This window comes from Corynebacterium breve, from assembly GCF_030252165.1.
GTDB lineage: Bacteria > Actinomycetota > Actinomycetes > Mycobacteriales > Mycobacteriaceae > Corynebacterium > Corynebacterium breve.
This window is the reverse complement of record NZ_CP126969.1, coordinates 1,029,181-1,086,851: the sequence shown is the minus strand read 5'-3', so window position 1 is coordinate 1,086,851 and position 57,671 is coordinate 1,029,181. Positions and strand designations below refer to the sequence as shown.

At 56.0% G+C, this 57,671-nt stretch carries 52 protein-coding genes, 1 tRNA gene and 3 rRNA genes (2 of these 56 only partly in view); 7 read left to right on the top strand and 49 right to left on the bottom strand.

Features of this window, described 5'->3' with window-relative positions; translation table 11 throughout:
* From QP027_RS05325 to QP027_RS05305, 5 genes are all read left to right on the top strand, one after another.
* On the top strand, positions 1 to 735 hold the 3' portion of the coding sequence (locus QP027_RS05325) for a bifunctional alpha/beta hydrolase/OsmC family protein (protein ID WP_284826584.1). The gene continues 426 nt to the left of window position 1, outside the view; only the last 735 of its 1,161 coding nucleotides appear in the window; the start codon falls outside the window, past its left edge; it ends in the stop codon at positions 733 to 735.
* Positions 732 to 1,097 carry a YchJ family protein gene (locus QP027_RS05320; RefSeq protein ID WP_284826582.1) on the top strand — a complete coding sequence of 122 codons (366 nt, stop codon included), beginning with the start codon at positions 732 to 734 and terminating at the stop codon, positions 1,095 to 1,097. The genes QP027_RS05325 and QP027_RS05320 overlap by 4 nt, the downstream gene beginning before the upstream one ends.
* A gap of 82 nt (positions 1,098 to 1,179) precedes the next feature.
* Positions 1,180 to 1,253: transfer RNA gene (locus tag QP027_RS05315), tRNA-Pro, on the top strand.
* 157 nt (positions 1,254 to 1,410) lie between these two features.
* On the top strand, positions 1,411 to 1,953 hold the full coding sequence (locus QP027_RS05310) for an excalibur calcium-binding domain-containing protein (protein WP_284826581.1): 543 nt from the start codon (positions 1,411 to 1,413) through the stop codon (positions 1,951 to 1,953).
* 43 nt (positions 1,954 to 1,996) lie between these two features.
* A complete protein-coding gene (locus tag QP027_RS05305; RefSeq protein WP_284826579.1) occupies positions 1,997 to 2,359 on the top strand; it encodes a zinc ribbon domain-containing protein YjdM in 363 nt (120 codons plus the stop codon).
* A gap of 6 nt (positions 2,360 to 2,365) precedes the next feature.
* On the opposite strand, the gene QP027_RS05300 is transcribed toward QP027_RS05305, so the two are convergent.
* The 7 genes from QP027_RS05300 to QP027_RS05270 form a co-directional block, all read right to left on the bottom strand.
* The gene (locus QP027_RS05300; protein ID WP_284826578.1) at positions 2,366 to 3,157 is read right to left on the bottom strand and encodes an ABC transporter ATP-binding protein; all 792 of its coding nucleotides are present in this window, start codon (positions 3,155 to 3,157) and stop codon (positions 2,366 to 2,368) included.
* Positions 3,158 to 4,042: an ABC transporter permease gene (locus QP027_RS05295; RefSeq protein ID WP_284826577.1), complete on the bottom strand. Its 885-nt coding sequence runs from the start codon at positions 4,040 to 4,042 to the stop codon at positions 3,158 to 3,160.
* A complete protein-coding gene (locus tag QP027_RS05290) occupies positions 4,039 to 5,031 on the bottom strand; it encodes an ABC transporter substrate-binding protein (protein ID WP_284826934.1) in 993 nt (330 codons plus the stop codon). The genes QP027_RS05295 and QP027_RS05290 overlap by 4 nt, the downstream gene beginning before the upstream one ends.
* A 141-nt stretch (positions 5,032 to 5,172) precedes the next feature.
* A complete protein-coding gene (locus QP027_RS05285; protein ID WP_284826576.1) occupies positions 5,173 to 6,150 on the bottom strand; it encodes a diacylglycerol/lipid kinase family protein in 978 nt (325 codons plus the stop codon).
* A 19-nt stretch (positions 6,151 to 6,169) separates the two neighbouring features.
* Positions 6,170 to 7,135 carry a CE1 family esterase gene (locus QP027_RS05280; protein WP_284826574.1) on the bottom strand — a complete coding sequence of 322 codons (966 nt, stop codon included), beginning with the start codon at positions 7,133 to 7,135 and terminating at the stop codon, positions 6,170 to 6,172.
* Entirely contained in the window at positions 7,132 to 8,892 is a 1,761-nt protein-coding gene (locus QP027_RS05275; RefSeq protein ID WP_284826571.1) for an ABC transporter ATP-binding protein, read from the bottom strand. The genes QP027_RS05280 and QP027_RS05275 overlap by 4 nt, the downstream gene beginning before the upstream one ends.
* Before the next feature lie 2 nt (positions 8,893 to 8,894).
* Positions 8,895 to 10,340: an ABC transporter transmembrane domain-containing protein gene (locus QP027_RS05270; RefSeq protein WP_284826570.1), complete on the bottom strand. Its 1,446-nt coding sequence runs from the start codon at positions 10,338 to 10,340 to the stop codon at positions 8,895 to 8,897.
* A gap of 32 nt (positions 10,341 to 10,372) precedes the next feature.
* On the opposite strand from QP027_RS05270, the gene QP027_RS05265 reads away from it, so the two are divergent.
* Positions 10,373 to 11,176, top strand: a complete 804-nt coding sequence (locus tag QP027_RS05265; protein ID WP_284826569.1) for a class I SAM-dependent methyltransferase — start codon at positions 10,373 to 10,375, stop codon at positions 11,174 to 11,176.
* On the opposite strand, the gene QP027_RS05260 is transcribed toward QP027_RS05265, so the two are convergent.
* From QP027_RS05260 to QP027_RS05055, 42 genes are all read right to left on the bottom strand, one after another.
* Positions 11,173 to 12,060, bottom strand: coding sequence for a CE1 family esterase (locus tag QP027_RS05260; RefSeq protein ID WP_284826568.1), 888 nt, complete (start codon positions 12,058 to 12,060; stop codon positions 11,173 to 11,175). The two genes, QP027_RS05265 and QP027_RS05260, sit on opposite strands and share 4 nt — an antisense overlap.
* 28 nt (positions 12,061 to 12,088) lie before the next feature.
* Complete coding sequence (der, locus tag QP027_RS05255; protein ID WP_284826566.1) at positions 12,089 to 13,672, bottom strand: ribosome biogenesis GTPase Der; 1,584 nt, start codon at positions 13,670 to 13,672, stop codon at positions 12,089 to 12,091.
* On the bottom strand, positions 13,672 to 14,361 hold the full coding sequence (gene cmk, locus QP027_RS05250) for a (d)CMP kinase (RefSeq protein ID WP_284826564.1): 690 nt from the start codon (positions 14,359 to 14,361) through the stop codon (positions 13,672 to 13,674). Before cmk ends, der begins: the two co-directional genes overlap by 1 nt.
* Entirely contained in the window at positions 14,361 to 15,278 is a 918-nt protein-coding gene (locus QP027_RS05245; protein WP_284826562.1) for a pseudouridine synthase, read from the bottom strand. The genes cmk and QP027_RS05245 overlap by 1 nt, the downstream gene beginning before the upstream one ends.
* Positions 15,279 to 15,322: 44 nt before the next feature.
* Positions 15,323 to 15,874: an SMC-Scp complex subunit ScpB gene (scpB, locus tag QP027_RS05240; protein ID WP_284826560.1), complete on the bottom strand. Its 552-nt coding sequence runs from the start codon at positions 15,872 to 15,874 to the stop codon at positions 15,323 to 15,325.
* Positions 15,875 to 15,986: 112 nt separating this feature from the next.
* Positions 15,987 to 16,661, bottom strand: coding sequence for a sulfurtransferase (locus QP027_RS12390; RefSeq protein WP_284826558.1), 675 nt, complete (start codon positions 16,659 to 16,661; stop codon positions 15,987 to 15,989).
* A gap of 15 nt (positions 16,662 to 16,676) precedes the next feature.
* The gene (locus QP027_RS05230; protein WP_284826556.1) at positions 16,677 to 17,498 is read right to left on the bottom strand and encodes a segregation and condensation protein A; all 822 of its coding nucleotides are present in this window, start codon (positions 17,496 to 17,498) and stop codon (positions 16,677 to 16,679) included.
* A gap of 2 nt (positions 17,499 to 17,500) precedes the next feature.
* Positions 17,501 to 18,370: a ParA family protein gene (locus QP027_RS05225; RefSeq protein WP_284826555.1), complete on the bottom strand. Its 870-nt coding sequence runs from the start codon at positions 18,368 to 18,370 to the stop codon at positions 17,501 to 17,503.
* A gap of 110 nt (positions 18,371 to 18,480) precedes the next feature.
* A complete protein-coding gene (locus tag QP027_RS05220) occupies positions 18,481 to 19,176 on the bottom strand; it encodes a hypothetical protein (protein ID WP_284826554.1) in 696 nt (231 codons plus the stop codon).
* A gap of 156 nt (positions 19,177 to 19,332) precedes the next feature.
* Entirely contained in the window at positions 19,333 to 20,238 is a 906-nt protein-coding gene (gene xerD / locus QP027_RS05215) for a site-specific tyrosine recombinase XerD (RefSeq protein WP_284826553.1), read from the bottom strand.
* Entirely contained in the window at positions 20,235 to 20,888 is a 654-nt protein-coding gene (locus QP027_RS05210) for an NUDIX domain-containing protein (RefSeq protein WP_284826551.1), read from the bottom strand. The genes xerD and QP027_RS05210 overlap by 4 nt, the downstream gene beginning before the upstream one ends.
* A 27-nt stretch (positions 20,889 to 20,915) precedes the next feature.
* Positions 20,916 to 21,908 (bottom strand): copper transporter, encoded by a 993-nt coding sequence (locus QP027_RS05205; RefSeq protein WP_284826550.1) that lies wholly within the window; start codon positions 21,906 to 21,908, stop codon positions 20,916 to 20,918.
* Positions 21,909 to 21,931: 23 nt separating this feature from the next.
* Positions 21,932 to 23,116 carry a putative cytokinetic ring protein SteA gene (steA, locus tag QP027_RS05200; RefSeq protein WP_284826548.1) on the bottom strand — a complete coding sequence of 395 codons (1,185 nt, stop codon included), beginning with the start codon at positions 23,114 to 23,116 and terminating at the stop codon, positions 21,932 to 21,934.
* A 53-nt stretch (positions 23,117 to 23,169) separates the two neighbouring features.
* On the bottom strand, positions 23,170 to 24,894 hold the full coding sequence (gene recN, locus QP027_RS05195; protein WP_284826547.1) for a DNA repair protein RecN: 1,725 nt from the start codon (positions 24,892 to 24,894) through the stop codon (positions 23,170 to 23,172).
* A gap of 9 nt (positions 24,895 to 24,903) precedes the next feature.
* Positions 24,904 to 25,827 (bottom strand): NAD kinase, encoded by a 924-nt coding sequence (locus tag QP027_RS05190; protein ID WP_284826546.1) that lies wholly within the window; start codon positions 25,825 to 25,827, stop codon positions 24,904 to 24,906.
* Between the two features lie 3 nt (positions 25,828 to 25,830).
* Entirely contained in the window at positions 25,831 to 26,652 is an 822-nt protein-coding gene (locus QP027_RS05185) for a TlyA family RNA methyltransferase (RefSeq protein ID WP_284826544.1), read from the bottom strand.
* 207 nt (positions 26,653 to 26,859) lie between these two features.
* Positions 26,860 to 27,843 (bottom strand): HAD-IIA family hydrolase, encoded by a 984-nt coding sequence (locus QP027_RS05180; protein WP_284826543.1) that lies wholly within the window; start codon positions 27,841 to 27,843, stop codon positions 26,860 to 26,862.
* Between the two features lie 10 nt (positions 27,844 to 27,853).
* Positions 27,854 to 28,741, bottom strand: coding sequence for a tetratricopeptide repeat protein (locus tag QP027_RS05175; protein ID WP_284826542.1), 888 nt, complete (start codon positions 28,739 to 28,741; stop codon positions 27,854 to 27,856).
* Positions 28,742 to 28,885: 144 nt separating this feature from the next.
* Positions 28,886 to 29,003, bottom strand: a 5S ribosomal RNA gene (gene rrf / locus QP027_RS05170).
* Between the two features lie 203 nt (positions 29,004 to 29,206).
* Positions 29,207 to 32,270 (bottom strand): 23S ribosomal RNA (locus QP027_RS05165).
* 389 nt (positions 32,271 to 32,659) lie between these two features.
* Positions 32,660 to 34,163, bottom strand: a 16S ribosomal RNA gene (locus QP027_RS05160).
* The 16S, 23S and 5S rRNA genes sit together here, the layout of an rRNA operon.
* Positions 34,164 to 34,811: 648 nt before the next feature.
* A complete protein-coding gene (tyrS, locus tag QP027_RS05155; RefSeq protein ID WP_284826540.1) occupies positions 34,812 to 36,086 on the bottom strand; it encodes a tyrosine--tRNA ligase in 1,275 nt (424 codons plus the stop codon).
* 49 nt (positions 36,087 to 36,135) lie between these two features.
* On the bottom strand, positions 36,136 to 36,312 hold the full coding sequence (locus tag QP027_RS05150) for a Trm112 family protein (protein WP_284826538.1): 177 nt from the start codon (positions 36,310 to 36,312) through the stop codon (positions 36,136 to 36,138).
* Positions 36,309 to 36,953, bottom strand: coding sequence for a hypothetical protein (locus QP027_RS05145; RefSeq protein WP_284826537.1), 645 nt, complete (start codon positions 36,951 to 36,953; stop codon positions 36,309 to 36,311). Before QP027_RS05145 ends, QP027_RS05150 begins: the two co-directional genes overlap by 4 nt.
* Complete coding sequence (locus QP027_RS05140) at positions 36,940 to 38,517, bottom strand: vWA domain-containing protein (RefSeq protein WP_284826535.1); 1,578 nt, start codon at positions 38,515 to 38,517, stop codon at positions 36,940 to 36,942. Before QP027_RS05140 ends, QP027_RS05145 begins: the two co-directional genes overlap by 14 nt.
* Positions 38,517 to 39,674 (bottom strand): hypothetical protein, encoded by a 1,158-nt coding sequence (locus QP027_RS05135; RefSeq protein WP_284826533.1) that lies wholly within the window; start codon positions 39,672 to 39,674, stop codon positions 38,517 to 38,519. The genes QP027_RS05140 and QP027_RS05135 overlap by 1 nt, the downstream gene beginning before the upstream one ends.
* A gap of 40 nt (positions 39,675 to 39,714) precedes the next feature.
* Positions 39,715 to 41,148: an argininosuccinate lyase gene (gene argH, locus QP027_RS05130; RefSeq protein ID WP_284826531.1), complete on the bottom strand. Its 1,434-nt coding sequence runs from the start codon at positions 41,146 to 41,148 to the stop codon at positions 39,715 to 39,717.
* On the bottom strand, positions 41,148 to 42,353 hold the full coding sequence (locus QP027_RS05125; RefSeq protein WP_284826529.1) for an argininosuccinate synthase: 1,206 nt from the start codon (positions 42,351 to 42,353) through the stop codon (positions 41,148 to 41,150). The genes argH and QP027_RS05125 overlap by 1 nt, the downstream gene beginning before the upstream one ends.
* A gap of 103 nt (positions 42,354 to 42,456) precedes the next feature.
* A complete protein-coding gene (locus tag QP027_RS05120; RefSeq protein WP_284826527.1) occupies positions 42,457 to 42,957 on the bottom strand; it encodes an arginine repressor in 501 nt (166 codons plus the stop codon).
* Position 42,958: 1 nt separating this feature from the next.
* Positions 42,959 to 43,897, bottom strand: coding sequence for an ornithine carbamoyltransferase (gene argF / locus QP027_RS05115; RefSeq protein WP_284826526.1), 939 nt, complete (start codon positions 43,895 to 43,897; stop codon positions 42,959 to 42,961).
* A gap of 10 nt (positions 43,898 to 43,907) precedes the next feature.
* Positions 43,908 to 45,077, bottom strand: coding sequence for an acetylornithine transaminase (locus tag QP027_RS05110; RefSeq protein WP_284826524.1), 1,170 nt, complete (start codon positions 45,075 to 45,077; stop codon positions 43,908 to 43,910).
* The gene (argB, locus tag QP027_RS05105; RefSeq protein ID WP_284826523.1) at positions 45,077 to 46,018 is read right to left on the bottom strand and encodes an acetylglutamate kinase; all 942 of its coding nucleotides are present in this window, start codon (positions 46,016 to 46,018) and stop codon (positions 45,077 to 45,079) included. The genes QP027_RS05110 and argB overlap by 1 nt, the downstream gene beginning before the upstream one ends.
* A 15-nt stretch (positions 46,019 to 46,033) precedes the next feature.
* A complete protein-coding gene (gene argJ / locus QP027_RS05100) occupies positions 46,034 to 47,194 on the bottom strand; it encodes a bifunctional glutamate N-acetyltransferase/amino-acid acetyltransferase ArgJ (RefSeq protein WP_284826521.1) in 1,161 nt (386 codons plus the stop codon).
* A 50-nt stretch (positions 47,195 to 47,244) separates the two neighbouring features.
* A complete protein-coding gene (gene argC, locus QP027_RS05095) occupies positions 47,245 to 48,288 on the bottom strand; it encodes an N-acetyl-gamma-glutamyl-phosphate reductase (RefSeq protein ID WP_284826519.1) in 1,044 nt (347 codons plus the stop codon).
* A gap of 72 nt (positions 48,289 to 48,360) precedes the next feature.
* Entirely contained in the window at positions 48,361 to 48,837 is a 477-nt protein-coding gene (locus QP027_RS05090; RefSeq protein ID WP_284826517.1) for a hypothetical protein, read from the bottom strand.
* A 100-nt stretch (positions 48,838 to 48,937) separates the two neighbouring features.
* Positions 48,938 to 51,448, bottom strand: a complete 2,511-nt coding sequence (pheT, locus tag QP027_RS05085) for a phenylalanine--tRNA ligase subunit beta (protein WP_284826516.1) — start codon at positions 51,446 to 51,448, stop codon at positions 48,938 to 48,940.
* A 15-nt stretch (positions 51,449 to 51,463) separates the two neighbouring features.
* The gene (pheS, locus tag QP027_RS05080) at positions 51,464 to 52,510 is read right to left on the bottom strand and encodes a phenylalanine--tRNA ligase subunit alpha (protein ID WP_284826514.1); all 1,047 of its coding nucleotides are present in this window, start codon (positions 52,508 to 52,510) and stop codon (positions 51,464 to 51,466) included.
* A gap of 111 nt (positions 52,511 to 52,621) precedes the next feature.
* Positions 52,622 to 53,467, bottom strand: coding sequence for a TrmH family RNA methyltransferase (locus QP027_RS05075; RefSeq protein ID WP_284826512.1), 846 nt, complete (start codon positions 53,465 to 53,467; stop codon positions 52,622 to 52,624).
* Between the two features lie 101 nt (positions 53,468 to 53,568).
* A complete protein-coding gene (gene rplT, locus QP027_RS05070; protein WP_284826510.1) occupies positions 53,569 to 53,952 on the bottom strand; it encodes a 50S ribosomal protein L20 in 384 nt (127 codons plus the stop codon).
* A gap of 57 nt (positions 53,953 to 54,009) precedes the next feature.
* The gene (gene rpmI, locus QP027_RS05065; RefSeq protein ID WP_284826508.1) at positions 54,010 to 54,204 is read right to left on the bottom strand and encodes a 50S ribosomal protein L35; all 195 of its coding nucleotides are present in this window, start codon (positions 54,202 to 54,204) and stop codon (positions 54,010 to 54,012) included.
* A gap of 32 nt (positions 54,205 to 54,236) precedes the next feature.
* A complete protein-coding gene (gene infC, locus QP027_RS05060) occupies positions 54,237 to 54,761 on the bottom strand; it encodes a translation initiation factor IF-3 (protein WP_284826932.1) in 525 nt (174 codons plus the stop codon).
* Between the two features lie 277 nt (positions 54,762 to 55,038).
* Positions 55,039 to 55,839: a hypothetical protein gene (locus QP027_RS05055; protein WP_284826507.1), complete on the bottom strand. Its 801-nt coding sequence runs from the start codon at positions 55,837 to 55,839 to the stop codon at positions 55,039 to 55,041.
* A gap of 191 nt (positions 55,840 to 56,030) precedes the next feature.
* On the opposite strand from QP027_RS05055, the gene QP027_RS05050 reads away from it, so the two are divergent.
* Positions 56,031 to 57,671, top strand: the 5' portion of a protein-coding gene (locus tag QP027_RS05050; RefSeq protein WP_284826505.1) for a DUF2339 domain-containing protein. 357 nt of this gene lie beyond the right edge of the window; the window shows 1,641 of its 1,998 coding nt (coding positions 1-1,641); it begins with the start codon at positions 56,031 to 56,033; the stop codon falls past the right edge of the window.

Here is a 57,671-nt window from a genome sequence, read left to right as displayed (position 1 = left end):
CTGCACTACGCAGACAAAATCAGTGAGGCAGATGAAAACGGCGCAGTCACCGTGACACTTGGCGGAAAGGACCTTGTCATTTCCCGCGACTTCCTCGAAGACCTCGCGGTAACCAACCCGGAGACCTACCTGCCAAAACTGCGCAAAGCGCTGCTTTTGCTTCACTCCCCCATCGATCAGACCGTGGGCATTGAAAACGCGCAAACTATTTTCCAGTTGACCCGCTACCCGAAAAGCCTCTTGAGCTTAGACAAAGCCGATCACCTAGTCACGCGCCAGGGGGCCGCGCAACGAGCAGCAGACATGATTGGCGCGTGGGTCCAGCACTACATCAAACCTGAATTCGAGCCAGAAGAAACTCACGACGACCACGCCATCTCCTTCACCGCCCGTGGAACTCGCTACGGCGATGTCGTGCGCACCTCTGGGCGTGCAATTACCACCGATCGCCCGAAAAACGCCGGGGGCAAGGGTCAAGGTGTAACCGCGAAGGGACTTTTTATGGGTTCAATCGCCGCATCCACGTCTCAGTCTATTCGCGAAGCAGCAAAGGGCATGAAGCTTGATGACGTCCGCGTCGAAGTCACCCACATCACGGGGGCTACCTTTGAACGCAAAATCTCCCTGATTGGTGATCTCACTGAGGCGCAGCGCAACTCGCTGATTGAGGCTGTTAAAACCTCAGAGGCTGATGAGATCCTGCGCAAACACAAGGTTGTGACGGTCCTGCGATGATCTGCCCGTGTGGAACCGGCCTCACGTTCAACGAGTGTTGCGAGAAGTACCACCGAGGTGCCAATGCGCCGACCGCGGAGGCACTCATGCGCTCGCGGTTTAGCGCTTTTGTCACAAAAGACGAAGACTATCTTTTGCGCACGTGGGATCCGGCAACGCGCCCCGAGCACCTAGACCTTAGCGATTCCCCCGTGGAGTTTCTCCGGCTCAACATCATCGATAAAGCCAAGGGCGGGCTTTTCGACGACACCGGTGTAGTCGAATTTGAGGCCTTCTATAGAGGAGGCTCCCAACGCGAACGCTCGACTTTTCGGCGCCTTGATGACCGTACCTGGGTTTATAGCGACGGGGATGTTTCCTAGGCTTCTACTCTACTGGCCGAAGGCAATTGGCAAACGCGGATCACAGTGTTGTAACCTATCTGGAGTTGCATAGCGCAGCGGACGGGCTGTGGCGCAGTTTGGTAGCGCACCACACTGGGGGTGTGGGGGTCGCAGGTTCAAATCCTGTCAGTCCGACAATCTTTACAGGCTGGGATAATCCCAGCCTGTTTTTGTTGTCTCATTTATGGCCACATTTCCAAGAGTTTGGTAATAGTTTTTCGTTTTACACAGAAACTACCAATCTTTTGTCTATATTTACTTTGTCAAGTTTCCCAATATAGAAGGCTACGAAATGTCATTTGATCCCAATTTCACTGCAGGATTTCCCTCCGCGACACAGCCAAAGAAGAAGCGCATTCCAGGTACTGCCTTCAAGTTGACCATGGGTGTTGGTACGCTTCTAGTCCTATTGACAGCATGCGGAACGGATGGGGATCAGACAGCCTCCCAGCCACCTACAGCAACCGTGACGGCTACCATCACCAAGATTTCCACCTCCGCGACAACGAAAGCTACCACTATTATCAGTACCGTCACCACGGAGATTGAACCGACATCCGTGCAATCGGAGGAACCGGCACCCGACCCAACGCCGACTTCCGAACAGGCACCCGCCCCAGAACCTGCAGCTGCCGAAAACAACCAGCAACTCGGATTCTTCGCACCGCCCGCCCCGGCGCCGGCGCCAGAACCTGCTCCGGCCCCCGCACCACAATCCACCTACTACGCAAACTGCGCTGCGGCGCGTGCTGCAGGAGTGGCCCCTCTCTACACAGGCAGCCCAGGATACCGCTCTGGGTTGGACCGAGATGGCGACGGCATCGCTTGCGAATAGCTTGGACAACTCCGGTTAGTTCGTTCATAGCTACACTCGGTTTATGACTGAATCTACCTACACTCTTCCTCCGTGCCCGGAGTGCGCCAGCACCTACACCTATGAGATGGATCCCCTACTCGTCTGCCCAGAGTGCGCTAACGAGTGGGATCCTAGTGTCACAGCGGAATCTACAGAATCAGAATCGCTTGCGATCAAAGACGCCGTCGGCAATGTACTTGCAGACGGCGACGACGTGACGGTCGTAAAGACTGTCAAGGTCAAAGGGGCAGCGCAGCCCATTAAACCTGGCACGAAGGTACGCGGTATCCGAGTCCTAGACACTACCGACGAACACAATATTGACTGTAAGGTCGAAGGCTTTGGCGCTATGACCTTGAAGTCTTCAATCGTACGCAAGGCGTAGCTGGTTCTATCCCAGGAACGCCTTATCCGAAAGAGTTGCGCCCTTAATCTTGGTAAATTCGCCGAGCAGGTCGTGAACTGTGAGGCGGGACTTCACTTCTTCGTCAGCTTCGTAGACGATCTTGCCTTCGTGCATCATAACCAAGCGATTGCCAAGTCGGATCGCTTGTTCCATATTGTGCGTCACCATCAAGGTGGTCAGGCCACCGTCTTCGACAATCTTGTGGGTCAATTCAGTCACCAGCCCTGCACGCTGCGGGTCCAGGGCGGCGGTGTGTTCGTCGAGAAGCATGATCTTTGGCTTAGTAAAACCAGCCATTAAAAGACTAAGTGCCTGTCGCTGTCCGCCGGAGAGCAAACCGACCTTGTGGGTCAGGCGGTTTTCAAGGCCCAATTCCAAGGAAGCAAGTTCGGTGCGGAAGTCCTCACGTAACTTGCCGTTGAGGGCGGGTGCTAGTCCGCGGCGTTGGCCTCGTCGATAAGCAAGCGAGAGGTTCTCCTCGATTGTCAGGTTCGGAGCAGTACCTGCAAGCGGGTCTTGGAAAACACGCCCGATGTACTTCGCGCGGGTGTGCTCCTTCATGCGGGTCAAGTCGGTGCCGTCGATATTGACACTGCCGGAATCAGGTCGCAGACGGCCCGACACCAAATTCAGCAGCGTTGACTTGCCAGCACCGTTCGAACCGATGATGGAAACAAAGTCGCCGGGAGCCAAAGCGAGGTCAACACCATCAAGTGCGACGCGCTCGTTGGCGGTGCCTGGGAAAAAGGTCTTGTGCAAATTAGTGATCTTAAGCATTTATGCCGCCACCTTCACTTTCTTCTTTGCAGTACCGCGACCATTCACCCTCAATTTCGGAATCAGCAGCGCCGCGACGACCAGCACCGCCGAAACGAGCTTCATATCGTTCGGGTCGAGACCGATTTGCAGAGCGAAGAAGATGATGAGGCGGTACAAGACGGCACCGACGATCACAGCGACGATGGCTTGCAGAACCCAACGCTGACCAACGATCGCTTGACCGAGAATGACAGACGCGAGGCCGACGACGATCAGTCCAATGCCCATCGAGATATCCGCAAAACCTTGGAACTGTGCGACAAGAGCGCCGCATGCGCCGACTAGGCCGTTGGATAGGGCGAGAGTCAAGATCTTGGTGTTGTCGGTTGACACACCAAAGGAGGTGATCATAGCGCCATTGTCGCCGGTGGCGCGGATCGCAAGGCCGAGGTTGGTGGTAAGAAACCAGAAGATTACCAAGCCGAGAACGAGGACTACGACACCCAACAGGCCGACTCCAGCCCAGTTGCCAAGCAGACCTGCATCACGCAAAGGCGTAAAGATGGTGTCTTGACGCAAGAGTGGAATATTCGCCCCACCCATGATGCGCAAGTTAATGGACCACAGGCCAATTTGCGTCAAGATACCAGCCAAGAGTCCGTCGATTCCACCTTTGGTGTGCAGCAAGCCAGTGATCACACCGGCAAGAAAGCCTGCGACGAAACCCATGAGCGTTGCAGCGATGGGATTCCAACCCGCAAGGAGCAACACGGCAGCGGTTGCGCCGCCGGTGGTGAAACTACCGTCAACGGTCAAGTCGGCGAAGTTGAGGATGCGAAAAGTGAGATAGACCCCTAGGGCCATAACCCCGTAGATGATACCTAGTTCTAGGGCGCCGATCATACGGTTTCGGCCTCGTCCAAAATCTCCTGTGGGATGGTGATGCCCTGGCGTTCAGCCGCCTCTTCGTTGACGTAGTAGGTGAACTCGGTCGCGGTCTCCACAGCCACTTCGCCCGGATCAGCGCCCTCTTCCAAAATACGGATGGCCATTTCACCGGTCTGGCGGCCAAGCTCGAAATAGTCGATGCCGATGGTCGCTGCAGCGCCACCTTCCACGGTGCCGGCTTCAGCAGCAATCACCGGGATGGATTTCGCCTCAGCAGCTTGGACCAGGGAGGAAATGCCGGATACGACCATGTTGTCAGTGGGCACGTAGAAGGCATCTACATCGCCAATCGCCTCAACGGCCTGTGGGATCTCGGTAACGTTGGTAACGGTTTGGGTCACGATCTCAATACCACGGCCCTCCGCTTCCTTCTTCGCAGCGTCGACCTGCACCTGCGAGTTGACCTCGCCGGAAGCGTAGACGATGCCTACGCGCTTGGTATCTGGGACCAGTTCTTGAAGTAGATCTAGCTGGTCAGCAATCGGAGTGATATCGGAAGTACCGGTAGCATTTCCACCTGGAGCTTCGAGCGAATCTACTAGCTGCGCTTCAACTGGGTCTGTCACAGCGGTGAACAATACGGGCTCAGTGGTGATGTTCTGCACTGTTGCCTGGGCCGCAGGAGTAGCTACCGCAAGAACGAGATCCAGTTTGCTTCCAGCCATCTGTTGTGCGATGGTCAGCGCGGTAGCTTGTTCGCCGTTGGCGTTCTGCTCGTCCCAGTTGACCTCAATACCAGCGTCGTCGAATGCTGCTTTGAAGCCGGCGGATGCTTCGTCAAGTGCTGGGTGCTGAACCAGCTGGTTGATGCCGATATCGTAGGAGCCTTCGCCTGCAGCGGTGTCGGACGACTCGGAGCAGCCAGCGAGGACGAGCGCAGCCGCTGTCACGAGTCCGGTGACTGTACGGGCACGGAGAGACCAGCGCTTGGATGTGGAACTCATCATGGTGTTAGACCTTTCACATTCATCGGTCTCCGGGACTATCCCGGATTTTGAGATGAGATTACCCTGACACCAGCTTGCTTAGACTATTTTTCACATCAATGCGCTGGTACAACTACCCCTGAGGTACCCCTGAGCGTCTCACCCTTTGGGAATCCTCACGTTGAGAACACTCGGTGACACACGAACGGAGAATCCTGTCACCTGACCAATTTGATCCCCGTCGACTTCGAACACCTCTGGATGCGAGAAAATTACGTCGAATTGCGCTCCTTGCATATAGCGCATTCCGTCGGTGTCGCGGTCTGGTGTCAGTCTCAGCCCACGTCCCCGTTTGACCGTGCTCCACAGTTTGTCTGCTGTTTGCGCAACAATCTGCCCGAAGATGAGCACCCAACCCACCGGCCCCTTGGGGCGCATGACCACCACATCAATTCTGCCGTCGTCGGGCAGCGCATCAGGCATCAGAGTGAGGTTGTTCACCAGCTCGCCACAGTTGCCCACGATCACACTGTGCGCACGTGCGGTGCGCCAGCGCCCTCTGTCAATGCGGCGCAACAGCTTGACACGGTTTCCGCCCCTGAGCGATTTCAAAATAGCCACACCATATGCCGCGAAACCGAATTTCTTTTTCAGGCGATCGTCTGTATTCGCGATCATCTGTGCGTCAATCCCGATTCCCGCCATCACAACGAACGGGATCTCTTCGGAGCTGGTGTCAGGATAATCGACCAATGCGTAACACATGTCGATGACCCGCTCAGTCCCCTGCAGCGCGGTACGCATCGCTGCTTCAGGCAGCAAACTCAGCTTCAGGTTCCTCGCTAGAAGGTTCCCAGTGCCTACTGGCACAATTCCCAAGCTTGTCGACGACCCCGCCACCGCAGAGGCCACCAGGCGTACAGTGCCGTCACCGCCGCATGCGACGACTACATCGGCCCCCTCTTCGACGGCTGCCTTCGCTTGAGAGAATCCAGGATCGGCCTCCGTTGTTTCCTTCCACTCAATCTGCGTGTACGAGCCACGATACTTTTCCGCGTACATTTCCAACTGGCCCACGTCAACTTTGACAGGGTTGTAGACAATGACGGCTTTTCTTGCGGAGATCGGAAGGTTCACACCTCAAATGGTACTGATCCTATTCGCGATATGAGATACCAAAGAAGTCAAGGATTTCGTGTGTTGTGCGGTCTTTGACCACCCCGGGAGTGTTGTCGAACGCTCCTCCCGGCCAGTTGTGCTGCCCATTTCCGATGCGGATGTGCTCTAGCGGGGCATCACAATCGTGCCATTTATAACGCACTCCTTCAGTGCCCACTTGGCTTAGTGAAACTTCTTCACTGCAATGGTTGCGTACTGCGTTCTCGTCAAGCATCTGAGGAACAGACTCGTAGGCAGTATCGTGCCTGATTCCGCCCTCGTACTCGATGACGTTGTCGGCGGTTCCGTGGATATCCAATGTTTTCATCGGGATCGACGAGCACTCGTCGGAGACTTTCCAGTAGTACGCCGCCGCCACAGTGGCGATTGCGGTGAATTGTTGTGGGCGCTGGCAGCCAAGATAGGCGGCGAATCCCCCACCGTTGGACAAGCCGGTGGCAAATACGCGTGCATTGTCGATGACATATTCTTGATCCAGCTCAGCGCGAACAGCGTCAACGAATGCAAGATCTTGCTCACCCGTTGTAGTGGCATACGGGGCTGGAGCCCACGCTTGATCTTGACCGTCCAGGTACACGACAATTGCGTGAGCCATGTCCAACCGCGAATAGTGCTGCAAGCGCTTAGCGGGTTCCGCCATCCCATGGAAGGCATAGATAAGCGGATACTTTGTCCCCTCGGAAGCGTCTTTCGGTGCAGTGACGTAGTAGGTGCGACGGAGCCCGCCGGCCTCTACAGCGTGCTTCGTGGTCTCGGATTCGGGGAAAGACGAGGACACGTCTTCCTCCGTGGTGACCAAGGCTTCGTCGTCAGTAGATTCGGCAGCAGTCTCGGCGAAACGGTTGTTGATCGATTCGAGTTCTTCCTCATCGTAGGGAAAACCACACGATGCGACGGTCACGGCAGCCAGTATCAATGTGGCAATGACAGCGCGAATTTTCACTGTGTGTTTCTTCCTTCCTGCCACGCATCCCACATGGTCGCGTATGTTCCGCGTTGATCCACCAGTTCTTGGTGCGTCCCGCATTCGATGATGCGACCGTGCTCCATCACAATCACTTGATCGGCGGCTCGCGCTTGGTCAAGTCTATGGGCGACCACAAGTGCTGCACGATCTCGTGCCACCGTGGCTGCAGCCTTTTCTAGATTACCGGCATTTTTAGATCCTGCCTCTGCGGTCGCCTCGTCCATAATCACCACAGCTGGGTCAAGGAGAAGAATGCGCGCTAGTGCTAACTGCTGTGCTTCAAACGGCTCCAGCTGCATACCCTGAGCTCCCACGACCGTGTCCAAACCATCGGCCAAGTACTCAAACCAAGTTGCCTCGACTGCTCTTAATGCTGTGATCAGCTCTGCATCTGCCGCATTCGGGGCTGCGAGGGTGAGATCGTCGCGAAGTGTTCCCGAGAAGACGTACACGTCTTGGGACACGAGCGCGATGCGGGCAACTCGCTCAGCGTCGGAGAGTTTATGTACGTCGACGCCATCGACACGCACATGGCCTTTGTCGGGGATGCGAAGTCCTGCGGCTAGAGACGCCACGGTGGTTTTCCCCGCGCCGGAGGCACCGACGAGTGCCACAGTTTCACCTGGCGAAATCTGCAAATCAACGTTCTCCACCGCGATGTTCTCGCCTGCCTCATCGTAGGCGAACGTCACGTCGCGCATCTCCACATGCCCTGCAGGATCTGGTGCGCCAAACACTGGCACCGGCTCGGGTGGGTGCGCCGTGACACCGACGATACGGGCCAATGAAGCATATCCAGACTGAATCGTGTCGAGCACTCGCATCACGCCCATGATTGGGCCGCGGATACGAATCAGCATTAACATCGCCGCGGTCACCGCACCCACGCTGAGTGCGCCGGAGGCAACGGTAATGAACGCAACCACAAGGCCCGTCGCAATCGTAAGGAATTCGCCGACCGTCAGCCACACCTGCAATGTGGTCATCGTGGTCCTCGCAGCAAAGCCACGGGTGACTACGGAATAGCTTGCTTCATGGATATTTGCACGTGTGGCGTCTTCCATGCGGAAGGCACGAACAGTTTCGCGTCCATGAATCGCTTCGAGAATTCGGCGGGCTCGTTCCGCCATTGCCGATCGTTCACCGGCATATCGGTCCGGGGCTACGCGCAAGTAGCGACGAGCAGCAAAGAAGTAGACGGGAAACGCTACTAATGGGACGAAGAGGAACTGCCAATCCAAAGCCACTAAGGCGATAGCCGTAGCTACAAGAGTAAATGCGCTGGTGGCTAGGACTGGAATAGTTTCCGTGACTGCTGACGAGAGCTCCGAGACGTCGTCTGTCGAGCGCGACACCAAATCACCTGAGCCAGCCTCTTCCACGCGGTGGACCGGCAATCCTAACGCCGTCCCCACCATGGACTCACGAAGGTTCGCAATGACGCGTTCTGCTACCCGTGAAACTAGGAAGAAGCCCGCAGCGCTAGCGCCAGCGCCGAACACCGCGGCCATGACCAAAGCTCCGGTGGCCCAACCAAGCTCGTAGAAGCCCTGCTTCTCGATCACAATATCCACGATCGAACCAAGAAGTCGCGGCACCATCACGTTGGCATATGCGCCAAGGCTAAGGAGCACTAGCGCGATGAGACCGACTAGTGTCGCGCCGGGCACCGAGCGCACCTGTTTAGATACTTCACGACGAACCTCGCCGACAGTTGCTAGCGGGAAACGCATCTTTACAGTCCTCCTTCCACGGCGTCGGCCACCCTGATCCAGGCAGGTTGTTGTGTGTAGACAACGGTGGGTTTGCCGCGACGCGCCTGCGCAACACGTTCGGTGATGCGTTGTTCGGTAATGGAGTCCACGGCGGTGGTGGGGTCGATCAACACGAGTACCTCAGGGTCTGCGGCAATCGCGCGAGCCAAGGCGACTCTTTGGCGCTGCCCACCAGAAAGTTGGCCACCGTTCTCCCCCACCTCTCGGTCTAGCCCGCCCGGGATGTCATCTGCCGCCGCAACCCACAATGCTTCCTTGACCCGGTCAGAGTCAGCTTGCACGTTGTAGGCCACAGTTCCGCTAAAAAGATCTGCACTGTGGGGCGATACGACAACGCGATCACGTGGCGCTGTGAGGAGAGCGTCAGGGAGCTCCCCGGTGTTCACCGTGATTCCCGGCGCAAGTGCAGGTACCTCGCTGGCCTCGTCGTCAAGTGCGTAGCTTGCGCCGAGGAGCCCCTGGATTCGATTGCCCGATGCTTGTGCAGCCGCCCACCGCGAGGCAATGTTTTTGCCCAGCATTGTCATCGGATGGATGATGAACTGCGTCAGACCCACCACGGTAATCAATTCGCCGATGCTCATCGCGTCGTCTAGTGCGAGGGCGCCGGCGGCGATCGCGATGGCAATGACGTAGAGCGCTCCTGCCGACTCTGTAACGGTGTTCAGTCGGGCTTGGGCTGCGTTGGCATCGACGGTTCGTCGATAAGCTTCGTCGGACACCGCGTTGTAGCGAGAGCGCACTGTACCTACAGCGCCCAAACCCTTGAGCGTGCGCAGCCCCTGTACAACATCTGTCGCAGTGGCCGCGGTCTTCGCAAGAGCGTGCTGGCGTTTGCCCGAAGTCTCGCGCAGTGGCTTCGCGGCGAACAGGGCGATTGCGACAACTGCTGGGCCTCCGAGCAGAATGGCAATTCCGAGCGGGACATGGATCGTCATCACCATCACCGCGACATACAGGATCGATGCCACCTCGGCGACGGGGAACACGGTCATCATGACGGCATCGGCAACGCGCTGCGTGTCACTGGACGCTATCGAAAGTAGTTCGCCGGCGGTCCTTTTCGTTCCTCCAATCCCCCGCGGATGCATAATCCGATCGGTTACGGTCATGCGCAAATCGTGGCCGACTAAAAGTGTCGCGGAGATGAGCAACCGACGCCCGTAATATCCAAAGATAATGTTTGCTGCAAAGACCGCCGCGAGGATGACAATCCACCTGACTAACCGCTGAGCTTCGCTCGGCGCGATGGCATCATCGATAGCCTGGCCCACGATGACCGGAGCGATACCGTTCGTCACAAAAGTTAGCGCCATAAGGATCGCGGCTGGGACGCTGCGTTGCCATTGCGACGTGACGGTCTTGATCAACCAGCGAGGATCGTCATGGGTGGGCAGAGTACTCATGCTGAAATATCTTACGGGTAGATTTGGTTGTGATGACACCAAGCAGTAATCCGCACGATCAACCCTTGCGCGCAGCCAGCTCGAAAGAGGCACCGAGCTTTCGAAACTCCGCGCACCGCGCTCGCTCAGCCGAGGCTTTCAAGCAAGGCGCCGACGTCTACGATGACGTTCGCCCCAGCTATCCGCCCGAGGTCGCCACGCTTGTCGACGACTGCAAGCGCATCACTGACATCGGCGCGGGGACGGGTAAACTCACACAGATTTTGGCACAGCGAGGCAGGGAGCTTTTTGCTTCCGACCTTTCCGCAGACATGACACGCGTGTTGCACCACAGGTTGCCCGCTGTCCCTGTGTGGCGAGCAACAGCGGAAGCGACCGGGTTGTCGTCGGCAAGCATGGATGCCCTGACGTGTGCGCAAACCTGGCATTGGGTGGACGTGGCGGCAGCCAGCGCCGAAGCTGATCGGGTGATTCGGCCCACCGGAAAGCTACTGCTGGTGTGGAACACCCTGGACGTATCTGATGCATGGGTGCTTCGGCTGGCACGCATCATTCATTCCGGTGATATCCAGCGAGAGGGGTTTTATCCCGAGGTACATGCGCCGTGGCAGCTTCGCGACGAACTGCGGACCCGGTGGGTTCAGACTCTCACCACCGACCAGGTGTACGCGCTTGCCCAAACTAGGTCGTACTGGCTGCGCTCCGATGAAAAGATCCGCGCAAGAGTGACGGAGAATCTGCGGTGGTATCTGTTTGACCATTTGGGATTCACCCCTGGCCAAGAGTTACCCATTCCCTACCGCACGGATGCCTTTGTGTATCAGCGAGTTAGCTAGCCGGAATAGTCGATGTCGAAAAACTCTAACGTCTCCGTTGTCGAATCAACTGGCGTTTTATGTAACCAGCTGTGCGAGTTGCTTGCGACCTTCACATGCTCCAAACGCGCGGTTTCACACGCATAAACTTCTCGCTGGACTGTGGCTTCAGCGTCAATAGCTGGCGCTACGTCACATTCATTTAGCTCCGCCGCCTGCTCCAAGACGTCTGGAACAGCCAAGTAGCTGTAGGTTTTGCCACCGGAGCGTCGAGTGTCGCCCTCGTACTCCACCACTGGATCGTGAGCGGCATGGATATTCAGGTAGTCGGTGCCGGGATCGTGGCAATCCTCGACGACTTCCTCGTACATCGCCCCTGACATCGTCGTTATCGCCGAAAACATCCCGGGCCGCTGGCACGAAACATAGCGCACGAACCCGCCGCCGTTCGAGTGGCCAGTGGCCATCATTTGGTCCTGCTCGACGCCATAGGTTTCTTGCGCCCATGTGCTCAGTGCGTCCATAAATGCCAGATCGTCGCCTTGATGGTCCTGGCGGTAGTAGGCCGGAGCCCAGGACTGTTCAATCCCCTCGGGGTAGATGACGATGGCCTGTGACTCGTGCAAGCCGGTCGCGTTGGCAAAGCTCTGCGCGCTGGATCCGCGACCGTGAAAAGCGAAAATAACTGGCAGGTCGCCATTAGAGGCTTCCGGTGAGGCGTAGACGTAAAACTCACGTTCTACCCCGCGTACGGGCACAGTGACGTGTTCAGCCGTGCGAATTGGTCCCATGCTGGATATCGTGAATGGAATTTCAGCCTTGTCCAGCTCTTCTACCTTGGCGCACGAAACCACCGTCGAGCCCAAAACAATGGCTACAACGGTGGCTAGTGTTTTTTGGAGCAAGCGACCCATTGTGTGCAAAAAATGGCCTCTAGCGTTTGCGTCCGCGTCGCTCGCGCACGCGAATCGCGATCCGGACAGGCGTGCCATGGTAGCCAAACTGTTCGCGGAACTTGCGCTCTAGGTAGCGGCGGTAGGACGCGTCCAAAAAGCCGGTGGTAAACAGCACGATTGTTGGCGGGCGGGTCGATGCCATCGTGGCAAACAGAACGCGCGGTAGACGGTTGTTCTTCATCGGCGGTGGGTTTGCCGCGATCGCCTCGCGCAGCCAGTTGTTCAGCTGGCCGGTGGAGATTCGGCGATCCCAGTTGTCCAGTGCCTCAATCATCGCAGGCTCGAGCTTCTGCAATGCGCGGCCTGATTGTGCGGAAATGTTGATCTTGGTCACCCAAGGCAACAAGTTGAGCTGTGCATCGAACTCGCGGTCAAAATAGTACCGGCGATCTTCGTCCATCAGGTCCCACTTGTTAAACGCGATCACCATCGCCTTGCCAGCATCAAGCACCATAGAGATCACGCGCTGATCCTGTTCCGAGATTTCTTCGGAGGCATCGATCATGACAATGCACACCTCGGCCGCCTCAATGGTGTTGTGGGTGCGCAGCGAGGCATAGTACTCGTGGCCCTGTGCAGTCTTGACCTTTTTGCGCAAGCCGGCGGTGTCGATGAACTGCCACAGGCGTTCGTCGAGTTGAATCAACTCATCCACCGGATCCACCGTGGTACCTGCGACATTATCGACGACGGAGCGATCAGAATTCGATAGTTTATTCAGCAAGCTCGACTTGCCCACATTTGGCTTGCCGACGAGTGCTACGCGGCGAGGACCATCTGTAATCGAGTTCTCTGCGCGCGGGTGTTCCGGGAAAACACGCAAAATCTCATCGAGAACGTCCGCGCCACCACGACCGTGCAAAGCAGATACCGGCCATGGATCGCCAAGGCCTAGCGAGTAGAACTCAGCTACATCGCCCCACTGGGACTCTGACTCAAACTTGTTCGCCACCAATATCACGGGAACTTCGGAACGCTTCAAGTTCTCCGCCATCGCGGAGTCGGATTCGGTGATACCCACGTGGGAATCGACAACGAAAACGATGACATCTGCTGTTTGCATCGCCGCTTCCGACTGGCGCGCGATTGCCGCATGGATTCCCTTTGCATCTGGGTCCCAGCCACCAGTGTCTTGCACCCAGAATCGGCGCCCGCCCCAGTCAGCTAGATAAGAAACGCGGTCGCGGGTAACTCCAGGATGGTCTTCCACAACTGCTTCACGACGACCTAAGAAACGGTTAACCAGCGTGGATTTACCAACGTTAGGCCGGCCAACGATGGCAACTGTGGGCAGCGCTTCTTCGACAAAATCAGGACGGGTGATCCCCAGAGATTCCTCGACGCGTTCCCAATCCGCGTCGGTGTAGTCGTCAAAGTTCTCATCGTCGTCGAACTCGAAGCCGTATTCTTCTTCGTCGAAGTCCATGGGTGCCCAGCCGCCACCGGGGTTTTCTACGATTTCATCGGAGTATGCTTCATCGGCGTCGACCTCGTTGCCTGGGCCAAAGGTGTATACGAAGCTGGTCTCTTCGAGGTTGTCGTCTTTGTTGTGCTCAGTCATTAGGCACTCTTTTCGATCAGGCTGATCAACTGGTCAATAACCTGTTCAATCGGCATTTCAGAAGTATCAATGATCTCCGCGTCCTCGGCTGGGCGCAGCGGGGATGTTTCGCGCGAAGAGTCGAGTGCATCGCGTCGCTCGACGTCGGCTAGCACGGTATCAAAATCTACGTCGCGACCGGCAGCACGATCCTGGGCAAAGCGTCGCTGCGCGCGGACCTCAGCCGAGGCGGTGAGGTACGCCTTTGCCGGGGCATTGGCCAGTACAACGGTTCCGATGTCGCGGCCTTCCACGATGGCGCGGTGTGCCTCCCGGGCAAGCTTTCGCTGTAGCGCGACTAGGTTTGCGCGGACTTCTGGGATCGCAGAAACCGCAGACACATTGCGGGTGACCTCTGCTCCTCGGATTTCTTGGGACACGTCCTCGCCACCGAGTAAGACTTCGGTCGAGTCTGGGTCGTCAGAAACGGTTAGCGGTAGCTGGGCCGTTGCTGCGATCACGGCATCGGTATCTGCTGGATCAACACCGGCGCGAAGCACGGCGAGCGTAGCGACGCGGTACATCGCGCCGGTATCCACGTACTTTGCATTGAGCTTCTTGGCCAGCGCGCGACAGGTGGTGGATTTGCCGGTGCCGCTTGGACCATCGACGGCCAGAATGAGGCCGTTATCAGGCATGTTCGTGATCATTACATCCCCACCGCCTTATATAGTGCCGTCAATTCAGAAGAGTTGAGTGCGCGCATGGTGCCCGGTTTCTGCTCGCCCAGCTGCACCGTGTGTACCTTAGTGCGCACTAGTCTCTGGACTGGGTACCCAGCAGCTTTAAACATCCGACGAACGATGTGCTTGCGGCCTTCGTGGATTTCGATGCGTACCAGCGACATGCCTTGGTTTACGTCAACAATCTGGACGTAGTCTGCCTTGGCAATACCGTCGTCGAGCTCGATGCCTTTACGCAGTTGGCGTGTCAGCGTGCCTTTCGCTTCCCCCAGCACGGTAGCCAAGTATGTCTTGGTTACGCCGTACTTCGGGTGGGTCAGCCGGTTCGCTAGCTCTCCGTCGTTAGTAAGCAGCAACAGGCCTTCGGTATCTGCGTCGAGGCGGCCGACGTGGAACAGACGCTGACCCGACGCCACGCGCTCCGAGAGGTAGTCTCCCACGCATGGGCGTCCTTCCTCGTCACTCATCGTGGTGTGTACACCGCGAGGTTTGTTGAACACGAAGTATTCATGCTCTTCATTGACGTTCACGCGCACGCCGTCCACGCGGATGACATCAACGTTCGGGTCAACGCGCATACCTTGCTTGTTGACGATTCTGCCATTCACTTCAACGCGGCCGTTTTCGATCATGACTTCTGCGTGTCGGCGGGATGCAACGCCTGCTTGTGCAAGAACCTTTTGCAGGCGGATCCCCTGTGGCTGGTCACCATCGTCCCACCAGTTGTCTTCCAGTGGGTTCTTCTCCGCCTGTTCGCGACGTTCATTGATATTTACGTTTTGGCGACGAGCGGGTTTCGCGTAGGACAACAGGATTTCTTCGTTCCTTTTGTCCTTGGGGTTGTCTTTTTCCGGTATGCCTTCTCGGCGAGCGGTTGGGGTCACTTTCGTGTCCTTATCTCGATATGCGATTGTTAACCCTGCAGATGCTACCAGGCATCTTCAATGGAATCGACTTCCGGCAGCAAGGGGGCCAGATCTGGCAACCGATCCAAAGAGTCGATTCCCAACAATTCAAGAAACAGCTCGGTTGTCACATAGCGGTGTGCGCCTGTTGCCTCGTCCGGGTCAATTTCGGCGATCAAACCACGCAAAGTCAGCGTGCGCATCACTCCATCCACATTCACGCCACGCACACCGGCAACTTGCGCTCGGGTCACCGGCTGGCGATACGCCACCACCGCGAGAGTTTCCATTGCAGCACGGGACAATCGCGTTTGCGATCCATCCAGCACAAACTTCTCCACGACCTCTGCGTTGTCCGTCCTGGTGTACAGTCGCCAGCCTTCGGCTGTCTCGCGCAGTTCAATTCCGCTGCCACGCTCGTCGAACTCTGCAGCAATCTCGCGCAGTTGCTTATCGACGACCACACGTTCCACTCCCAGCGCCGAGGCCATGGTATCTGCCGTAGCCGGGATGTCAAGCACCAGCAAAATCGACTCGATCTGTGATCTCAACTGCGTCACCATGGGAAGACTCATCTACGCCTCCCCGGTTTCGATCTGATAGCCAGAGTTAGGTCGTCCCCACTCCGACCACGATCCTTCATACACCACTACGTCTTCCCTGCCTGCGAGTGTTGCACCGAGCGCATTAACACACGCGGTGACGCCTGACCCGCACGAGAAAGCTACGTGGTCTCGTCGGGAAGAGCTCGGCGAGCTCTTCGGGTGACTTCCACGTGCCGTCTGATCTGTACACTTCCGTGAATGGAACATTCACCGAGCCGGGAATATGGCCTGAACGCAATCCGGGTCGAGGCTCCTTCACCGCGCCAACAAATCTGTCATGGGAGCGGGCATCCACCACTTGGCGCGAGGTGTTCGCGACACCGGGCGCGTCGATAAGCAAATCCCAGAGCGGTTGAGCAACGATTACGCCACTTTCTGCGTTGCGGGAAGGTGCCTCGGTAGGCAGGCCTGCTCGCTGCCAAGCGCGAAAGCCACCGTCAAGGACACGCACGTCTGTGAGACCGGCTACTCTAGCCAGCCACCACACTCGTGGTGCTGTCGCGCCATCCGAGTCGTACACAACCACGGGCGTGTCGTCGCTAATGCCGTAGGAAGCAAAAACCTCTTGGATGTTACCGGGGACCGTGTGTGGCAATGGGTGATCGGTGTGAGAAAAGTCGTCCTCAAGATCGGCCACGAATGCGCCTGCAATCACTTCGGTAGGTGGCTGTGCCCCCATTGATGCGTGCAAGACTACGGCAGTGTTCAGTGTTTTCAACTCGTCTACTGTAATCAATGGGCTGTTCACGTGGTTCATAGTCTTCAATCCTAGTTATTCCCAGTTTGACGCTGCCACCACGGCGGGATCGACGTCGAGGCCAGTCCAGGAAACGTCTAAGTCGCCGAGCGCGACTTCTTGGTGGGTCTCTACAGCACGTGCCTTATACAGTTCCAGCAACGCGAGAAAGCGCCCCACTACCTCCATGGAGCGGGTGCAGTCACGGGTGAGCGATGCAAAAGAAAGCCAGCTATCTGCCCCGGCCAAACGCAGCGTGTCTAGGATCCTCCCCGCTTGTTCCGGCACGGAAACCTCTACTTGGTGTAGGTGATCGGTGCGTACTTCATCAGGTGCTTTGGGTCGGAACACGCTTGCAGCAAGCTCTGCAAAAGTGGCCGGAGTGTGGCCGAGTCGCACTGGCGGAAGCAGATCTACAAACTGCGGCTCGATCGCCACAGCGCGCGGATAACGGTGCTGTGCGTCTTTCTGCCACTCAGCGAACATGTCTGCGACTTGCTGGTATGCGCGGTATTGCAGGAGTCTCGCGAACAATAGGTCGCGACTTTCGAGCAACTCTAGGTCGTCTTCGCTTTCGACGTCGCCGCGAGGCACCAATCGGGCTGCCTTGAGGTCCAACAAGGTCGCCGCGATGACAAGGAATTCGGTTACTTCATCCAACTCCGCGGTTTCCCCGAGAGCTTTGACGTATGCAATGAATTCGTCGGTAACTTCGGCTAGCGCTACTTCAGTGACATCGAGCTTTTTGGCGCTTATCAAATTGAGCAAGAGGTCAAAGGGCCCCTCGAAGTTGTTTAGCACCAAGGTAAAACCGGTGATTTCCGGCTGGTGGGCATCAGTCGCACTGGGAGTGCTCACGTCTAGCTGGTCCGTTCGATCACTTCGAGTGCCAAGTTGCGGTACTGCTGTGCACCAGGGGAACTTGGTGCCCAAGTAATGATCGGTTCGCCGGCGACGGAAGTCTCAGGGAATCGCACAGTTCGGGTGATGACGGTGTCAAAGACCCGATCACCAAACACCTCGACCACGCGGTTCATCACCTCACGGGCGTGAGAGGTACGACGATCAAACATTGTGACCAAAATGCCCACGATTTCCAGATCAAAGTTGATTCGATCACGGACCTTTTCCACAGTATCGGTCAACAGCGCCAGGCCGCGCAAAGAAAAGTACTCGCACTCCATCGGGATGATCACGCCGTGTGAGCAGGCCAACGCGTTCACAGTGAGCAGGCCAAGAGAGGGCTGACAATCAATAATGATGTAGTCGTACTCGTTGCGTACCGGACGCAGCGCACGTCCTAAGGTTTGCTCGCGGCCTACCTCGTTCACCAGCTGAATCTCCGCCGCAGACAAGTCGATATTCGCAGGCACCAAGTCGAGGCCATTGACGTTTGAGCGCAGGATTGCAGAGTGGATGCTTGAAGTATTGTCCAACATGAGGTCGTAGACAGTGACCTGATCTTCGGCCTGCGCAACGCCCAGCCCCGCAGACAGCGCACCTTGCGGGTCCAAGTCAACCAGCAAGACTTTACGCCCCTGTTCAGCCAAGCAGGCACCCAGATTGATAGAAGAGGTCGTCTTACCCACTCCGCCCTTTTGGTTCACCATCGAGATGATGCGGGCCGGACCGTGTTTTTCCAAAGGGGCTGGCTTCGGAAGCTCCCTGACTGGGCGCCCGGTGAGTCCGAGCTCAATCTCGGAAGCGTCGAACAATCCGTCCTTGCTCACGTCACACCTTCTTCCTTGACTACTTTGGGGCCAAGCTTACACCGTTGTCATTAGCTACAGTAACGCCCGCGCGCAAATGTTCTTCCGTCAAGCATTAACACTTGACGGCATCACTTTGCCCTCCGCCTTCGAGCTACCGCAAGGCCCCCGCCTACAAGCAGTAGCAAACCAAGGCCAACAGCAACATTCGGGCCCGCGCCGATTTCGTCATCATCTGGAAGTTCATTCGCTTCCTCAGTGGCCTCACGGTCGGGACTATGTACCGGTTCGCTTCGTTCATCTGGCACCGCAAGGTCGGCGTTCTTGGCAATAATAACCGCAACATATTCTGCAATTTCATCGTCGCGGATGACCTCGACAATGAAAGGGTTATCGGGAACTTGGCCTTCGGGATACACAAAGGTCACTTGTCGTTCTCCGATATTTGCTTCACGCTGCACATCTTCGATGATTCCTCCGTTGATGTCCAAGTAGCGGAGCTTCAAGTCGTCTTCGTCGATCGCTGCCAAAGGCAACAGTTCATCGATTTTGCTCACCGGCTCTTTTACCGTCAGCGTGTTGGCTTCGATGGTTCCTTCAAGGTGTATTGCTTCGGCCCCTGTTTTTGAGACTGGGGTTGCGGCCCTGCGTTCCGAGTTGCGCGCAGCGCTTTGATCAGCTGATCCCTCGGAAGTACTGTCACCGACTACCGATGGAGAGACAGGTGGCACATTTTCCAGTGCCGGAGCGCTTGCCCACGCCAATGGAGCCGACCCGCTAAGCAGGCCGGCCGCCGCAACGATCGCGTAGAACCTAGAAAATCGCACGAAAACAACCCTCTGCTACGAAGACAATGAGCAAGGCGGAAGTTTACTCTGATGGCTACGAAAAAGTCGCCTGCCCAGAAGGCTTCACCCCTATTGTTATCTGGTTGCGCTTGGTCAACTGCTGATGCAAACAGGAAACGGTCGCGTCCCGCCTGACTACGCACGTGGGTGCGCCATGTGCCAGACTTCGCGCAGATTGTCCGCTGTCACGTGCGTATATATCTGCGTTGTCGTCACCGACGAATGGCCTAACAACTCCTGCACGGTACGCACGTCTGCCCCGCCCTCGAGCAGGTGAGTCGCGAAAGAATGACGCAACGTATGCGGTGAGATTTCTTTGGTTATCCCCGCACGTTCACCAGCATTCTTGATCACCGTCCACGCACTTTGACGCGAGAGCGCACCTCCACGAGTGTTGAGCAATAACGCATGGGACTTGCCCGTGGCAAACATCGGTCGGGCCCGCACCAGATAAGCGTCTATAGCAGACTGAGCGTGTGATCCCACAGGAACGATGCGTTGCTTGTTTCCTTTACCCGTCACAGTCAGAATTCCATCATGATCCGTCATGTCATCCACTGTGAGATCAAGAATCTCGGACACTCGAGCACCCGTACCGTACAGCAACTCAAGCAAAGCTCGATCGCGCAGGCCAATCGGTGTCTCGGTGGGGCAAGACTCCAACAACGCGACCACTTCGTCCACAGTCAAGGTGTCTGGCAGGTGCTGACCGGTCGCCGGAGGTGATACGCTCGCCGCAACATCAGCCGGCACGTACCCTTCCGTCACCGCAAACTTGTGCAGCCCCCGTGCAACAACTAAAGCACGACCGGCAGACGACGCAGCTAAGGGCTTTGCCCCGTCAATGCCACGTCGCAGGTCCTGAACATAAGATTCAACGTCGGACGTGGACACATCGCTTAACGACGACTTGCCGGCCTGATCCAACCAGGTGAGGTACCGTTCAACGTCTCGTCGATAATTGCTCAAAGTGTTGTTGGACAGGCCTCGCTCAACCGCCAAGTGATTGAGCCAGTTGGTTGCTACCTCGTGTGCGTTCACTGGACCTTTTTCATGTCAGGAACAACGCCTTGTGCTTGGCGACGTTGCGCCATCGACTCGGGACGCAACTCAAATGGTGCTTCCACCGGACGTGATGTGGCGCGGCCTTCGACAACTTCGGCTGCAGTCATAATGCCGGCCAATGCGATCGCGTTGTTAATGCGCCCGTCCATCACGGCAGAGCGTGCCTCGTCAAGCGGGACCCACTGAAATTCCATGTCGGCTTCCTCGTCCTGAGCCTCGGGGCGTTCGACCTGGCTAAGACCGCGTGCAAGGAAGATACGCACGGTTTCCTCGCAGAACCCCGGGGAAGTCACAATATCGGTTAGTAGCGTCCATTCGGTGGCTTCCAGCCCAGCTTCTTCGTGTAGCTCCCGACGTGCACATTCAGTCGGGTCCTCGTTGGCAATATCAAGTATGCCCGCGGGGAGCTCCCAGAGACGCTTCCCCACCGAGTGCCGATATTGCTCGACCATGGCAATCCGGTTGTCGTCGTCGAGGGCGACAACTGCCACTGCGCCGAAGTGTTCAACGATTTCCCGTGAGGCGACTCCGCCACCTGGCATCGTGACTTGGTCGCGACGCAACGCGATGATCGGTGAATCTACTAGCAGCTTTGAATCTGTAACTTCAAAAGTATGGCGGGTCATGGTCACTAATGTACTACTTCACAAGTCTCATTCCGCTGCCACAGGTGCTGGCGATGATGCTTCCGCGCTGGCCGCTGCCCCATATGAACCCGACCCGCCGTCGATCTGTTCACGCAGAGCTAAAACCGTGGCCATCTGACCCCAAACCCTATCAACGGAATCAACAGTAGAAACCTTGCCTGCCCCATCAGCGTCAGCGCGCAAGATACCGATTGCGCCGTCGTCCGATGCAGAGTGAATGCGTCCTGCGAGCACTACCGCGTTGCCGCGAGAATCCAAGGCAGTGGCGACGTCGACAAGCATCTTCGCTGCGAAGGAGCCCTCGCCGGCACCGTCAGAGTCACCGCTGACCAAGATGATGCCCTGTGCAGGGCGAATCGTCCCATCCTCGTAGTCAATGTAGCCATCCTCGCGCAGAGTTTGTAAAACCAGTGCACGATCATCGACACTTGCGATCGGCTCACTTGTCTCAGGGTCATACATCAGTGCTGCGCCGAGCGACTCGCCTGCGTGGACACCGGGTGCCATCTTGTCCTCGGAGAGCTGTGCTCCTGCGGGCAGCGTGTTGGCAACGATCGATTTCAGACCATCCGCTTGGTCCTTGTCAAAGAACTTCTCGGTTAATGTGATCTGACCAGAATCCTCCGCACCTGCCTGTTCAACAAAGCGAGCGACCGCCTCTACGTCGGCGGCGTCAGCATCGGCGGTACGAAGGATCAATACTGGGCGTTGGTCGAGAGAACCACCGACAGCGTCCGACGCGAAGTCCGCGATAACACCATCTGCTGCCTCGGCTTGCGCGTCGGCAATCTCTATTGCCTTCTCATCTGCCTCAGATTTCTTCGGCTCAGCGATGTCCGACTCAGAGCTGCCCGGAGCGATTTCAGACGAAGCAGAGTTCGACGAACCCGCCTCCATTGCTGGGGCGAGGACCAAGGTGCCCAATGCGACGCCGCCTGCAATTCCGAATCCCAGGCCGGACAAGAGCCAACCGGCTCGGCCTGATTTACGTGACGCCATGAAACATCACCCTCTCTTTCGAGCTACTTAAACCAGCTTTGAACTGTGAGTGCGATGTTGTTCCACGTATCGATGAGGTTGTCGGTAAACGAGGCATCTCCCCCTAATCCGACGATCACGATAATGGCGGCCAAAGCCACCAGGAGCCCCAGAATTGCCCACGCCCACGCAACTGCGCGGCTGGAACCGACGTTGTACAGCGATTCGATCATGTCGGAATCGATGATGCGACCACCGCCCTTCAGCCATGTGAGCAACGACGCGGGAGTTGCGTCCTCGCGGTGGGCGAAAATGGCATCCAGATCGACACGGTCCCCAACTGTAACGATCATTTGGGCGTCGTGGAATACGGCGAGCAACAGTGCCAAATCAGTTGGGTTCTCTAGTGCCGAAGGAAAGGTCATGGCACCGACACCCAGATCCTGAATACGCTCCAAACCTGGTGCGTGGCCGTCAGGATCCGCAGGCAAGATCACGCGCGCATCGCTTCGCAGGTTATCCGCCTCAACTTCCTCCGGATTACTGACGATAAAGTCTGGCTTATAGCCCATTTTTGCGAGCGTGTCAGCGGCGGACGACACTCCAATGATCACAGGCTCATACTCACGAATGAAATTGCGAAGACGATCAAGTCGCTCACGGTGGCCATCCGTTGGAGAAACGACGAGAACTTTCTTGCCTGCTAGGTCGTCGCCAACGTCGGGCACACCGACTCCGTCGATGAGCAGCGGCGCTTCCGAATGGATGAACTCAATCGTGTTCCCAAAATAGGCTTCCATGTGATCAACCAGGTTGCGCTGCGCATCGTTGAACGTCGCATCGGCGTCCTCGCGCTGCACCACTGTTCCCGCGCCGGCCCGTTTGGTTCCAATGAAGACTTCCCCGTCTTCGGTAACGGAGCCCTTTTTGCCGTCACGCAGTTGCTCGCGAAGCTCAGATCCTGCCGCCTCCACAAGCGGGATGTTCGCGTCGAGAAGCATGTGCGGGCCGTAATTAGGGATCGCTCCGGTAGAAAACTCAGCAAGGTTCACCACTGCTGCAGGCTTGGCGTCGAGCAGCAGCTGGGCTTCACGGCGGCCAAGGTCAGGGGAATCGATTACGGCGATATCGCCTTCGGCAAGGCGTTTGAGGCCTTTTCCCTGGGGGGTGCAGTCGCGCAAGGTACCGTGCAGGCCGGGCTGATCGGAGGTGCGGGAGAACAGACTCATATCGCCTATTCTTGCCGGTAGTCGGCAAAAGGTGGTGAAGGCGCGCGGGAAACTTACCCTCGCATCTTTCCTACCTCGTCTTGGGCGCGCTGCATTAATTCTTGTGCGTGGGCTCGCCCGGTTTCCGTATCATCTAATCCCGCGAGCATCCGTGCGAGCTCCTCCACCCGCTGATTTGGAGTCAAGGCCGTAACTCCAGACGTCACAGAATCATCTCCCACGTTTTTTGATACGTGCAGATGAGTATCCGCATACGCTGCAACCTGAGGCAAGTGCGTTACGACGATCACCTGGTTGTTCGTTGCCAAGCGGGCCAGTCGGCGGCCAATCTCTACTGCGGCCCGGCCACCAACACCAGCGTCAACCTCGTCGAAAACCAGCGTTGTCCCAGCTGTTGTTGCAGACAGGACAACTTCCAAAGCGAGCATCACGCGGGAAAGTTCACCACCGGACGCGCTAGACGCGAGTGGTTTCGCATCCATAGTGTCGTTTGGCGCCAGTCGCATTTCGATGAGGTCTTGGCCTTCTGGGCCAAAGTTTTGCTTATCGACGACAACCGATAGTCGAGCTTTTGGCATCGCGAGTCCGCGCAACTCCTCGGTGACAGCCTCGGAAAGGCGCGACGCAGCAGCGCCACGCGCCTTGGATAGCGCGTTCGCCTTGGAGATCACCACCTTTTCTGCCTCTGCAACCTGTTTCTTGAGCTCCTCCAACGCCTCTGCGGACGTATCGATTTTCGCGAGGCGCTTCTCGGCCTTGGCCCGCCAGGCGACCACTCCCGCCGCATCCGGGGCATACTTCTTAGTCAGTGACTTCAGGTCTTGTTGGCGTTGCAGCATCTGGTCAAGTGCAGCTGGGTCGCTTGGAAGATCTGCAAGGTAACTTCCCAATTCGGCGGCAACCTCGGACAGAATATTTGTGGCTTGCGACAGCTGCGTTCCCAAAGCCTGGAGTTCCTCGTCGCTGGAGGTACTCAATGCGGATTCAGCCTGCCCCACCAAGGTGGAGGCTGCATCATTGGAGTCATAACTCCCATAGTCCTCACCGCCGTCTATCGCCACGAGTGCAGTTTCAGCTGCTTCACGCAACGCGTCAACGTCTTGCAGACGGCGAATACCAGTTAACAGCTGCTCATCCTCGCCAGCTTCAGGCGCGACGGCGTCGATTTCCTCTAGTGCGAACTGCAGTCGATCCACTTCTTGCGCAAGCTCACGACGCTTTTCAGTGCGTTCCTTGAGGTCTTTCGCCAGTGAGCGCCATGTCTTCCACGCCCCCCGGTACGCCTCACGCTTGGGTGCGATGGAAGTGTCAAATCGATCGAGTGCAGCAAGCTGCTCTTCCGGCGCAAGCAAACGTAGTTGGTCATTTTGGCCGTGGATCGTAAGTAAAAGCTGGGAGAAATCTGCAAGAGTCGCCGCCGGAACACTCCGACCAGCGAGGTGAGCTCGTGACCGGCCAGTGGACTTAACAGATCGCGAAACGAGATACTCGCCGTTTTCATCCGCTTGACCACCTGTGGTGTCCACAATGTCGTCGACAAGCAACTTTGCCTCAGCGGCGAGTGCTTCAGTGCTAAAGCTACCTTCAACAACCGCTTGGTCCGCACCGGTTCGAACTCGGGATGCGTCTGCACGTCCACCTGTTAACAGGCGGAGACCGGTAACAACCATCGTCTTACCCGCTCCGGTCTCACCGGTGAGAACCGTCAACCCCTCGGATAGCTCCGCTGATGCGTGTGGGATGACACCAAGGTTGGTGATAGCGATTTCTTGCAGCATATAAGCTCCTTACTTCTTCGGAGCCGGTCCGCGCCACCCCTCCACGGGGAGACGGAATTTTTGCACCAAACGGTCAGTGAACGGCGCGTCGTCAAGACGTACCCAGCGCACAGGGCGTGCACCTCGAACAACTTCCACACGAGATCCAGGTGGCATCGCGATGGGCCGGAATCCATCGAGTACCGCCATAGCTGGTGATGTAGTCGAATGCGATTCAACCGCCACCATGGATTGCGGCGCGACTACAAGCGGTTTAGCAAACAAGGCGTGGGCATTATTCAAAACAACCAAGATGGCATCCAGCTCGGGCCACATTACTGGGCCGCCCGCGGAAAACGCATAAGCGGTAGAACCGGTTGGAGTGGAAATCAACACGCCGTCGCAGCCAAAGGAAGACACGGGGCGCTTGTCTACTTCAAGGGAAGCATCAAGGACACCGCGACGATTGAGGTTTTCTACGCTAACTTCATTCAGCGCCCAACCGGTACCCAGCACATCACCCGTATCTGACATGACCGTGACATCAATGGTCATGCGGTCTTCGACGCGGTAGGACTTTTCGATGACGCGATTGATAGCGGTTTCGAGGCTCTCGGCTTCCCACTCCGCCAAAAATCCGACGTGTCCAAGGTTGATGCCGAGCACCGGAATATCCTGTGCGTGTGCCATGTCGGCTGCGCGCAAAAACGTTCCGTCTCCGCCGAGTACTAGGACTAGCTCGCAACCATCGGCGGCTTCCGGACCATGTGATACACGATCAAGGCCAGCCAGCACCGGAAACGCGTTGATCGGGGCGCGATCAAGTTGATCAAGCAGGCGAACATTGATGCCTGCGTTGTGAAGGAGCTCTGCGGTGCGAGCCGCCGCCTCAAGATTTCCAGCGCGACTTGTATGCGGCACGAGAAGAATCTCACGTTGTAGTGTTGCCGTCATCGACTAAGGTCCTTCCTCCACTGCCTGCACAATCATCGCGGTGAGTTCTTCCTCCGACGGCGCGCTTGATCCGCCGTCCTTCACCAGCCATAAAAAGTATTCTACGTTGCCGCTTGGTCCCGGCAGCGGCGATGCTACGACACCACGACAGCTCAAGCCTAGACCAGCCGCGAACCGCGCAACGTCTTCGGTCACTTCGGCTCGCAATTCGTTAGACCTGACCACGCCACCATGTCCGAGCCTGTCCTTGCCAACCTCAAACTGAGGCTTCACCATCGGCAACAAATCAGCTCCGTCAGCCATGCACTCGGCTATGGCAGGCAACACTAGCTTTAGAGAAATGAAAGACAAATCCCCCACCATCAAGTCGGCGGGCCCATTCATCATGTCTTGGGTGAGGTTTCGGATATTGGTGCGGTCAAGCACCACCACACGGTCGTCGTTTTGCAACCGCCAGATCAGTTGTCCATATCCAACATCAACGGCCACGACCTCTTTGGCTTCGCGGGAAAGTAGCACATCAGTGAAGCCACCAGTGGAAGCACCTGCATCGAGCGCACGCTTGCCGGCTACTGTGAGCCCGAGGGGTTCAAAGGCTTGGAGGGCGCCAAGGAGTTTGTGAGCGCCACGCGATGCCCATTCGTCATCCAAATCCCCAGACACTTTGATTGAGACATCCGGCTCGACCACGGTAGCGGGCTTTTTGGCAACAAAACCTCCAACAGACACTCGGCCGCCCTTGATCCATTCGGCCGCCTGTTCTCGTGATCGCGCAATCTTGCGTCGCACGAGCTCGGCATCAAGTCTGCGTCGTCCTGGAGCCACGTAGTTGTGCCTTTCCGTTAGTTAACGATTGTGTAATCTAGCCTTCTTGCAATGCATTGTGCAAAGCAGTGTGTGCCTGCGACAACTGTTCAACCTCTTCGGCCAAAGAATCATTTGTCCGAGATAGGATCTCATCGATTTGGCGAGTTAGTTCTTCAGGACTCACACTCGTCGAGCGTGGGTCGTGTGGTTTCGGACCCGACATGTCTACCACCAGTTGGCGGTCGCAGCTTCTGCTGCGGCCGACATCGGCCGAATGTACTCAGGTGCCTCCGGCATCGCCCAGGCGACGTTGAGAACAGTCCGCAATGCCTCGATGCTTGTCGACGACTCATCGCCACGTTCCAACAGCAAATCGTCGCCGTTGACCCGAGCGGTAAATCCGCCTTGGGCACCTGGAACGAGTGTTGAGGCCTCCGCACTTAGCGCCGACATATCTTCGGCGATGAATGTCGGACGATACTCTACTGGTGCCTCAATCAGTTCTAGTGGTCCGGAAACGCCAGTGAGCACGTGCAAAACATCCATCTTGGCTGCAACTCCACCCGCAATATCAGTATTCAGTCGATCTCCGACGACAAGAGGGCGCTTCGATTCGAGCAAGGTGGCAGCCTGATGGAACATTGCTGGTTCGGGCTTGCCTGCAGATGCTGGTCGAACTCCAGTTGCCGAAGTAACCGCAGCTACCATAGAGCCATTTCCAATATAGAGGCCACGCTCCATTGGCAGCGTCGAGTCAAGGTTAGAGGCTAGATAGATCGCACCCCGTTGAATCGACAGCGCAGCCTCAGAAAGTTGGGCCCAACCGGTCTCCGGATAATGGCCGTGCAGCACAACCTTAGGATTCTCATCGGCTGAATCCACGACCAAGTATCCTGCCTGAGCCACCAAGTCCTTGAAAGAGGGCGCACCTACGATCAGAACGGGATCGCCTGGTTGCAAATACTCGCCAGCCATTGTGATGGCTGCCTGTGCCGAAGTGAGTACGTTCTCGGGCTCGACTGGAAGACCAATCGCTTTGAGCTTCTCCGATACCTCATCTGGTCCGCGTGAGGCATTGTTGGTGACATAGACAGCCGGGAGTTGAGAAGCATTAATAGCCTCCACGGCTCCAGGTATTGCCTCTCCACCTGCCCAGACGGTTCCGTCTAGGTCCAAAAGAAGAGAATCGTAATCTGAGATGAGGGTCATGAGTACGACTTTAGCCCAGCTCTTCGACACGCTGTGCAGCGTCGGTCAGTTCCTCTACGTCAATCTTTGCCACGTGTGTAAACCAGCCCTTTGCCTCGTCGACGCGATTGACAGCCAAAAGCGCATCTGCATATGCGTAGGCCAACCGCATCTGGCTGATATCGTTCGACTCCATGGTTGGCTGCAGCTTCTGCAGTGTGGCTACAGCGGCCTCGTCCTGGCCCAAATCGCGACGCGCACCAGCAACTACAATGCCTAGCTCGATGCGCGATGCAGGGTCCAATTCTCGGGCCTCTGGGCTACGAAAGAGTTCAATGGCCTTTTCAGGGCGCCCGAGACCACGCTCGCAATCGGCCATGACCGAAAGAAGACCGGGGCCTCCCATCATCCGTCGAGCGGCCCGAAGTTCAGCCAAAGCTTCCTTCCACTCGCCCGCATGGTATGCAGCGATGCCGTTCATCTCGCGAGCCACTCCTACACGACCCGCTCGATTCTTGGCAGCACGAGCATGACGCAACGCCAAGTCAGGGTCATCCTCGATCAACGTTGCCGACATAATCATGTGTTGGGCCACGCGTTCCGCATTATCCTTCGACAGAACCTTCAGGTCTTGGATAACCATCGGATCCAGGTCATTGATGTCAACATCGGATGGAATATCCGGCTCATCGGCTTTTTGCGCCATTCGATCCTCGCGAAAGCCCTGACGTTGCGGGGTCGAGCGATCATGACGAATCTTCCGCTCATCGCGACGGTTATCGTCCCAGCCACGCTTGGGGCCTGCTGAGTGGCCTCGACCCTGGCTTTGCGACGAGCCGCCCCGGCGATCACGGTCACGGTCTCCGTATTCGCGGCGGGGTTTTCTGTCTGAGTTCTCGCGTCGACGATCGTCGCTCATGTTCAAAGGACCTTTCACCTTGTTTGGTTTGCGCTCGTCTAGTTACATCTAGACTATGCGAACGCAAAAAGGAGCGTGGTTTATTGAGGAGTGTCAAAACTCGACTCAATAAACCACGCTCCTACTTTCACTCTTAAATTTTTAGGCCGGCGGTAACTTACTCTCCCACACCCTCCCAGGTGCAGTACCATCAGCGCGGGCGGGCTTAGCTTCCGGGTTCGGAATGGGACCGGGCGTTTCCCCGCCGCCATCAACCACCGACACACCTAACACGGCACATCGATCAATCCAGCGAACAAGTGGACCACACAACACACACCACACAACGCGGTGCATGCCATGCACATAATCATTCAGATGCGCCTGACACGTATTGTGTCAGACACTGCACAGTGGACGCGAACACCAAACCTAATCAGTGATCAAACAAATATTTTTTCGCTGCATCACCACACACAAAAGTGCGGGTATGTGTTTGTCGGCATATTAGTACCAGTCACCTCCACACCTTACGATGCTTCCAGATCTGGCCTATCAACCCCATAGTCTCTAGGGAACCTCAAAAGAAACCTCATCTCAAAACAGGCTTCCCGCTTAGATGCTTTCAGCGGTTATCCCTCCCGTACGTAGCCAACCAGCTATGCCCTTGGTAGGACAACTGGCACACCAGAGGTACGTCCGTCCCGGTCCTCTCGTACTAGGGACAGCCTTCTTCAAGTTTCAACGCGCGCGGCGGATAGAGACCGAACTGTCTCACGACGTTCTGAACCCAGCTCGCGTGCCGCTTTAATGGGCGAACAGCCCAACCCTTGGGACCTACTCCAGCCCCAGGATGCGACGAGCCGACATCGAGGTGCCAAACCATCCCGTCGATATGGACTCTTGGGGAAGATCAGCCTGTTATCCCCGGGGTACCTTTTATCCGTTGAGCGACACCACATCCACAAGTAGGTGCCGGATCACTAGTCCCGACTTTCGTCCCTGCTCGACCTGTCAGTCTCGCAGTCAAGCTCCCTTGTGCACTTACACTCACCACCTGATTGCCAACCAGGCTGAGGGAACCTTTGGGCGCCTCCGTTACATTTTAGGAGGCAACCGCCCCAGTTAAACTACCCACCAGGCACTGTCCCCAACCCAGATCATGGGCCAAGGTTCAGGTATCCAATACAGTCAGAGTGGTATTTCAACAACGACTCCACCACCACTAGCGTGGCCGCTTCACAGTCTCCCACCTATCCTACACAAACCGCATCGAACACCAATACCAAGCTATAGTGAAGGTCCCGGGGTCTTTTCGTCCTGCCGCGCGAAACGAGCATCTTTACTCGTACTGCAATTTCACCGGGCCTGTGGTTGAGACAGCAGGGAAGTCGTTACGCCATTCGTGCAGGTCGGAACTTACCCGACAAGGAATTTCGCTACCTTAGGATGGTTATAGTTACCACCGCCGTTTACTGGGGCTTAAATTCTCCGCTTCGAACACAAAGTCCTAACAGGTCCTCTTAACCTTCCAGCACCGGGCAGGCGTCAGTCCGTATACATCAACTTCAACGTCTTCGCACGGACCTGTGTTTTTGATAAACAGTCGCTTCCCTCTATTCTCTGCGACCACCACACGCTCAACAAAGAAAATCTGATCACATGCGATGGTCCCCCTTCTCCCGAAGTTACGGGGGCATTTTGCCGAGTTCCTTAACCACAGTTCACCCGACCGCCTTAGTATTCTCTACCTGACTACCTGTGTCGGTTTAGGGTACGGGCCGTCCACGCACTCGCTAGAGGCTTTTCTCGACAGCATAGGATCACCAACATCACCCCAAAGGGCTACGCATCACGCCTCACACAAAAAAGCACCGGATTTACCAAGCACTCGTGCCACACGCTTACACCACACACCATTAGGTGGCTCGGCTACCTTCCTGCGTCACCCCATCACTGAACTACTACAGATCAGGCCCTACGCACGCACCAACCACACACCCGAAGGCACATGATCAGATTATGGGTAGTTAGTATCACTGCCTCACTCTTGAACGCACATGAACGGGTACGGGAATATCAACCCGTTAACCATCGACTACGCCTGTCGGCCTCGCCTTAGGACCCGACTCACCCTGGGAAGACGAACTTGACCCAGGAACCCTTAGTCATTCGGCGGATAAGATTCTCACTTACCACTCGTTACTCATGCCTGCATTCTCACTCGCACACAGTCCACACCCCCTCACGGTAATGCTTCACCCCATGCACGACGCTCCCCTACCCAATACAAAATATTGCCGCGGCTTCGGCGGTGTACTTGAGCCCCACTACATTGTCGGCGCAGAACCACTCGACCAGTGAGCTATTACGCACTCTTTCAAGGATGGCTGCTTCTAAGCCAACCTCCTGGCTGTCTTCGCGATCCCACATCCTTTTCCACTTAGTACACCCTTAGGGGCCTTAACCGGCGATCTGGGCTGTTTCCCTCTCGACTACGAAGCTTATCCCCCGCAGTCTCACTGCCATGCAACACTTCACCGGCATTCGGAGTTTGGCTGACATTGCTAAGATAATAGTCCCGCTCAACCAACCAGTAGCTCTACCTCCGGCAAGCTAACACAACGCTGCACCTAAATGCATTTCGGGGAGAACCAGCTATCACGGAGTTTGATTGGCCTTTCACCCCTACCCACAACTCATCCCCTCAGTTTTCAACCTAAGTGGGTTCGCGCCTCCACAAAGTCTTACCTCTGCTTCACACTGGCCATGGGTAGATCACCCCGCTTCGGGTCCAGGACATGCCACTCAAACACACAAATTTAGTATTCGCTTTCGCTACGACTACCCCACACGGGTTAACCTCGCGACATGCCGCTGACTCGCAGGCTCATTCTTCAAAAGGCACGCCATCGCACATAAGAAGTGCTCTGACGGATTGTAAACACACGGTTTCAGGAACTATTTCACTCCCCTCCCGGGGTACTTTTCACCATTCCCTCACGGTACTATCCGCTATCGGTCACACTAAGTATTCAGGCTTACCGGGTGGTCCCGGCAGATTCACAGCAGATTCCACGAGCCCGCTGCTACTCGGGACAACAACAACACACACAACCACGCCTTCATGTACAGGACTCTCACCTTGTTCCGTAGGCCATCCCAGACCACTTCCACTAACGCTTCGCGCACGCTCCAGGTCAACAGCCCTGAACAGTTGCATCCCACAACACCACACACGCAACCCCTGTCAGGTATCACACGCATACGGTTTAGCCATCATCCACGTTCGCTCGCCGCTACTAGCAGAATCATTACATTATTTTCTCTTCCTACGGGTACTGAGATGTTTCACTTCCCCGCGTCACCCCCACACCGACTATGAATTCACCGGCAGGTAACACCACATAACTGGTGCTGGGTTTCCCCATTCGGACATCCTCGGATCAACGCTTAGTTGGCAACTCCCCGAGGCATAACGCAGCCTCACACGTCCTTCATCGGCTTAGCATGCCAAGGCATCCACCATGTGCCCATAAAAAACACACACAACCACCAACAAACAGTCAATGGATGAACACAACAAACAAAAAAACACAAAAAAGAATAAAGATGCTCGCGTCCACTATACAGTTCTCACACAACACAACCACCACACGGAAGCAACCACACAACACGATCACCCCACGACATGACAGTCACACACAAGGACAATGCTGCCCCAGACACCCAACAGCGCACCAACATACCCCACACCACGACACAACACCGCAGCATGCACATTCATGGAAAGACATCTAACCCAGCATGCACCCGAACACACAACAACGCGTATCGGTATGCCTCCACCCGGATTTTTCAAAAAAACACAGCAGCAACACATCCGGTCACTCAACTGCCTTCACCAACAACTGTTGATGGAAAAAACAAACTCCTTAGAAAGGAGGTGATCCAGCCGCACCTTCCGGTACGGCTACCTTGTTACGACTTCGTCCCAATCGCCGATCCCACCTTCGACAGCTCCCTCACAAGGATAGGCCACTGGCTTCGGGTGTTACCAACTTTCATGACGTGACGGGCGGTGTGTACAAGGCCCGGGAACGTATTCACCGCAGCAATGCTGATCTGCGATTACTAGCGACTCCGACTTCATGGGGTCGAGTTGCAGACCCCAATCCGAACTGAGGCCGGCTTTGTGCGATTAGCTCCACCTCACAGTGTCGCAACGCGCTGTACCGACCATTGTAGCATGTGTGAAGCCCTGGACATAAGGGGCATGATGATTTGACGTCATCCCCACCTTCCTCCGAGTTAACCCCGGCAGTCTCTCATGAGTCCCCACCATCACGTGCTGGCAACATAAGACAAGGGTTGCGCTCGTTGCGGGACTTAACCCAACATCTCACGACACGAGCTGACGACAACCATGCACCACCTGTATACAAGCCACAAGGGAAACCATATCTCTATGGCGATCTCATATATGTCAAGCCCAGGTAAGGTTCTTCGCGTTGCATCGAATTAATCCACATGCTCCGCCGCTTGTGCGGGCCCCCGTCAATTCCTTTGAGTTTTAGCCTTGCGGCCGTACTCCCCAGGCGGGGCGCTTAATGCGTTAGCTACGGCACAAGAAACGTGGAAGTCCCTCACACCTAGCGCCCACCGTTTACAGCATGGACTACCAGGGTATCTAATCCTGTTCGCTACCCATGCTTTCGCTCCTCAGCGTCAGTCACTGCCCAGAGACCTGCCTTCGCCATCGGTGTTCCTCCTGATATCTGCGCATTTCACCGCTACACCAGGAATTCCAGTCTCCCCTACAGCACTCAAGTTATGCCCGTATCGCCTGCACTCCCGGAGTTAAGCCCCGGACTTCCACAGACGACGCGACAAACCACCTACGAGCTCTTTACGCCCAGTAATTCCGGACAACGCTCGCACCCTACGTATTACCGCGGCTGCTGGCACGTAGTTAGCCGGTGCTTCTTATCTAGGTACCGTCACTTACGCTTCGTCCCTAGCGAAAGGAGTTTACAACCCGAAGGCCGTCATCCCCCACGCGGCGTCGCTGCATCAGGCTTCCGCCCATTGTGCAATATTCCCCACTGCTGCCTCCCGTAGGAGTCTGGGCCGTATCTCAGTCCCAATGTGGCCGTACACCCTCTCAGGCCGGCTACCCGTCGACGCCTTGGTAGGCCATTACCCCACCAACAAGCTGATAGGCCGCAAGCTCATCCCGTACCGCAAAAGCTTTCCACTTACGTGAATATCCGGTATTAGACCCAGTTTCCCAAGCTTATCCCGAAGTACAGGGCAGATAACCCACGTGTTACTCACCCGTTCGCCACTCGAGTACCCTGCAAGCAGGGCCTTTCCGTTCGACTTGCATGTGTTAAGCACGCCGCCAGCGTTCATCCTGAGCCAGGATCAAACTCTCCACAAAAACATTTCAGAAGAAACATCAAGCAAAAAGCCCGAAAACCCAACCAAAACAACACTGACAAACAACAAAAAATATCATTCGCCAATTGTCCAAAAAATTACAAAACAACACTGACCCCCATCCCTTGACGAGGAACAAAACAAAGGGCCAGCAAACAATCATCAACAAACTAAAAAGTCCATCAACAAAAACAAAAATAAAATGTCTTCATTCACAAACCAGTCCGCAACAATCATGCATCTTGTACCGCTATCAAAAAACAACACGCACCCCACGAAAAAGCACGCATCACCGGCACACACCCACCACACAACCCCACAACAGGATCACGCAGCCGGCACACACAAAAGCCACACACCAATCCACAAACAAAAGTACATTGGCACACTATCGAGTTCTCACACAACATTCGCACGCGATGCTCGGATCTAAATTCATTAAATCTTTACTTCGCGGCGGGAATTCTCACTCTAGCTGACATCGTTATTTTTTGTCAACTTCCTGTTTACTTCCCTGTCATCCTGAGTTCCTTTCGGCTCTCGGCGACTTGGATTAATTTACACACGTGCAAGATAACTTCAAAATCGCCAGGTCACCATACGAAAAAGCCGCCCCTTAAAGGAGCGGCGAAGTCGTCGACAAGCAAAACTAAGATTGGGCGATCCGAACACCCGCAAAGTTCTTCTTACCTCGGCGAAGAACGAGCCAGGTGCCGTGAAGCAGATCGGTGGCAGCAGGCTCCCACTCCTCGGAATCGACACGCTCGTTGTTCACGTACGCGCCACCTTCCTTGATGGCTCGGCGTGCGGCACCGCGTGAATCAACAAGGCCGGTGCCCACTAGGAGATCAACAATAGTGCGAGGTTCCCCTGCCGCTACCTCGAACACGGCAGTTTCTGAAACTGCCGACGCCAATGTTTTCTCATCGAGTTCAGTAAGTTCGGCGCGACCGAAAAGGGCCTGCGATGCAAGTTCCACAGCCTTCGTTGCTTCCGGCCCATGGACCAAGTCAGTCATTTCCTGGGCCAATCGCTTTTGCGCTTCGCGCTTGAATGGACGCTCGGCAACTTCCACCTCGAGCTCCTCAAGCTCTTCCTTGGTTAAGAAGGTGAACCAACGAAGGTAGCGGATCACGTCGGCATCGGATGCGTTGATGAAGTATTGGTACCACGTATATGGGCTGGTCATCTCGGGGTCGAGCCACAAGGAGCCGCCGCCGGTCGACTTACCAAATTTCTTACCCTCGGAATCTGTAACCAAAGGGACGGTCAGCGCGTGTGTTTGTTCACCGTCCATCCGACGATTCAGATCAACGCCCGCGACTAGGTTGCCCCACTGGTCGCCACCTCCCACCTGCAAAATGCAGTCAAAGTTACGACGCAGCTGCACAAAGTCATTGGCCTGAAGCAGCATGTATGAGAACTCGGTGTATGAAATGCCGTCATTTTCCAGGCGGCGCTTTACGGTGTCGCGCGCCAGCATCGTGGAGAGCGGAAAGTGCTTGCCGATGTCGCGAAGGAACGAAATGACCGTAAGATCCTTGGTCCAGTCGTTGTTGTTCACCAACTGAGCTGCGTTGTCACCCTCAAAGGAGACAAAGCGCGAAAGCTGGCCCGAAATGCGCTCTGCCCAATCTTCGACAGTGTCCTCGGAATTCATGGATCGCTCACCAACGTCACGGGGATCGCCGATCATGCCTGTCGCGCCACCCGCCAGCACCAACGGACGGTGACCCGCCATCTGAAAACGACGAAGCATGAGCAGCGGAACCAAGTGGCCCGCGTGCAGAGACGGACCGGTGGGATCAAAACCGCAGTACAAAGTGATGGGGTTTTGAGTAGCCTCGCGGAGGTCATCAAGATCGGTGGACTGGTTGATCAGGCCACGCCAAGAGAGCTCGTCAATGATGTTCGTCGATGACATCGAATTTTCGTTCCTTTAGACAGATGAATTGATAAATTGATAAATCGGCCTATGAGGCCTTGTACGGCTGCGCCTCGTCGATAAGCAATACCGGGATGCCGTCGTCGATACGATAGGCCACGTTCAACCGATCGTTGACCAAGAGCTGTTCATCTTCCAGATAGGTCAAGGGGCCCTTGTCCTTGGGACAAGCAAGGACCTCAAGCAGTTTTGGATCAAGACTCATGGTTGCTCATCGTACCCTCTCAGCGGGGTGGAACCGTCGCTTAGCCCCGGCAGGTTGCCAAACTGTTCGCGAAGAGTACGCGCGTGTGAATCTAGAGCCCGCACGTTGTGATCCAGGATCGCTTGTTTGATGCTCCCCACGGCACCAGTTAACGTGTCCAGCGAGTCAATCACGCTCGTCATCGCTGCGGGCAAATTCATGTCGGGAGCATCCATATAAGTCTCGATGACCTGCGGATAGTAAATCTGCACGATATTCCACATTGTCGTTTGGTGATCTGGATCCGCTTCCAACGCATGCCATTCGTTCAAGACAAACCGAACCGTTTGATCCAGCTCCAATGCCTCATCAACAACTCGCTGGGGCACACCCGCCGACTCCATGGTGTGGTACATCGACCGCAGTGTGCGCTCCAACGTCACGGGAGTATCCTCCGGTGGCGGTGGGGGCAATGGTTTCGGCTTCTTCGGAGGAGTCAAAGCCACGCCTGCTCCCCACGCGGCGACGGCGGCAACCGGCCACAGTGCGCCCAATCCCAGCGAAAGATGCAAGATAATGACTAGGACTGCGGCGACAACGCCGACGATGTTCTTTCGCGACGTGAAGAACTTTGCATCTACGCCTGTGTTACTGGAATCCACGGATCTCCTTAAAAGCCTCGTCAAGATCGCCGTTAAGGGCGTCAAACACTTCTCCACCGGTCAAATCTGCAAGTCCTTGCATTTCCTGGACACTGGCTTCACCATACAAAATCACGAACACCGGAATGTCCTTCTTCTCCTGTGGCAACGCGTTGTACTCAGCAAGGAATCCATCATAATTCGGGCCCGCAGTAACAATTCCGTCTGAGAGAAGCACTATCGATGGAATACCGCCGGAAGTGTCCGAAGCATTAAGTGCATCCAGCAACGTCTGGTAGACCGCTGTAGTGCCGTCCGCGTTGAGACCGTCGATGTAGCTTTGGAGGCTTCCCTTAACTTCATTGCTTTCGCGGCTGAATTCTTGAGTCAAAGGTGGGTTCGGAGTAGTGCCAAACGACCATAGAGTTACTTTTTCACGATCACGCAGCGCAACATCGCCCGTTGTGGTCGATGCAGTTCCATCGACCAACGAGGTCATGATCGCTTTTAGTGAATCCAGGCGCTCCCCTTCCATCGACCCGGAGGTATCTAGGACGAAGGTTGTAGAACCCGGATTGCGGTAGTCGTTGTTGTACTGGTTAACAAGCTTTTCGACGACTGCGTAGTCCGCAGGAAACGCGAGCTCAATCACGGATTGATTAGCCAGTTCTGCCGGGAGTGCTTCCGTCCCAGAAAGTGGCCGTCGGTACGACTGCGCGATTTCCTCATCGTGTTCCATTAACCAGTCCGCCAACGCGCTAACTTTCTCGGGGGCGCTCGAAGTTGCGGGCTCTGCCAATGTTGATAGCGGGTAGTCCGCCGAAATCACTCCGTCTTGCGGAACGATGACTTTGATGGGCTGCCCTTCGTCGCGGAGTTGGTACAGCGTCGATTCATAATTAACGATCGCATCAACTTTCTCGGGTGACTCAATGAAAGAGTCTGCCAACCAACCCGAGGAGCCAGACACCATCGCTTGTGCTTGATAAAGCTGTTGCATTGGCTCCTCAATTGTGTCGATGTCCTGCGAGGTCAATGCACTGCCGGTGTCAGCCAACGCGGTAGCCACCGAAAGCAGAGCCGAAAAGCCCGAGTTCGAAGTAGTCGGGTGCGTCATGCCGAAAGTAAAGTCTCCGCGGTTTGCGGCGTCTGAGAACTCTCGCCATGTTGGTTGTTTGCTGTCCCATCCGAGCCGTTTGGCGGAATCTTCCCATACGCCGAACGCCACAGGACTTGTGGCGATCTTCGTTTCATCGGCGAGTTTCCCAGACGCACCAATGAGGTCGACGTAACGGTTCGTTGCAAACCATGTAGCGTCAACTTGTCCGTCGAAGTCGCCAGCCTTCAAAGACTGCGAGTTAACAAGCGTGCCGGCAGGAAATTCGAGTTTGATTGGAAAGCCCAGGTCATCGGAAGCCTGTTGCACGAGTGGTTCGAGGTCTTTGAGTTCCGTCGCAGCAACAATGGTCAGTGGCTGGTCATCAAATTCCGAGCCACCGAAAGGATTGGAAACTACATCGCTTTCACAGCCCACCAGCGCGATGGCAGAAAGCAAAGCGATCAGGCTTACCCACAGCTTTTTCATTATTCTTCCTCGTCAGTTGTAGGAGGGTCGGTGTAGGCCTTACCTACTTCGGTAATCAGTCGCTCGAGCTTGTCGTAAGGTGGTGGGTCAACGGTGGCGAAGTACTCTTCTGGTGGATGCAGCCCGTTGTCAGCCATTACTGGGCCAAAGGCGCCAGAGTTACTTGGGCGGAATCCATGCTGGGCTGCGAGTTCTTGCAGCTTTTCGTCGTTAGCCAAGGTCTCAGCGAATCCCTTGCCGTTGTCTGAAATCCCGACCACACTGTGTGTCGCAAGAACCGTTGGATCTGGGTATAGCAGAACCATAGAATCCTTGATACGAGAATTGGGCTTCATCTGCTCGCCGAGAAATTGGGCCTCGTAGACCAACACCATCGGCGCTGCCCCCATGCCTTGGCTTAAGTAATCAGCAAACGGACCTGCTGATGTCGACGCGGTATAGCCTTGGCCCGCAAAGTACGGTGTGATGCGTTGGACCAGATGATCGAGGTCATTTGCTCGGTCCGGATCTTTGTCCGCGAACTCCCAGGCAAGGATGGACAAGTACATCGCTGCCGAGTTCGACGTCCTAATGTCTGTCGTGGACACTTGGACGGTACGTGGCGAAGGGAACTCACTGCCTAGGTCTCGCCAGCGTGTGTTCGCGTCCGCCAAGTCGATGAACGCACCCATGTCGATCACGTTCATCCCGTTCTGCTCCGACACGACACCCTCTCTAGTCAGGATATCCACGATGGGCTGGAACGTAGCCACTGTCATCGGCGAATAGAACGGCTGCGTCACAGAGTAATTTGAGTTTTGGCGCGCAACCTTCTCCGCCGCAGGTGCAGAGGAAGGAAACGCAAAATCTAGCTCAGTAACATCGATCTGCTCGGCAATCTTTCGGGAGCCTGCAGTTGTGAAATTTACCTCGTACCCCAACTGCTTAAGGCGTTTTACCACGTTAGGGTCTTCGAAGTACTCGCGTTTTTCTGAACCAATGACACCAGTTACGGTAGTCGTCGACAAGCCTGCGAATGGGTTAAGTGATCGAAGGTTGGCGTTGGGCATCACGAATCGGCCGACAAGAACAGCTGCTACCGCAACGACAATAAGAAAAACACCAAGTGCGAGGGATCGCGATCTTGCCTTGCCCTTGGTGTCATTGTGACCATTCATGGTCTTAGTTTATGAGACAACTCTCGCTTCTGCAGTGCAACTAACTGCGAACTGGAGCAGACGCCCAAGTTCGGAAGTCGGAGTTCTTTTCCGCTACGCGCTCCCGTTGTTCCTCAACACGCGGACGTGCCGTGCCACCTCGGGTATCGCGGGAGGCCACAGCCCCATCGATGGTGAGAACTTCACGCACCTCCGGAGTCAATCGAGTATCTACGCTTGTGAGTTCCTCGTCGGTAAGCTCGACCAGATCCACCCCGCGCGATTCGGCAATCCTCACACATGCGCCGGACGCTTCATGAGCTTCTCGGAACGGAACACCTTGACGAACCATCCATTCCGCCAGGTCGGTGGCAAGCGTGAATCCCTGGGGCGCGAGCTCTCGCATGCGGCCCTCATGAAAAACCAAGGTTGAGGTCAGACCTGTCAGTGCTGGAAGAAGTAGCTTCAACTGGTTAATTGAGTCAATCACCGGCTCTTTATCCTCTTGGAGGTCACGGTTGTATGCCAACGGCTGTGCCTTCAAAGTGGCCAGCAAACCGGACAGATTACCGATCAGACGACCCGACTTACCGCGGGTGAGCTCAGCTACATCAGGGTTCTTCTTCTGCGGCATGATCGACGAGCCTGTGGACCATTCATCATGCAGCGTGATGTAGCCAAACTCCGGAGTAGACCATGCGATGATCTCCTCGGCAAAACGGGATAGGTCGACCCCGATCTGAGCCAGCACGAAAGCAGCTTCGGAAGCGAAGTCACGTGAGGCAGTACCGTCAAGAGAATTGTCAGTGGCAGAGTCGAAACCGAGTTCTTCTGCAATCGCCTCAGGATCGAGATGCAGCGACGAACCTGCCAATGCACCAGAGCCATAAGGAGACACTGCCAGGCGCTTATCCAAATCCTTGATGCGCTCAAGATCGCGTAGCAAAGGTTGGGCATGCGCCAACAGGGAGTGCGCAAGCAGAATCGGTTGCGCGGCCTGGAAGTGCGTCTTGCCCGGCATAATCGCATCCGGGTGCGCCTTTGCTTGAGCGACGAGCGCGTCAACCAAATCGGTCACGTCCAGAGCCACATCGCGTAGCGCGTCTCGCAGCCACATGCGGAACATTGCAGCGACCTGGTCGTTGCGGGACCGGCCCGCACGCAGACGGCCACCAACTTCAGCGCCGACACGGTCGATCAGGCCACGCTCCATTGCGCCGTGCACGTCCTCGTCGGAAGGCACCGGGGTGAAGGTGCCGTCAGCAACGTCTTTGCCTAATTGATCCAGGCCGGCGAGCATTGTGGCCAAGTCGTCGTCGTTAAGCAGCCCAGCGCGGTTGAGCACCTTGGCGTGCGCCTTGGAAGCCAGCACGTCGTAAGGGGCCAACACCCAGTCGAAATGGGTGGACACTGACAGGGCAAACATGGCCTCGGAGGGGCCGCCGGAGAAACGACCGCCCCACAGTGCTCCTTCGTTGGTACCGTGCTGCTGCATTAGTTCGCTCCAGCCTCGCGGTCACGCTTGTTAGCGATCTTCGAGGACAAGCCATGCAACTCGACGAAGCCCTTCGCAGCCGTCTGGTCGAAAGTGTCGCCGGTGTCATAGGTAGCAAGGTTGAAGTCGTACAGGGAGTGGCTTGAGCGACGACCGTTAACAGTTGCTGTACCAGCGTGAAGGACCATGCGAATGTCGCCAGTGGCATGCTCCTGGGTGGACTCAATGAACGCGTCTAGGGAACGCTTGAGCGGGGAGAACCACAGGCCGTCGTAAACCTCCTCAGACCAGCGGGCGTCGATCAGGCGCTTGTAGCGTGCCAATTCGCGCTCGATGGTGACATCCTCGAGTGCCTCGTGAGCGGTAATCAAAGCGACCGCACCTGGTGCTTCGTAGATCTCGCGGGACTTGATGCCGACTAGGCGGTCCTCGACCATGTCAAGACGCCCGATGCCCTGGGCACCAGCGCGGCGGTTCATTTCTTCGATCGCTTCGAGCATGGTGACAGGCTTGCCGTCGATGGCTACTGGCTTGCCGGCCTCGAAAGAGATGATGACTTCGTCAGGAGCGTTACCCAAGGCCGGATCCTCGGTGTACGCGTAGAGGTCCTTGGTTGGCGCGTTCCACAGGTCCTCAAGGAAGCCTGTCTCCACAGCGCGACCCCACACGTTTTGATCGATGGAGAAAGGCGAAGATGCAGACTGCTCGATTGGCAAGTCCTTGCCCTCTGCATATGCGATTGCCTTGTCGCGGGTCCAGGCGAAGTCGCGTGCTGGTGCGATGATCTGCAGGTTCGGGTCGTTGTCCATAAAGCCGACTTCGAAACGCACCTGGTCGTTGCCCTTACCGGTGCAGCCGTGGGAAACGTGGGTACCGCCGTGCTCTTTTGCCGCCTCGACGAGGTGCTTCACGATCAGAGGACGAGAAATCGCCGATACCAGTGGGTACTGCTTCATGTACTTACCGTTTGCCTTGATGGTCGGCAGGCAGTATTCTTCCGCGAATTCATCTTTTGCGTCCACGACGATGGACTCCACAGCGCCGCAATCAAGGGCACGCTGGCGGACGGACTCCATGTCTTCGCCGCCCTGGCCGAGGTCCAGGGAAACTGCGATGACCTCGCCGCCGGTCATTTCGGCCAGGTATGGAATTGCCACAGAAGTGTCCAGGCCGCCCGAGTAGGCAAGAACAACACGGTTAGTCATTTGTTTCTCCTTGAAAGGTTCTAATGTTCGGTTTTACACAGTACTCTCGCAGCTAGTCAGGCTGAGATGCAGGGTCTGTGATCGAACGAATCAGTTGATAATTTTATTTAGGTTCTTGTTCTGGCGTAGCAGCGAGATTTCTGGCTAGCTCTTTTCCGGTTACCGGTTCCCGGGCTAGGACGAAAATCGTGTCGTCACCCGCGATGGTACCTACGACCGCTTCCAAGCCGACGCGATCGATATAGCTCGCGAGGTACTGAGCTGCACCCGGTGGAGTTCGCAGCACCGCGATATTGGCAGAGTAGTCGACCGACACCACGAGCTCTTCGAGCATGCGCCTAAGCTTGTCCCGCGGTCCTGTGAGTACTTCCGCAAGGCTTTGCTCGACAGTGCTGACGGTGTAATAGGCCCGACCGCCGGCACTTGGACGAATCTTTTTGGCACCAATCTCGTCGAGATCCCTGGAAAGTGTTGCCTGGGTAATGTCGATGCCTTCGTCGAGAAGCAGCTCAGAAAGTTGTACTTGCGACGACACCCGCGTTGTTTCCAAAATGTTCATGATGCGAGATTGCCGTGCGGTTCGCGAAACCGTAGTCGAGTTCATCCTATTGGTTCTCCAGGAGCCAGACGAGCAGAGCCTTTTGTGCGTGCATGCGGTTTTCCGCTTCGTCGAATACTCGAGACTGCGGGCCATCGATTACTTCGGCAGTGACTTCATTGCCGCGGTACGCCGGTAGACAATGCAAGAAGATGGAGTTCTCCCCCGCCATTTCCATCACTTCCTGAGTGACTTGGTACGGCAGGAACGGCGTGCGACGATCTTTGCCATCGTTTTCCATCCCCATCGAGACCCAAGTGTCGGTGATGACGACATCCGCGCCACTGACCTCTGCCAGATCCGAAGTCACTTTCACAGTCGCTCCAGTTTCGGTTGCTCGTGTGTTAGCACGATCAACGAACTCCTGTTTAGGCAAGAATCCTTCGGGTCCAATGATCGAAATATCCATTCCAGCGGTGGCAAAGCCGATCATGTAGGAGTTGGCCATGTTGTTGTCGCCATCGCCGAGGTACACAGCTTTCTTCCCCTTCAAGCCAGCTGGTCCCTCTTCGGGGCAGAGGTTTTCGATAACCGTCTGCAGGTCGGCCAAAATTTGGCACGGGTGGAGGTCATCAGACAACGCGTTGACGATGGGCACCGTCGCTGTCTCCGCCATCTCTTCGAGGTTTGAGTGTGCATAGGTACGCCACACGATCGCTTCAGTGAAGCGGGACAGGACGGCGCCGGTGTCCTGGTAGGTTTCGCCCTTGCCCATTTGAGAGTTTCCAGTTTCGGTCACGATGGCATGCCCACCTAATTGAGCAATGCCGGCGTCGAACGAGAAACGTGTACGTGTAGAGGTTTTGTCGAACAACACCGCAACAGACAGCGGGCCTTCCAAAGGTCGGCGCGATAGAGGAGCCTTTTTCAGTTCAGCTGCGAGGCTTAGCACCTCGGCTTGTTCTTGAGGGGTGAGGTCGTCGTCAGAGAGAAAGTTCCGTGGCATCTGAATTCCTTTACTTCAGTGCAGACAACGTGTCTGCGAGACGGTTGGCAGCTTCTTCAATTTGCTCATCGGTAATTACCAAAGGTGGGGTGAGGCGAATGATCGTCTCGGACGGCGCATTGAGGATCAGCCCTTGCTTGTATCCCTGAGCAACGGCTTCCTTCGCCACAGGCTTATCCAAAATGACACCCAACATGAGGCCTCTACCGCGCACATCCGCTACCCCATCGACGGCACGAAGCTTGTCGACGAACAGCTCACCTTTTCTCTTCACATCGGCGACGAAAGCGTCGTCGATAACTTTTAGTACTGCGGTCGCCGCAGCGCACGCTACAGGGTTTCCACCAAACGTGGTGCCGTGCGAACCCGGTCCGAAAAGCTCAGCTGACTTCCCTCGTGCCAAACATGCACCGATGGGCAATCCGCCGCCGAGGCCTTTCGCCATGGTGATGATGTCAGGAACAACGCCCTCGTACTGGTGTGCAAAGAAGTCACCGGTACGGCCGATACCAGTCTGAACTTCGTCGACGATCATCAATATCCCGTGCTTGTCGCACAACTCTCGGACCTGTGTTAGGAATCCTTCTGGTGCCGGGATGACGCCAGTTTCGCCCTGAATCGGCTCGAGGAAGATTCCAGCGACATCGTCTGGGTTTGTTTGCACCTGCTTGGTGATGAAATCGATGTCCCCATACGGATAAAACTCCACGCCTGGAACCATGGGTTCAAATGGCTTGCGCTTATCAGGCTGTCCTGTCAGGGACAAGGAACCCATAGTGCGGCCGTGGAAACCGTGTTCAGCTGCTAGTACGCGTTTGCGTCCTGACAGCCGAGCAAGTTTAAATGCTGCCTCATTTGCCTCTCCGCCGGAGTTGCAGAAAAACACACGCGCGGATTCGTCGCCAAAGCGCTTCCTCAGCTCGGATGCGACCTGGACAACGGGCTTGGACGCGAACAAATTGGAAACATGTCCGAGTTCGGCGATCTGCGCTGTAACAGCATCCACGATAGCGGGATGCCCATGTCCCAATGCATTGACGGCGATGCCTGCAAGCAGGTCGATGTATTCCTTTCCTTCATCATCAGTGACCAGCGCCCCCGAGCCGGAAACCAATTCGACCGGCGGAGTGCCGTAGGTATTCATGAGGACCTCGCCCCACATTTTTTGTGCGTGCCCCATTACTGCACGTCCTTTCTAAACACTGTTCCATCTGGGTAGTCGCCACGGTCGTAGTCGTCGGGAAGCACCATAGTGCCAATGCCGCCCATGGTAAGCAGCTCTAGGATTACCGAGTGGGCGATGCGTCCATCAATCACGTGCGCGGCTTTGACTCCCCCGCGCACCGCACGGACGCATGATTCCATTTTCGGGATCATGCCTGAATCCAAGCGAGGCAAAATGTTCTCAAGCTGGTCGACCTCGATTTTGCTAACCAGAGAATCTTTGTTCGGCCAATCGGTATACAAGCCTTCAACGTTGGTCAGGATCAAGAGACGTTCTGCGCCGAGTGCCTCTGCTAGTGCGCCCGCAGCCGAATCGGCGTTGATGTTGTACACGTTGCCATCGGTACCAGGGGCGATGCCGGAAACAACTGGGATTCTGCCCGACTCGATGATGTCCATAACTGCCTCTGGGTGGACATCGACGATGTCACCGACTAAGCCAATGTCAGTTTTCACTCCACCGACATCAACAAACCGTTTTTCCGCTGTGAACAGCCCGGCGTCTTCGCCCGAGGTACCAATCGCGTACGGTCCGTGTGAGTTGATCAGGCCGACTAGGTCTCGACCAACCTGGCCGAACAGCACCATGCGCACAACTTCCATAACTTCTGGAGTGGTCACGCGAAAACCGCCCTTGAACTCGCCTTCGAGGCCTAGGCGCGTGAGCATCGAAGAGATTTGCGGACCTCCACCATGCACGACCACAGGCTTTGCTCCGACCGTACGAAGGAATACCATGTCGGCGGCGAATGCTTTCTTCAGCTCTTCGTCGACCATTGCGTTGCCGCCGTACTTCACCACAACGATCTTGTCGCGGAAGTGCATCAGCCACGGCAAAGCCTCAGCGAGTACGTTTGCCCGTACTTCGCTGGTGATGCCTTTGAGAATGTTTTCCATCAGTTGCTCCCGTGATTAGCTGCTGTACGCAGAGTTGATTTCGACGTAATCGTGAGACAAGTCGGTGGTGCGCACGGTCGCGGTGCCTTCACCACCGGTGCCCAAGTCGACGCGCACATCGATGTCAGTCCCTGACAAGTCGACCTCGCGAGCTCCTGGCGCACCTGTTGTCTTTAAGCACACAGGCTGATCATTGAAGTACACCGAGATGTTGTCGGGATCCATATCGGCATCCGCCATTCCCACAGCCGCGAGGACTCTACCCCAGTTGGGGTCGGAACCAAACATCGCGCATTTAAACAAGTTGTCGCGACCCAAGGTGCGCGCTGCATTCAGTGCCTGAGTGTCCGATCCCGTTCCTTCAACAGTGATCTTGACGCGCTTGGTCACACCCTCTGCATCGGCCTGAAGCTGATCGGCAATATCCGAGCAAACCTGGAAAACAGCATCATTGAGTTCCTCTTGAGTGGGCTCTACTCCGCTGGCTCCGGACGCCATTAAGATCACCGTGTCGTTGGTAGACGTCGATCCGTCAATATCCAAGGTGTCAAAAGTAACGGCTGTTGCCGCTCGAAGTGCGTCATTGAGAGCCTCGGACGTCGCGGAAGCATCGGTGGTGATGCATACCAGCATCGTCGCTAGCGAAGGTGCCATCATCCCTACGCCTTTACCCATCGCGCCGACGGACCAGCCTTTCTTACTTACCGACGCTTCCTTTCGCACCGTATCGGTCGTCATAATCGCAGCTGCTGCCTGCGCACCGTTGTCGCCCAGTCCCTCGCCCAACGCCGCAATGCCCGCGGTGACGTTCTCCATGGGAAGCATTTCGCCAATAAGTCCAGTTGAGCAAACCGCCACATCGCGAACCTCTACGTTAACTGTTTGCGCCACCAAGGTCTGCATGGCTGCTGCATCCTTGTCCCCCTGCGTACCGTTACACGCGTTTGCATTTCCCGAGTTGTACACAACAGCCTTGAGCTGTCCGTTCGCGATTGCATCACGAGACACTTTGACCGGAGATGCAACAACACGATTGCGGGTAAACACTGCGGCGGCGTTGAATTCTGGCCCGTTGTTTACTACCAATGCCATGTCAGGGTTGCCCGATGGCTTGATTCCAGCGGTTGTTGCAGCCGCCTCGAAGCCAGCTGGGAATGTAATTCCGGTGGTGCTCATAGTAAAATCCTTCGGTGAAAAGTGGTGCTTGCGGATGACTGTTTGTGTGGCTACGGTGCCACCGCAGCTCGCGGGAGCCCGGCAGTCTCTTCGAAACCGAGAGCTATGTTCATGCACTGAACTGCGGCTCCACCTGTGCCTTTAGTGAGATTGTCGATGGCGCTAGTCATCAATACTTTGCCGGCCTGTGCATCTACTTCGACCTGCACCTGGCACATGTTGGAGCCAACAACATTCTGAGTTTGTGGCTGTGCCCCTTCTGGCAATACATAGACAAATGGCTCGTCTGCGTAGAAAGTCTCATAGACCTTTCGCGCCACGTCGGCTGTCACGCCCTGGACTAGAGGTGCGGTGACTGTGGTGAGAATTCCTCGTGGCAAGGGTGCCAGCACCGGTGTAAAGCTGACATTGACGTCTTTGTCTGTGACTTCGCGCAAGCTCTGAGCAATCTCAGGGGTATGGCGGTGCTTACCCGCTGTGTTGTACGCCTTGAGTGAGCCCATTGTCTCCGAGCCAAGAAGTGGCACGGCGGCCTTCTTACCTGCACCCGACACGCCGGTGATGGAGACGATCGCCACATCAGCCTCAATGATGCCTGCTTCTACAGCAGGAATCAGGGCCAAGGTTGCGCCAGTGGGAAAACAACCAGGCACCGCTACACGTCGCGCGCCTTGCAGTTCCTCTCGGTGGCCGGGCATTTCTGGAATTCCATACGGCCAAGAACCAGCGTGCTTGCTGCCGTAGTACTTTTCCCAGTCAGCCGCATCCTTTAAACGGAAATCGGCTGCACAATCGATCACCAAGGTGTCGTCGTCAAGCGCAGCGCCGATCTCGGCAGAGAAACCATGTGGCAAGCCGAGAAAAACAACATCGTGGCCGGAGAGAACTTCGGTGCTTGTTTCCTCAATGACGCGGTCAGCTAATTGCGGTAGATGAGGCATGATATCGGCTACGCGTTGGCCTGCATTGGAGTTGCCGGTCAAGCTTCCGATTTGGAGTTCTCCGGATAGATATTGGGGGTGGCCCAAAAGCAAACGCAAGATCTCCCCGCCTGCGTATCCCGTTGCACCGGCTACAGCTACCTTAATAGTCATGCAAGCCACTGTATCATTTATGCAACCGGATGCAAAGTATGCAGTACCGGGGAGATCTTAAACTAGAACGCGTTAGAACGACGAGAGCCCAACGGCAGAAGAAAGCTGGTTTACTCCCGGATGCACGACAACCTGACCGTTACCGACGTACGCAGCGTAACGAACACCATCAAAAACATGGATACCGTTATTGAAGTCGGCCACGAAAATCAAACCATGATCGTGACGAATGCTTCCTGGAGCCATCACGTCAACTGGGCCGCCCCAACCCTGATTGGAGTAAGTGTGGTACGAGTAGCCATTCATGATCCCGACGGCGTCTGTTCCAGCTAGGCCGTCAGAGTTCGGGATTGGTTTCATTTCACCTTTAAGGTCGGTGCAGTATGCCCAGCGGATATCAGATACTGCTACGGAGCAACCAACTGTTTCGCCTGGCAAAACGTAGGTCTTGTAGCTTTTCAGGTCTTGAGCGGCAGCAGGAGCGGCGAGCCCAGCTGCTGCAATAGAGGCGGTGACGAGGGCAACGAGAGTAGTGCGGAGGCGTGACATGGCGGGAACCTTTCGATCGGAGTAGGTGAAAAGGTGTTCACTTACTTAATCGAATTGTCTGGTTATTTGTTAGCGCCTGTCGGCCTCCGTAACCTACTTGTTATGCACGCATTTCTGCACCAAAGCGCTGCTTGGCTACATCTGCGGCAGCGAGTCGTGCTTCCGACGCCTCATCGTCGGTAAGGGTGCGATCTCCTGCACGGAACAGCAGCTTGAAGGCGAGAGATTTCTTGTTCTCTCCAAGGTTTTCACTGCGGAATACATCGAAGAGTTCTACGGTTTCAAGCAACTCCCCTGCGCCCTCCTCTACAGCCTGGCGAACATGTTCCGCCGGTACGTCTTCGTCTACGACCAACGCGATATCTTGGTGGAGCGCTGGGAACGACGAAAGTACTGGAGCTGGGAAGCGCTCCTCAAGCGGCATCGCCGAGAGATCAACCTCCATCGCACAGGTACGCTCTGGCAGCTCCAACGCCTCGAGCACCTGCGGGTGCAGCTCGCCAGCGTAACCGACGACTTCGCCGTTGACTTTAAGCGCGGCGCAGCGGCCGGGGTGCCATGGCAGCATGACTGCAGATTCAAGTTCAAGTTCGACCCCTGCGGCACGAGCGACAACCTGAGCGGAATCGATTGCGTCTGCCCAGCCATACGCACGGCCTTCACCCCAAGGCCCGTCGAATACCTTGTTGCCTACGCCAACCGTGACTGCATGCAGTGGCTGGTGCGGAAGCGAGTCGATCAGCTCGGCCACCGTTTCGTCGGCTGGGCGTGATTCAACGGAAGGCATCGGCGATACATCGGCACGCTTGAAGCACACCTGCTGGACGCCGTACAAAGTAACATCATGGCGACCACGGGCTACATTGCGACCTACAGCTTCGAGCATCGAAGGGAGCAAAGTGGTACCCAAGATCGAGTAGTCGCTATCCAGAGGGTTAAGTACCTTGACCGCATTGCGGCGTGGGTCGTCTCTTTCCAAGCCCCACTTGTCAAAAGTGTCGTTCGCGATAAACGGAGTGGGAAGAATCTCGACGTACCCGGAATACGCCAACGCGTGCGTCACCGCGCGACGACGACGCTGCTCAGGAGAAAGCCCACGTCCGCCCCGAGGGGTAGGCAGCTCAAGCGGGATGTTATCCAAGCCTTCTAGACGCATGATCTCCTCGATCAGGTCCTCAGGCATGGAGAAGTCAGTACGCCAGGTCGGCGCAGTAACCGATAGGAGCTCACCCAGATCATCCACTGTCGCACCGACCTCGGTAAGTCGCTTGACGATGGTCTCACGGGAATAGTCCACACCAATTAATTCTGCTGGGTGAGAAACACGCAGTTCGATCGGGTCATGTGCAGGCACATCACCGATGAGCGTGCGAGCTGCTGATACCGTTCCGCCAGCGATATCGACTAGCAATGCACATGCCATATCCAGAGCCACCTCGACGATGGCAGGGTCTACGCCGCGTTCGAATCGTCGTGAAGCCTCGGAAGAGAGCTTGTGGCGACGAGACGTACGAGCAACCGTCAGAGGGTCCCACGTGGCGGCCTCGAAATAGACATCGGTCGTTTCGTCAGAAATTTCAGAAGTCGTGCCGCCCATGACACCAGCCATCGACTGGATGCCATTGTCGTCGCAGATCAGCACGTCACTGTCGACGAGTTCTCGGGTGACATGATCGAGTGTTTCGAACTTTTCCCCTGCCTGTGCATTGCGGATGTGAAGGTTACCGACAATCTTGTTGGCATCAAAGGCGTGCATCGGTTGGCCAAGCAGTAGCATGACGTAGTTTGTCACGTCTGTAGCCGCGTTCACAGGTCGTTGACCCGAAAGCATAAGTTCGCGCTGCAGCCAGAACGGCGACTCAACGTGAGGATCGATGCCCTCTACCTTGCGCAGTCCGAAACGAATCGTCTTCGTATCGTCATCGATTGCAATGTCGATCAGTTTGTCGGTTGGCGCCGGAACACCGGAGACATCGAATCCCGCCACTGCCGGATCCTCCGCTGGATCCGCAAAAGGAAGGTTAAATGCAGAGGTAATCTCGCGGGCCAGTCCACGCGCCGAAAGCGCATAACCCCGGTCTGGGGTGATGTTGACGTCAAAGACTGTGTCGTCGAGCTGGAGCGCTGCGCGGGCGTCCTCGCCTGGCTTGCCGTAGTCGTCGGAAAGCGTGATGATGCCGGCGTTCTGCTTGTCAGTCAAGCCCAACTCTGCCGCCGAGCAGATCATGCCAGCAGAGATGTGATCGTAGGTCTCTCGGGCAGAAATCTTGAATCCACCAGGTAGTTCCGCCCCTGGCAGAGCAACAACGACGAGGTCGCCTTCCTTGAAGTTGCGCGCACCACAGATAATTCCCTGCGGCTCACCGGTTCCGTTTGCCTGGCCGACGTCGACCTGGCAGTAGCGGATTGGCTTCTTAAAGTCAGTGAGTTCCTCAATGTGCAAGACGCGGCCAAAGACCAAGTCACCCGTGGTCTCTTCGATCTTTTCGTACCCCTCGGTTTCAAAACCTACGCGGACAAAACCAGCGTCAAGTTCTTCCGAAGTCACCGACCAGTCTGCGGTGCCGCCAGAACGTACAAGGCCAGTAATCCAATTCTGGGAAATAAGCATGTCTAAGTCCTCCCCTTATGCCTGAACGCCGAATGGAACGGTGAAACGAATGTCGCCCTCGACCATGTCACGCATGTCGCTCAGGCCGTTGCGGAATTGCAAGGTGCGCTCAAGCCCCATGCCGAATGCAAAGCCCGAATAGACGGTTGGGTCGATTCCGACAGCTCGCAGCACATTTGGGTTGACCATGCCACAGCCGCCCCACTCGATCCAGCCTGCGCCGCCCTTTTTATTGTCAAACCACACGTCGACTTCCGCTGAAGGCTCGGTGAATGGGAAATAGTTAGTACGCATGCGGGTTTTGGTCTCAGGGCCGAACAGTACCTTTGCAAGGTGATCCAAAGTGCCACGCAGGTGGGCCATCGTCAAGCCCTTGTCTACGGCTAGCCCCTCGACCTGGTGGAACACCGGGGTATGGGTGGCATCGAGCTCGTCGGTGCGGAATACACGTCCTGGGCACGCAATGTATACAGGAGGCTCGTTGTCAAGCATCGTGCGCACCTGCACCGGCGAGGTGTGGGTGCGCATGACCTGCTTGGAGTGCTCGGAACCGATGTAGAAAGTGTCCTGCAGTGTTCGTGCCGGGTGGTCGGGGATAAAGTTCAGCGCGTCAAAGTTGAAGTATTCCGCTTCAACCTCAGGGCCTTCCTGGATTTCCCAGCCCATGCCGATAAAAATATCTGCGATATTCTCGCTCAGGGTGGTGATGGGATGCATTGCACCTTGCTGAGTGCGAGCGGTAGGCATGGTCACATCGACCTTTTCAGCCTTGAGCTGCTGCTCACGGTGCTCAGCCTCGCGAACGGAGTGAACCTGAGCAAAGTGCTTTTCGACGCGGCCGCGGGCCATATTCACAAAGCGGCCGGCATCCTTACGGTCGCTTTTCGGCAGCGAACCGAGCGCGCGGCGTGCCTGCGGAATAAACGCTTGTTCACCCAAGTGATCTCGTTTAGCTGCTTCAAGTGCTGCCAGGTCCGGTGCAGCATCGAATGCGGCAATTGCTCGGTCTGCAGCCTCGTTGAGAGATGCTTCAGTCAGTTGGATGTCGGGAGTGTCAGACACGCTTGAAGTCACCCTCGCCTTTCCTCGTAATTCGGTTCTAGATTTGCGACTTAACCAGCATACCCGGAATATAAGGACACCACGCGCGAGGGCGGTGTTTAGAACAAGACCCTAGCTTTCCGCGGGCCCTTGATCTGTTTCGTCCTCGGGTTCGTAATGTGCCTTCGAGGACTCCCACAGGCACATCGCAGCAGCCGTCGCCATATTCAGGGACTCAGCAGAACCGTGGATCGGGATCGACACCCGGTAGTCGGCGTTGGAAGCAATGTCATCGTCTAGCCCGTGAGCTTCGTTGCCAAATAACCACGCCGTAGGCTGCGCCAAGATTCCCTCCGCTTGGTCGAGGCCTACTTCACCATCCATCGTGGTGGCAACGATTTTCAGACCTGCAGCCTTCAGCTGACCAATGACGCCTTTGACATCCCTGTCCCTGGCAACTGGTGTGTGGAAGATCGAACCTGCTGATGCTCGTACAGCCTTGCCCGATTGGGGGTCTACCGTGTCGCCGGCGAAAATCACTCCATCGGCACCAACCGCATCAGCGATGCGAATAAGGGTACCGGCGTTACCTGGATCGTTGGTTTCTACGCCCACTGCAACGAAGTTGGTCCGCCCCTTTAGCACTTGGCCTACGGTCCACGTCACCGGCTTGCACACAGCGAAGATGCCTGTTGTCGAAACGGTATCCGACAACGCCGCGGCTGCCTTGTCGTTGATCGCGTGGGTGTACACATCCATATAACCAGCGGTGGTCACCACGTCGGCGAAACGATCCGCCGCTTCCTCCGTGACGAAGATGTCGGTTGCCGCGCCCGTCGCAACTGCTGCCTCGACAGCGTTTTCGCCCTCCACCAAGAACTGGTTTGCTTTACGACGAGCCGCCGCGCGATGTAGCTTTGCCGCGTTAACCACTCGTGGAGTGCGCTCTGTGAAAGGTTCGGAGAAATCAAGTGCCATGAATTTCAGTCTAATGGCAAGTCATCAGACTATAGAACCGCAAGCAAAAACCACCCGCGCCGGTGATCCGGGGCGGGTGGTCGTCGTTAAGCAATCGGAGCTTAAGCAGCCTTTGGAGCGTTAACGTCCTCAGGGAGAGCAGCCTTTGCAGCCTGGCAAATTGCGGAGAATGCTGCGAAGTCGTTCACTGCAAGGTCTGCGAGGATCTTGCGGTCGACGTCGATCTCAGCCAGCTTGAGGCCGTGGATGAGACGGTTGTAGGTGATGTCGTTCATACGAGCTGCAGCGTTGATGCGCTGGATCCACAGCTTGCGGAACTCTGCCTTACGCTTACGACGGTCGCGGTAAGCGTAGGTCATCGAGTGCAACCACTGTTCCTTCGCCTTACGGTACAGGCGGGAGCGCTGGCCGCGGTAGCCCTTTGCGGACTTCAGAATCGCGCGACGCTTCTTCTTGGCGTTAACTGAGCGCTTGACACGTGCCACAGTTGTACTTCCTAACTTCTAGTAAAGACTTTGGATGAAATGGAGTGGGTCGCGAAACTATGCGCGGCCGAGGAGCTTCTTCATGCGTGGCACGTCAGCCTTTGCAACTGGTGCGTCGCCCTTGAGCTGACGCACGCGCTTGGAGGTCTTGTGCTCGTTCAGGTGCTTCTTGCCAGCCTGGTTACGGCGCAGCTTGCCCGAGCCGGTCAACTTGATGCGCTTAGCGGTGCCCTTGTGGGTCTTCTGCTTCATTGTTTAAACCCTTCAGAGTTTGAAAAAGTGGTCTACTTCTTGCCCTTTTTGCCTGCTGGGCCAAGGACCATGGTCATGTTTCGGCCGTCTTGCTTAGGGCGGGACTCGATGATTGCAATGTCTGCAACCTCCTCAGCCAGACGCTCCAGAAGGCGGAAACCGAGCTCCGGACGTGATTGCTCACGGCCACGGAACATGATTGTGACCTTGACCTTGTTGCCCTTCTCCAGGAAGCGAACAACGTTGTTCTTCTTCGTCTGGTAGTCGTGCTCATCGATCTTGGGACGGAACTTCTGTTCCTTCACCACGGTCTGCTGCTGATTCTTACGAGATTCGCGGGCTTTTTGAGCCTGTTCATACTTGAACTTGCCGTAATCCATGATCTTGGCTACTGGCGGCTTAGCGTTTGGCGCCACCTCAACTAGATCTAGATCTGCTTCGTATGCAAGCTTGCGTGCGTCGTCGGTACGGACGACGCCTACCTGCTCGCCGGATGGGCCGACAAGACGAACTTCAGGGACACGGATTTTTTCGTTGATCCGAGCTTCAGCGCTGATGAGAACTCCTCGAGTTAAAAGACAATTAGGTTCGCTACCAGTTCTCGCGAGTAGTGTTAACGCAAATCCCGCGAGCGCTTGAGAAGCGTCGCGGGAGTTCTTCCACACACAGACACACCACTGGTGGTGATCTACCGTGTGTTTTGGACCCGTAACCAACCATCTGGCGGTATGGGGTGGGATTAACTCCACTTGCGACCCTGGCACCTAGAAAAGATGCGTGGGCGGTAGTGACCGCTACTTTAGCAGATACCAATCACGAGACCAAAATTGCCGGTCAGTCGCGTACTGCGCGGTCCTCTAGAACCACAGTGGCTCCCCCACCATTGCAGGTATAGGAGTTAGCGCCTTCCCATGCGCACGTTACGGTTGCCTGTTCACCGCTGCTTTGCTTATCGACGACTACTTCGTGCTGACCGTCGATGCCGGAGTTACCCGCCATCGCAATCGCAACGTCCTTTGCAAATCCACATTCGTCTTGTCCACTGGTAAAAATTCGCCAGTTAACGTTGGCAGCACATTGGACAGCGTTTTCTGGCGCTCGGAAAGTGTATTCCTCGGATACAGAAGTGGAAGTCGTTCCCACACTACTCGGAGTAGGTTCGCTCGTTACCGAAGTCGACTGAGACTCCGTCGACTCAAAGGTAATCGTAGTATGTGCAGCGGCGCGAGTGGGGGTTGCGAACTTTGTCGGCAAGGCGGTCGTCGTAAAGCTAGCCGACGATGAGGTCGCATTCGGGAGTGAGCTAGCCGGCTCTGGCGCAATCACTCGTGTCGTGGTCATAGGGGCGGCATTATTGTCGTTCTCCTGCTCTGCGAACCAGCTATACCCCCAGATCCCTAGGGCCAAGGCACCTACTACGCCCACAGCACCGAGAAAGATCGGCCAGAATCCGGTACTCCTCCGTGCGCTTGCTGCCGTCGTTTCGTGCTGCACGAATTCGGGGGCTGACGCATGGCCACCTTTCCCATTCACCCGCTCGAACTGCGAAGTTGTGTAGTTGTCGGGAGTGAGTTCATCGTCCTCCCAAGAGTTCTTGGAGTTCCGGGAACCTTCGGGGGCCGCTTTGTATTCCACGAGTGCGCTACTCCCCTTTCAAATTAGCTTTCATTTGTCGATTTCCGATTCAACGATAGCGACGAGAGTGAACAGAAGGGGAATCATTCGCCGCGTTATAGGCAACAATTTGGGCAAAGATGGAAATCAAGCCCGCAAAGCTCTTGAGACTAGCCGCTTCCAATCCGGCCTCTTCCAAAGGATGTATTTCGATGGCACCGACTCCCCAATTAGGACCCGAGTTTTTCATTCAGGCTCGGCGCACACTTGCCAAGATTGATTCTTTGGCCACTGAGACACAAGACGTTGTTTCGCAATTGCGAGAACTCACTCACACACTCGAAGCATCGGCACTGGTAGCGAAAGATTCATCAGCAAATGTGGAAACCACGGGTCCCCAGCGCACTGAAATCCATCCTGCTGCTGGCCAGCCTACAAAGCCGAAGTTGCCGTGGCAGCCAGAGCGACCGAGGATCATCTCTCCATATTCACCGCCACCTGCTGCAGCAGCGAAGTCCCCTGCGGCCCCTGTTGCGCCTTCAGTTAACTATCCGAGGCCAGAGCGCCCTCCTCGTCCTCCCCGCAAGAAGTTGTCCACAGAGCAACTCATTATGCGGACCATTGCTGTCCTCGGGTCGATGATCACGATTATCGGTGTCGCACTTGGTATCGCCCTGGCGATTCAAAGCGGACTGTTGGGTCCGCTTGGCAGAGTCATCTTGTCTGTGGTGCTTGCCATTGCGCTACTAGTGGCTGGCTACTTCATCCAACGCAAATCCAAGGCGACAGCCGGCAGCGACGCCTTGTTCATTACGTCTTTCCTGGTATCAGTCCTAATTATCCTGTCTCTCGTCGCGATTTTGGAGTGGTGGACATATCCAACGGGCGCGATTGTAAACGTTGCGGTTTGGGCGGGATATTTGATGGTGGCAAGGACCTTGTCCAACACAACCTTGACCAAGGCGATGGCCTTCGCGGGCTTTATCTATCTCCCATTTTTCGTGGTCAACGATCCTAATGCCGCGCTCATTACCTCGCTCCTACCGATATTGCTGGTCATCAGTACTTGGCACAACAAACAAGCCGATACTCCACCGGTTGCGGCACACATTCGAGTATTTGCAGGCGCTTTGGTTGTTGAACAAGGACTATTAATGTCCAATTTCACACCAGCTGAAACAAGTCCTGTCACCATACCGTTCATTGGCTTCGTCCTAATGATATTGGCCGGCGAAGTATTCTTCCCCGCCCGTGCCCCACAAAGTGATGAGCGCTTCGATGCGAACTCGTACCGGACCCTGTTGTTGACTTTGATCCCAATCGTGATTCTCTTGATCGTCGTGGGAATTGTCGATAGTTGGTGGCTGGTACTGACGCTAGTCGGTGCCACCGCCGGTGTAGTCGCAACCGAGCTAGCTTTGAGACGCTTCCCAGATTACGACACTCAGAAGCTCACACCGATCACGTGGCTTTGCTTCAGCGCAGTGCTCTTTATTGCGTTATATATCAAATTTCCGGCCGCGCTTACCAATGAAGATTTCGGACGGGCCGCGGTACTGACTCTCTTCCTCGCAGGATTCCTAGCGGCCATCTTGGTCTTGGAACGCCGACCGGCGTATCGGGTACCGGTGTGGACGTTCTGGGTCATTGCAGCGCTCGGCCTTACCTACGAGGTGAGTGCGGCTGTGCTCGGCTTGCAACCAGAGAAGATTGTCAGTGGGTCGGTTCAATTCCAAGCCGTGTGCTTGACGCTGATCCTCGTGTTTGCGCTTTGGCGACGAGCAGCGTTTGATTCCGTTCCCCGTGAATTGCTCGTCGTATTTGGAGTCGTAGGCCTTCACCTCTACATGGTG

Excerpts from the sequence above, each read along its gene's own strand:
- argJ (WP_284826521.1), bottom strand. The coding sequence starts at position 47,194 with ATGAGCACCACCGGAATTACATTCCCAGCTGGCTTCGAGGCGGCTGCA.
- argH (WP_284826531.1), bottom strand. The coding sequence starts at position 41,148 with ATGCAGCAGCACGGTACCAACGAAGGAGCACTGTGGGGCGGTCGTTTC.
- QP027_RS05290 (WP_284826934.1), bottom strand. The coding sequence starts at position 5,031 with ATGAGTTCCACATCCAAGCGCTGGTCTCTCCGTGCCCGTACAGTCACC.
- der (WP_284826566.1), bottom strand. The coding sequence starts at position 13,672 with ATGACTGAGCACAACAAAGACGACAACCTCGAAGAGACCAGCTTCGTA.
- QP027_RS05310 (WP_284826581.1), top strand. The coding sequence starts at position 1,411 with ATGTCATTTGATCCCAATTTCACTGCAGGATTTCCCTCCGCGACACAG.
- QP027_RS05265 (WP_284826569.1), top strand. The coding sequence starts at position 10,373 with ATGACACCAAGCAGTAATCCGCACGATCAACCCTTGCGCGCAGCCAGC.
- recN (WP_284826547.1), bottom strand. The coding sequence starts at position 24,894 with ATGCTGCAAGAAATCGCTATCACCAACCTTGGTGTCATCCCACACGCA.
- argB (WP_284826523.1), bottom strand. The coding sequence starts at position 46,018 with ATGGAAAACATTCTCAAAGGCATCACCAGCGAAGTACGGGCAAACGTA.
- argF (WP_284826526.1), bottom strand. The coding sequence starts at position 43,897 with ATGCCACGGAACTTTCTCTCTGACGACGACCTCACCCCTCAAGAACAA.
- QP027_RS05110 (WP_284826524.1), bottom strand. The coding sequence starts at position 45,077 with ATGGGGCACGCACAAAAAATGTGGGGCGAGGTCCTCATGAATACCTAC.
- QP027_RS05295 (WP_284826577.1), bottom strand. The coding sequence starts at position 4,042 with ATGATCGGCGCCCTAGAACTAGGTATCATCTACGGGGTTATGGCCCTA.
- cmk (WP_284826564.1), bottom strand. The coding sequence starts at position 14,361 with ATGATCACGAACATGCCTGATAACGGCCTCATTCTGGCCGTCGATGGT.
- QP027_RS05210 (WP_284826551.1), bottom strand. The coding sequence starts at position 20,888 with ATGACCCGCCATACTTTTGAAGTTACAGATTCAAAGCTGCTAGTAGAT.
- QP027_RS05275 (WP_284826571.1), bottom strand. The coding sequence starts at position 8,892 with ATGCGTTTCCCGCTAGCAACTGTCGGCGAGGTTCGTCGTGAAGTATCT.
- steA (WP_284826548.1), bottom strand. The coding sequence starts at position 23,116 with ATGAGTCTGTTCTCCCGCACCTCCGATCAGCCCGGCCTGCACGGTACC.
- rpmI (WP_284826508.1), bottom strand. The coding sequence starts at position 54,204 with ATGAAGCAGAAGACCCACAAGGGCACCGCTAAGCGCATCAAGTTGACC.
- QP027_RS05125 (WP_284826529.1), bottom strand. The coding sequence starts at position 42,353 with ATGACTAACCGTGTTGTTCTTGCCTACTCGGGCGGCCTGGACACTTCT.
- QP027_RS05140 (WP_284826535.1), bottom strand. The coding sequence starts at position 38,517 with ATGAAAAAGCTGTGGGTAAGCCTGATCGCTTTGCTTTCTGCCATCGCG.
- QP027_RS05090 (WP_284826517.1), bottom strand. The coding sequence starts at position 48,837 with ATGTCACGCCTCCGCACTACTCTCGTTGCCCTCGTCACCGCCTCTATT.
- QP027_RS05320 (WP_284826582.1), top strand. The coding sequence starts at position 732 with ATGATCTGCCCGTGTGGAACCGGCCTCACGTTCAACGAGTGTTGCGAG.
- QP027_RS05175 (WP_284826542.1), bottom strand. The coding sequence starts at position 28,741 with ATGAGCGACGATCGTCGACGCGAGAACTCAGACAGAAAACCCCGCCGC.
- QP027_RS05190 (WP_284826546.1), bottom strand. The coding sequence starts at position 25,827 with ATGACGGCAACACTACAACGTGAGATTCTTCTCGTGCCGCATACAAGT.
- tyrS (WP_284826540.1), bottom strand. The coding sequence starts at position 36,086 with ATGTCATCGACGAACATCATTGACGAGCTCTCTTGGCGTGGCCTGATC.
- QP027_RS05305 (WP_284826579.1), top strand. The coding sequence starts at position 1,997 with ATGACTGAATCTACCTACACTCTTCCTCCGTGCCCGGAGTGCGCCAGC.
- QP027_RS05300 (WP_284826578.1), bottom strand. The coding sequence starts at position 3,157 with ATGCTTAAGATCACTAATTTGCACAAGACCTTTTTCCCAGGCACCGCC.
- argC (WP_284826519.1), bottom strand. The coding sequence starts at position 48,288 with ATGACTATTAAGGTAGCTGTAGCCGGTGCAACGGGATACGCAGGCGGG.
- QP027_RS05270 (WP_284826570.1), bottom strand. The coding sequence starts at position 10,340 with ATGAGTACTCTGCCCACCCATGACGATCCTCGCTGGTTGATCAAGACC.
- QP027_RS12390 (WP_284826558.1), bottom strand. The coding sequence starts at position 16,661 with ATGAACCACGTGAACAGCCCATTGATTACAGTAGACGAGTTGAAAACA.
- QP027_RS05135 (WP_284826533.1), bottom strand. The coding sequence starts at position 39,674 with ATGAATGGTCACAATGACACCAAGGGCAAGGCAAGATCGCGATCCCTC.
- QP027_RS05180 (WP_284826543.1), bottom strand. The coding sequence starts at position 27,843 with ATGACCCTCATCTCAGATTACGATTCTCTTCTTTTGGACCTAGACGGA.
- QP027_RS05120 (WP_284826527.1), bottom strand. The coding sequence starts at position 42,957 with ATGAACTCGACTACGGTTTCGCGAACCGCACGGCAATCTCGCATCATG.
- QP027_RS05205 (WP_284826550.1), bottom strand. The coding sequence starts at position 21,908 with ATGGCGTCACGTAAATCAGGCCGAGCCGGTTGGCTCTTGTCCGGCCTG.
- scpB (WP_284826560.1), bottom strand. The coding sequence starts at position 15,874 with ATGAGTCTTCCCATGGTGACGCAGTTGAGATCACAGATCGAGTCGATT.
- QP027_RS05150 (WP_284826538.1), bottom strand. The coding sequence starts at position 36,312 with ATGAGTCTTGATCCAAAACTGCTTGAGGTCCTTGCTTGTCCCAAGGAC.
- pheT (WP_284826516.1), bottom strand. The coding sequence starts at position 51,448 with ATGCTTATTTCCCAGAATTGGATTACTGGCCTTGTACGTTCTGGCGGC.
- QP027_RS05075 (WP_284826512.1), bottom strand. The coding sequence starts at position 53,467 with ATGGCACTTGATTTCTCCGAACCTTTCACAGAGCGCACTCCACGAGTG.